49 protein-coding genes (1 of these 49 running past the window's edge) are annotated in these 57,671 nt (G+C 68.1%); 27 read left to right on the forward strand and 22 right to left on the reverse strand.

Features of this window, described 5'->3' with window-relative positions:
* The first annotated feature begins 322 nt into the window (after nt 1-322).
* Nucleotides 323-529, forward strand: coding sequence for a cold-shock protein (locus GH815_RS07000; protein WP_153748050.1), 207 nt, complete (start codon nt 323-325; stop codon nt 527-529).
* Nucleotides 530-572: 43 nt separating this feature from the next.
* On the opposite strand, the gene GH815_RS07005 is transcribed toward GH815_RS07000, so the two are convergent.
* The gene (locus tag GH815_RS07005; RefSeq protein WP_343030702.1) at nt 573-2,102 is read right to left on the reverse strand and encodes a cryptochrome/photolyase family protein; all 1,530 of its coding nucleotides are present in this window, start codon (nt 2,100-2,102) and stop codon (nt 573-575) included.
* Nucleotides 2,096-2,761: an SDR family NAD(P)-dependent oxidoreductase gene (locus tag GH815_RS07010; protein ID WP_153748051.1), complete on the reverse strand. Its 666-nt coding sequence runs from the start codon at nt 2,759-2,761 to the stop codon at nt 2,096-2,098. The genes GH815_RS07005 and GH815_RS07010 overlap by 7 nt, the downstream gene beginning before the upstream one ends.
* A 257-nt stretch (nt 2,762-3,018) precedes the next feature.
* On the opposite strand from GH815_RS07010, the gene GH815_RS07015 reads away from it, so the two are divergent.
* The 7 genes from GH815_RS07015 (at nt 3,019) to GH815_RS07045 (ending at nt 11,381) form a co-directional block, all read left to right on the forward strand.
* Nucleotides 3,019-4,578, forward strand: coding sequence for a 2-isopropylmalate synthase (locus GH815_RS07015; RefSeq protein ID WP_153748052.1), 1,560 nt, complete (start codon nt 3,019-3,021; stop codon nt 4,576-4,578).
* A gap of 251 nt (nt 4,579-4,829) precedes the next feature.
* Complete coding sequence (locus GH815_RS07020; RefSeq protein WP_153748053.1) at nt 4,830-5,867, forward strand: rod shape-determining protein; 1,038 nt, start codon at nt 4,830-4,832, stop codon at nt 5,865-5,867.
* 50 nt (nt 5,868-5,917) lie between these two features.
* Complete coding sequence (gene mreC, locus GH815_RS07025) at nt 5,918-6,832, forward strand: rod shape-determining protein MreC (RefSeq protein ID WP_153748054.1); 915 nt, start codon at nt 5,918-5,920, stop codon at nt 6,830-6,832.
* Nucleotides 6,825-7,364: a rod shape-determining protein MreD gene (locus GH815_RS07030; RefSeq protein ID WP_153748055.1), complete on the forward strand. Its 540-nt coding sequence runs from the start codon at nt 6,825-6,827 to the stop codon at nt 7,362-7,364. The genes mreC and GH815_RS07030 overlap by 8 nt, the downstream gene beginning before the upstream one ends.
* Entirely contained in the window at nt 7,361-9,307 is a 1,947-nt protein-coding gene (gene mrdA, locus GH815_RS07035; RefSeq protein WP_153748056.1) for a penicillin-binding protein 2, read from the forward strand. The genes GH815_RS07030 and mrdA overlap by 4 nt, the downstream gene beginning before the upstream one ends.
* Nucleotides 9,304-10,449: a rod shape-determining protein RodA gene (rodA, locus tag GH815_RS07040; protein ID WP_153748057.1), complete on the forward strand. Its 1,146-nt coding sequence runs from the start codon at nt 9,304-9,306 to the stop codon at nt 10,447-10,449. Before mrdA ends, rodA begins: the two co-directional genes overlap by 4 nt.
* Entirely contained in the window at nt 10,449-11,381 is a 933-nt protein-coding gene (locus GH815_RS07045) for a 2-hydroxyacid dehydrogenase (protein WP_153748058.1), read from the forward strand. The genes rodA and GH815_RS07045 overlap by 1 nt, the downstream gene beginning before the upstream one ends.
* A gap of 120 nt (nt 11,382-11,501) precedes the next feature.
* Here GH815_RS07045 and GH815_RS07050 read toward each other — a convergent pair whose 3' ends face one another.
* From GH815_RS07050 to GH815_RS07060, 3 genes are all read right to left on the reverse strand, one after another.
* On the reverse strand, nt 11,502-12,275 hold the full coding sequence (locus GH815_RS07050) for an SseB family protein (protein ID WP_153748059.1): 774 nt from the start codon (nt 12,273-12,275) through the stop codon (nt 11,502-11,504).
* Between the two features lie 100 nt (nt 12,276-12,375).
* The gene (locus tag GH815_RS07055) at nt 12,376-12,993 is read right to left on the reverse strand and encodes a uracil-DNA glycosylase family protein (RefSeq protein WP_153748060.1); all 618 of its coding nucleotides are present in this window, start codon (nt 12,991-12,993) and stop codon (nt 12,376-12,378) included.
* Between the two features lie 74 nt (nt 12,994-13,067).
* Complete coding sequence (locus GH815_RS07060) at nt 13,068-14,471, reverse strand: methyl-accepting chemotaxis protein (protein ID WP_153748061.1); 1,404 nt, start codon at nt 14,469-14,471, stop codon at nt 13,068-13,070.
* A gap of 257 nt (nt 14,472-14,728) precedes the next feature.
* Between GH815_RS07060 and GH815_RS07065 the strand changes: the two genes are divergently transcribed.
* Genes GH815_RS07065 through GH815_RS07085 form a run of 5 tightly spaced genes read left to right on the forward strand, consistent with a single transcriptional unit; the run spans nt 14,729 to nt 20,559 of the window.
* Entirely contained in the window at nt 14,729-15,760 is a 1,032-nt protein-coding gene (locus tag GH815_RS07065) for a BMP family protein (protein WP_153748062.1), read from the forward strand.
* Complete coding sequence (locus GH815_RS07070) at nt 15,760-17,286, forward strand: ABC transporter ATP-binding protein (RefSeq protein ID WP_153748063.1); 1,527 nt, start codon at nt 15,760-15,762, stop codon at nt 17,284-17,286. The genes GH815_RS07065 and GH815_RS07070 overlap by 1 nt, the downstream gene beginning before the upstream one ends.
* Nucleotides 17,276-18,322: an ABC transporter permease gene (locus GH815_RS07075; protein ID WP_153748064.1), complete on the forward strand. Its 1,047-nt coding sequence runs from the start codon at nt 17,276-17,278 to the stop codon at nt 18,320-18,322. The genes GH815_RS07070 and GH815_RS07075 overlap by 11 nt, the downstream gene beginning before the upstream one ends.
* Nucleotides 18,322-19,266, forward strand: a complete 945-nt coding sequence (locus GH815_RS07080) for an ABC transporter permease (protein WP_153748065.1) — start codon at nt 18,322-18,324, stop codon at nt 19,264-19,266. The genes GH815_RS07075 and GH815_RS07080 overlap by 1 nt, the downstream gene beginning before the upstream one ends.
* On the forward strand, nt 19,267-20,559 hold the full coding sequence (locus GH815_RS07085; protein WP_153748066.1) for an amidohydrolase family protein: 1,293 nt from the start codon (nt 19,267-19,269) through the stop codon (nt 20,557-20,559). It abuts the gene before it with no gap.
* Between the two features lie 67 nt (nt 20,560-20,626).
* On the opposite strand, the gene GH815_RS07090 is transcribed toward GH815_RS07085, so the two are convergent.
* The 6 genes from GH815_RS07090 to GH815_RS07115 form a co-directional block, all read right to left on the reverse strand.
* Nucleotides 20,627-21,037 (reverse strand): F0F1 ATP synthase subunit epsilon, encoded by a 411-nt coding sequence (locus GH815_RS07090; RefSeq protein WP_153748067.1) that lies wholly within the window; start codon nt 21,035-21,037, stop codon nt 20,627-20,629.
* Between the two features lie 55 nt (nt 21,038-21,092).
* Complete coding sequence (gene atpD, locus GH815_RS07095; protein ID WP_153748068.1) at nt 21,093-22,517, reverse strand: F0F1 ATP synthase subunit beta; 1,425 nt, start codon at nt 22,515-22,517, stop codon at nt 21,093-21,095.
* Between the two features lie 18 nt (nt 22,518-22,535).
* The gene (locus GH815_RS07100; RefSeq protein WP_153748069.1) at nt 22,536-23,405 is read right to left on the reverse strand and encodes a F0F1 ATP synthase subunit gamma; all 870 of its coding nucleotides are present in this window, start codon (nt 23,403-23,405) and stop codon (nt 22,536-22,538) included.
* A gap of 22 nt (nt 23,406-23,427) precedes the next feature.
* Nucleotides 23,428-24,966, reverse strand: a complete 1,539-nt coding sequence (gene atpA, locus GH815_RS07105) for a F0F1 ATP synthase subunit alpha (RefSeq protein WP_153748070.1) — start codon at nt 24,964-24,966, stop codon at nt 23,428-23,430.
* The gene (locus GH815_RS07110; protein WP_343030704.1) at nt 24,967-25,527 is read right to left on the reverse strand and encodes a F0F1 ATP synthase subunit delta; all 561 of its coding nucleotides are present in this window, start codon (nt 25,525-25,527) and stop codon (nt 24,967-24,969) included. It abuts the gene before it with no gap.
* Between the two features lie 263 nt (nt 25,528-25,790).
* A complete protein-coding gene (locus tag GH815_RS07115) occupies nt 25,791-26,537 on the reverse strand; it encodes a class I SAM-dependent methyltransferase (RefSeq protein WP_153748072.1) in 747 nt (248 codons plus the stop codon).
* A 64-nt stretch (nt 26,538-26,601) separates the two neighbouring features.
* Between GH815_RS07115 and gloB the strand changes: the two genes are divergently transcribed.
* A complete protein-coding gene (gene gloB, locus GH815_RS07120; RefSeq protein WP_153748073.1) occupies nt 26,602-27,369 on the forward strand; it encodes a hydroxyacylglutathione hydrolase in 768 nt (255 codons plus the stop codon).
* Between the two features lie 161 nt (nt 27,370-27,530).
* Nucleotides 27,531-29,861: an ATP-dependent Clp protease ATP-binding subunit ClpA gene (clpA, locus tag GH815_RS07125; RefSeq protein ID WP_343030705.1), complete on the forward strand. Its 2,331-nt coding sequence runs from the start codon at nt 27,531-27,533 to the stop codon at nt 29,859-29,861.
* A 78-nt stretch (nt 29,862-29,939) separates the two neighbouring features.
* On the opposite strand, the gene GH815_RS07130 is transcribed toward clpA, so the two are convergent.
* The 3 genes from GH815_RS07130 to GH815_RS07140 form a co-directional block, all read right to left on the reverse strand.
* Nucleotides 29,940-31,475, reverse strand: coding sequence for a peptidoglycan -binding protein (locus tag GH815_RS07130; RefSeq protein ID WP_153748074.1), 1,536 nt, complete (start codon nt 31,473-31,475; stop codon nt 29,940-29,942).
* A gap of 4 nt (nt 31,476-31,479) precedes the next feature.
* Nucleotides 31,480-32,682, reverse strand: coding sequence for a biopolymer transporter ExbB (locus GH815_RS07135; RefSeq protein ID WP_153748075.1), 1,203 nt, complete (start codon nt 32,680-32,682; stop codon nt 31,480-31,482).
* A 68-nt stretch (nt 32,683-32,750) separates the two neighbouring features.
* Complete coding sequence (locus GH815_RS07140) at nt 32,751-33,290, reverse strand: gamma-glutamylcyclotransferase (protein ID WP_153748076.1); 540 nt, start codon at nt 33,288-33,290, stop codon at nt 32,751-32,753.
* A 66-nt stretch (nt 33,291-33,356) separates the two neighbouring features.
* Here GH815_RS07140 and GH815_RS07145 point away from each other — a divergent pair, with 66 nt between their 5' ends.
* The gene (locus GH815_RS07145; protein WP_153748077.1) at nt 33,357-34,358 is read left to right on the forward strand and encodes a DUF2125 domain-containing protein; all 1,002 of its coding nucleotides are present in this window, start codon (nt 33,357-33,359) and stop codon (nt 34,356-34,358) included.
* Here the strand turns inward: GH815_RS07145 and GH815_RS07150 are convergent.
* From GH815_RS07150 to rpsD, 5 genes are all read right to left on the reverse strand, one after another.
* Nucleotides 34,355-35,203 (reverse strand): extensin-like domain-containing protein, encoded by an 849-nt coding sequence (locus GH815_RS07150; protein WP_153748078.1) that lies wholly within the window; start codon nt 35,201-35,203, stop codon nt 34,355-34,357. The genes GH815_RS07145 and GH815_RS07150 overlap by 4 nt on opposite strands.
* Nucleotides 35,200-36,120, reverse strand: coding sequence for a prephenate/arogenate dehydrogenase family protein (locus GH815_RS07155; protein ID WP_153748079.1), 921 nt, complete (start codon nt 36,118-36,120; stop codon nt 35,200-35,202). The genes GH815_RS07150 and GH815_RS07155 overlap by 4 nt, the downstream gene beginning before the upstream one ends.
* Nucleotides 36,117-37,202, reverse strand: coding sequence for a histidinol-phosphate transaminase (hisC, locus tag GH815_RS07160; RefSeq protein ID WP_153748080.1), 1,086 nt, complete (start codon nt 37,200-37,202; stop codon nt 36,117-36,119). Before hisC ends, GH815_RS07155 begins: the two co-directional genes overlap by 4 nt.
* A 73-nt stretch (nt 37,203-37,275) precedes the next feature.
* Nucleotides 37,276-37,812, reverse strand: a complete 537-nt coding sequence (locus GH815_RS07165) for a TIGR00645 family protein (protein ID WP_153748081.1) — start codon at nt 37,810-37,812, stop codon at nt 37,276-37,278.
* A 135-nt stretch (nt 37,813-37,947) separates the two neighbouring features.
* Complete coding sequence (gene rpsD / locus GH815_RS07170; protein ID WP_343030706.1) at nt 37,948-38,568, reverse strand: 30S ribosomal protein S4; 621 nt, start codon at nt 38,566-38,568, stop codon at nt 37,948-37,950.
* A 337-nt stretch (nt 38,569-38,905) separates the two neighbouring features.
* Between rpsD and GH815_RS07175 the strand changes: the two genes are divergently transcribed.
* From GH815_RS07175 to GH815_RS07200, 6 genes are all read left to right on the forward strand, one after another.
* Nucleotides 38,906-42,253: a transglutaminase family protein gene (locus GH815_RS07175; RefSeq protein ID WP_153748082.1), complete on the forward strand. Its 3,348-nt coding sequence runs from the start codon at nt 38,906-38,908 to the stop codon at nt 42,251-42,253.
* Nucleotide 42,254: 1 nt separating this feature from the next.
* Nucleotides 42,255-44,657, forward strand: coding sequence for a circularly permuted type 2 ATP-grasp protein (locus GH815_RS07180; protein WP_153748083.1), 2,403 nt, complete (start codon nt 42,255-42,257; stop codon nt 44,655-44,657).
* Between the two features lie 4 nt (nt 44,658-44,661).
* Complete coding sequence (locus GH815_RS07185) at nt 44,662-45,555, forward strand: transglutaminase family protein (protein ID WP_153748084.1); 894 nt, start codon at nt 44,662-44,664, stop codon at nt 45,553-45,555.
* Between the two features lie 165 nt (nt 45,556-45,720).
* Entirely contained in the window at nt 45,721-47,598 is a 1,878-nt protein-coding gene (locus GH815_RS07190) for a methyl-accepting chemotaxis protein (RefSeq protein WP_153748085.1), read from the forward strand.
* A gap of 218 nt (nt 47,599-47,816) precedes the next feature.
* Nucleotides 47,817-48,938: a glycosyltransferase family 4 protein gene (locus GH815_RS19160; protein ID WP_343030708.1), complete on the forward strand. Its 1,122-nt coding sequence runs from the start codon at nt 47,817-47,819 to the stop codon at nt 48,936-48,938.
* Entirely contained in the window at nt 48,935-49,891 is a 957-nt protein-coding gene (locus GH815_RS07200) for a UDP-2,3-diacylglucosamine diphosphatase (RefSeq protein ID WP_153748087.1), read from the forward strand. The genes GH815_RS19160 and GH815_RS07200 overlap by 4 nt, the downstream gene beginning before the upstream one ends.
* Before the next feature lie 24 nt (nt 49,892-49,915).
* Here GH815_RS07200 and GH815_RS07205 read toward each other — a convergent pair whose 3' ends face one another.
* The 3 genes from GH815_RS07205 to GH815_RS07215 form a co-directional block, all read right to left on the reverse strand.
* Nucleotides 49,916-50,803, reverse strand: a complete 888-nt coding sequence (locus GH815_RS07205) for a CHAD domain-containing protein (RefSeq protein ID WP_170290313.1) — start codon at nt 50,801-50,803, stop codon at nt 49,916-49,918.
* A 126-nt stretch (nt 50,804-50,929) separates the two neighbouring features.
* Nucleotides 50,930-51,247, reverse strand: a complete 318-nt coding sequence (locus GH815_RS07210; RefSeq protein ID WP_153748089.1) for an HPF/RaiA family ribosome-associated protein — start codon at nt 51,245-51,247, stop codon at nt 50,930-50,932.
* A gap of 78 nt (nt 51,248-51,325) precedes the next feature.
* Nucleotides 51,326-52,105 (reverse strand): HAD-IIB family hydrolase, encoded by a 780-nt coding sequence (locus tag GH815_RS07215; RefSeq protein WP_153748090.1) that lies wholly within the window; start codon nt 52,103-52,105, stop codon nt 51,326-51,328.
* A 123-nt stretch (nt 52,106-52,228) separates the two neighbouring features.
* Here GH815_RS07215 and GH815_RS07220 point away from each other — a divergent pair, with 123 nt between their 5' ends.
* From GH815_RS07220 to GH815_RS07240, 5 genes are all read left to right on the forward strand, one after another.
* On the forward strand, nt 52,229-52,936 hold the full coding sequence (locus tag GH815_RS07220; protein ID WP_153748091.1) for an ABC transporter ATP-binding protein: 708 nt from the start codon (nt 52,229-52,231) through the stop codon (nt 52,934-52,936).
* A 5-nt stretch (nt 52,937-52,941) separates the two neighbouring features.
* Nucleotides 52,942-55,305 carry an ABC transporter permease gene (locus tag GH815_RS07225; protein WP_153748092.1) on the forward strand — a complete coding sequence of 788 codons (2,364 nt, stop codon included), beginning with the start codon at nt 52,942-52,944 and terminating at the stop codon, nt 55,303-55,305.
* Nucleotides 55,306-55,308: 3 nt separating this feature from the next.
* Nucleotides 55,309-56,529 carry an efflux RND transporter periplasmic adaptor subunit gene (locus GH815_RS07230; RefSeq protein ID WP_153748093.1) on the forward strand — a complete coding sequence of 407 codons (1,221 nt, stop codon included), beginning with the start codon at nt 55,309-55,311 and terminating at the stop codon, nt 56,527-56,529.
* Between the two features lie 160 nt (nt 56,530-56,689).
* On the forward strand, nt 56,690-57,433 hold the full coding sequence (locus GH815_RS07235) for a phosphoadenylyl-sulfate reductase (protein WP_153748094.1): 744 nt from the start codon (nt 56,690-56,692) through the stop codon (nt 57,431-57,433).
* Between the two features lie 144 nt (nt 57,434-57,577).
* Nucleotides 57,578-57,671, forward strand: partial view of an NAD(P)/FAD-dependent oxidoreductase gene (locus GH815_RS07240; RefSeq protein ID WP_153748095.1) — the 5' portion only. The gene runs 1,226 nt beyond the window's last position; 94 of the gene's 1,320 nt are visible here — the first part of the coding sequence; its start codon is at nt 57,578-57,580; its stop codon lies beyond the right edge, outside the window.

Genomic DNA, 57,671 nt, shown 5'->3' on the forward strand with positions numbered 1-57,671 from the left:
GGGCCCTCAGGACGCCCTCGACCCGCCCGAAAGCAGCACCTTGGCTCCAATGTCAGCCGGCCGGTGAATATCGCGGGATTACCATTCCGCCCCTCTTTTCGGCACAGCCTTGATTTGTTCGGCACAGTATAGCCGACCGAATTGGCTGCACAAAACTTCACTTGATTTCGAATCGATTCGTCCCTCATCCTCCGTACTCGTGACGGCAGACGACCTGGACGACCGCTCCTCTCCAAGGGGCAGCCGGAAGACTGGAAGACCTGGCTGTGACCCGCCGCACCGCAATCCCGCGGGCGCGGAACCGAAGACGGAGAGGTTGACGATGCCCACCGGCACCGTGAAATGGTTCAATACGACAAAAGGCTACGGCTTCATTGCGCCGGATGACGGCGGCAAGGATATTTTCGTGCATATCTCGGCGGTCGAACGCGCCGGGTTGACCGGGCTGGCCGACAACCAGAAGGTCGCCTTTGAAATGATCGAGGGGCGCGACGGGCGCAAATCGGCGGGCGATCTCAGGATCATCTGAGCCCAGGCAACCGAATACCCGACAGTGCCTTTGGGCGGCGCGCTCAGACCGTGCCGCCAGCATCCAGCCTGTCCAGAACGGCCTGCGCCCCGGAAAGGATCTCGGCCCGGCGCGCGGGCGACATCCGGTCCCATGTGCGGTAGATCGGCCCCATGCGCGGGTTCGCGGCAAAGCGGTCGCGGTGGCGATCCAGGAAATGCCAGTAAAGCAGGTTGAACGGGCAGGCCCCCTGCCCCGTCTTCTGGCGGACATCATAGGCGCAGGACCGGCAGTAATCCGACATCCGGTCGATATAGGCCCCGGACGAGACATAGGGCTTGGACGCGACGATGCCGCCATCGGCGAACTGGCTCATGCCGATGGTATTGGGCGCCTCGACCCATTCGCAGGCATCGGCATAAACCGCCAGATACCATTCATGCAGCGCGCCCGGGTCGATGCCTGCCAGCAGCGCGAAATTGCCGGTCAGCATCAGCCGCTGGATATGGTGGGCATAGGCGTCTTCCCGGATCTGGGCGATGGCCTGGGCGATGCAATTCATCTGCGTCCCGGCGCCCCAGTAGAGCGCGGGCAGCGGGCGGGTGTGGGTCAGGGCGTTGCGGGTGGGATAGTCGGGGCCTTCGCGGAAATAGATGCCGCGGACGAATTCGCGCCAGCCGAGGATCTGGCGGATGAACCCCTCGACTGCGTTGAGCGGCGCCCGGCCCGCGCGGTATTCGGCCTCGGCCCGGCGGCAGATGTCCAGCGGGTCCAGCAGCCCGGCATTCAGATAGGGCGAGAGGAAAGCGTGGTTGAGGAACCGGTCGCCCGTCAGCATCGCGTCCTGCGTGTCGCCGAAGCCCGGCAGGGCATTTGTCAGGAAATGCGCAAGGGCGGCTTCGGCCTGGTCGGCATCGGTGGCGAACCAGAACGGGCGCAATTGGCCGAAATTGTCGGCAAAGCGGGTTTCGACGAGGGTCAGCACCTCCTGCACGATGTCGTCGGGGTCGAAGCGCAGGGGGCCGTGGCGGAACAGGTCGGGGGCGGCGGGCTTGCGGTTCTCGGCATCGTAGTTCCACTTTCCGCCCGCGGGGGCGCCGCCCTCCATCAGGAGGCCGGTCTTGCGGCGCATCTCGCGGTAGAAATATTCCATGCGCAGGGATTTGCGCCCCGCGGCCCAGGCATCGAATTCGGCATGGCTGGCGATGAAGCGGTCGTCGGGCAGTTGGTGCAGCGTCAGCGGCAGATCGGCCAGCGCCGCGATCAGCCGCCATTCGCCGGGCTCGGTGGCCAGCACCTCGCGGGCGCCTTCGGCGGCGGCGTGGCGCAAAAGCTCGCCCGGGATCGACTGGGTGTTGTCGGGATCGTCCAGCCGCGTATAGGCGACGCGCCAGCCTGCGGCACTCAGCCGGGCGGCGAATTTGCGCATGGCGGCGAAGAAGAAGGCGATCTTTTTCGGGTGGTGGCGGACATAGGACGCCTCGGCCATGACTTCGGCCATCACGACAAGATCGCGCGCCTTGTCGGCCGCCCGCAGCGCCGATAGGCCGGGCGAAAGCTGGTCGCCGAGCACCAGGACAAGGCGGGTCACCACGGCACGCGGGCGCCGGACCAGTCGAAGAACCCGCCCGTGGCGCGGGCGTCGAGCCGGGCGATCACGGCCAGCAGGTTGGCCGCGGCCTGATCGGGCGGCACGGTCGGGTGGCGGGCGGCATGCGCGGCGGTGAAGGGTGTGGCGACGGTGCCGGGATGAAGGGCTGCGCAGATCGCACGGGGATGGGTGCGGGAAAGTTCGATGGCCGCGGTGCGCAACCCCTGGTTCAGCGCGGCCTTGGCCATGCGATAGGAATACCACCCCCCCAGCCGGTTGTCGCCGATGGAACCGACCCGGGCCGACAGCGCGGCAAAGACCGCGCGCCGGTCACGCGGCATCAGGCGCAGGCCATGTTTCAGCACCAGAAGCGGGCCCGCGGCATTGACGGCAAACTGGTGGGCCAGCGCATTGGGGGTCAGCGACTTCAGCGCCTTTTCGGGCGGCTGGCCTGCGCCGTTCAGCACGCCGGTTGCGACAAGGATCAGGTCGAACGGACCGGTCAGCGCGCCAAGGCAGCGGGCGATGCTGGCCTCGTCGGTGACGTCCAGCCCATGGTCGCGCCGCGACAGGGCCGTGACCGATACGCCCCGGCCGGCAAGTGTCGCGCAAAGGGCGGCGCCGATCCCGCCCGACGCGCCTATGACCAGGGCCCGTTCCATCGCGGCGAAGCTAGGGCAGCGGCGGGCGGGCGCAAGGCCCGGCGATTCCGCTTTCCTTTGGCGTTTGCATGCCTATACTGCGCTTCATGGAACATCAGGCCCATATCCTTGCCGCCGCCCGCGCCCCGCGCGCGCTGCCGCTTGGCCTGCTGCTGCTTCTTAGCCGCCTCTGAGCGTGCCGTCCCGGCGCGACCGCTCAGAGGATCCCGTTCCGCGCCACGACCCTTTCGGCTAAGACCAACACGAGAGTTCACACCATGACCTACCAGACCGAACAGGACCGCGTCCTGATATTCGACACGACCTTGCGCGATGGCGAACAAAGCCCCGGCGCGACCATGACCCATGACGAGAAGCTGGAAATCGCCGCGATGCTTGACGAGATGGGCGTCGACATCATCGAGGCGGGCTTTCCCATCGCGTCCGAGGGCGATTTCGAGGCGGTGCGCGACATCGCCAAACAATCGCGCAACGCGGTGATCTGCGGGCTGGCGCGCGCCAATTTCGCCGATATCGACCGCGCCTGGGAAGCGGTGAGCCATGCGAAACGGCCGCGCATCCATACCTTTATCGGCACCTCGCCCCTGCATCGCGACATCACCAAGCTGACGCAGGACGAGATGGTGGAGAAGATCGCCGCGACCGTGACCCATGCCCGCAACCTGTGCGACAACGTGCAATGGTCGCCGATGGACGCGACGCGGACCGAACGCGATTATCTGTGCCGGGTGGTCGAGACCGCGATCAAATGCGGGGCCACGACGATCAACATCCCCGATACCGTGGGCTATACCGCGCCGCGCGAAAGTGCGGACCTGATCGCGATGCTGCTGGAGCGTGTGCCCGGCGCGGATCAGGTGATCTTTGCCACGCATTGCCACAACGATCTGGGCATGGCGACGGCGAATGCGCTGGCCGCGGTCGCGGCGGGCGCGCGGCAGATCGAATGCACGATCAACGGGCTGGGCGAACGCGCGGGCAATACCGCGCTGGAAGAAGTCGTGATGGCGCTGAAGGTCCGCAATGACATCATGCCGTTCCGCACCGGCATCGACACGCGGCGGATCATGGCGATCTCGCGCAAGGTCGCGACCGTGTCGGGTTTCCCGGTGCAGTACAACAAGGCCATCGTCGGCAAGAACGCCTTTGCCCATGAATCGGGCATCCATCAGGATGGCGTGCTGAAGAATGCCGAGACCTTCGAGATCATGCGCCCCGAGGATATCGGGCTGAACGCCACCAATCTGGTGATGGGCAAGCATTCGGGCCGGGCGGCGCTGCGCGCGAAGCTGAAGGAGTTGGGCTTCGATCTGGGCGACAACCAGTTGAACGACGTCTTCGTGCGGTTCAAGGCGCTCGCCGACCGCAAGAAGGAGGTCTATGACGACGACCTGATCGCGCTGATGCGCGACAGCGAGGCCGATCTGGACCATGACCGCATCCAGGTGAAATTCCTGCGGGTGATCTGCGGCACCGAGGCGCCGCAATCGGCCGACCTGATCCTGTCGATCGACGGGGTGGAACAGCGGGTGACGGCGCAGGGCGACGGGCCGGTGGATGCCACCTTTGCCGCCGTCAAGGCGCTGGTGCCGCATCACGCGCATCTTGAGCTGTTCCAGGTCCATGCGGTCACCGGCGGCACCGATGCGCAGGCCACCGTCAGCGTGCGCCTGCAGGAGGATGGCCATATCGCGACCGGGCAGGCCTCGGATACCGATACGGTGGTGGCCAGCGCCAAGGCCTATGTGAACGCCCTGAATCGCCTGGCGGTGCGGCGCGAAAAGACCCGGCCGGACGAGGCGAAGGCGGCGGTCTGAGTCGGATCCCGTTGCCCCGGGGCGGGGTGCTGCACCCTGCCCCGGGATAGCGGATATCGGAAAACTGCAAGTCCCGACCGGGGTTTTCCGTGACCTGACCGGGGCAAATGTTCGAATGATCCAAGCGGCGGAAATGTGCCGGCGCGCCCGGCAATGCGCCCTTTACCGGCGCGGGGCCGAAAGCCTATAAGGTGCGCGGCCCGCCGGACGGAATCGCGGGCCGTTTCCTCTTTCCTCAGGTGGTCCCGCAGATGGCAAGTTTTGGCGGTATGTTCTCGTCGGATATGGCGATCGACCTCGGCACGGCGAACACGCTGGTCTATGTCAAGGGACGCGGCATCATCCTGAACGAGCCCTCGGTGGTGGCCTATCACGTCAAGGACGGGCGCAAGCAGGTGCTGGCCGTGGGCGAGGATGCCAAGCTGATGCTGGGTCGGACGCCGGGCAGCATCGAGGCGATCCGGCCGATGCGCGAGGGCGTGATCGCGGATTTCGACGTGGCCGAGGAGATGATCAAGTTCTTCATCCGCAAGGTCCACAAGCGCACCACCTTTACCAAGCCCAAGATCATCGTCTGCGTGCCCCATGGCGCGACCCCGGTCGAAAAACGCGCGATCCGGCAATCGGTGCTGTCGGCGGGCGCGCGGCGCGCGGGGCTGATCGCGGAGCCCATCGCGGCGGCCATCGGGGCGGGCATGCCGATCACCGATCCGACCGGGTCTATGGTGGTCGATATCGGCGGCGGCACGACCGAGGTGGCGGTGCTGTCGCTTGGCGACATCGTCTATGCGCGCTCGGTCCGGGTGGGCGGCGACCGGATGGATGACGGCATCATCAACTACCTGCGCCGCCAGCAGAACATCCTGATCGGCGAGGCCACGGCAGAGCGGATCAAGACCTCGATCGGTTCGGCGCGGATGCCCGATGACGGGCGCGGCGCCTCGATGCTGATCCGCGGGCGCGACCTGCTGAACGGCGTGCCGAAGGAAATCGAGATCAACCAGGCCCAGATCGCCGAGGCGCTGGCCGAGCCGGTGCAGCAGATCTGCGAAGCCGTGATGACCGCGCTGGAGGCGACCCCGCCCGATCTGGCCGCCGATATCGTGGACCGCGGCGTGATGCTGACGGGGGGCGGTGCGCTGCTGGGCGAGCTGGACCTGGCGCTGCGCGAGCAGACGGGGCTGGCGATCTCGGTGGCCGACGAGTCACTGAATTGTGTGGCGCTGGGCACCGGCAAGGCGCTGGAATATGAAAAACAGCTTCGGCATGTGATAGACTACGAAAGCTGAGACACCGCTGAGCCCCGGGGCGGGCCGCGCGCGCCGCAAGCGAGGCAGACTTGGCCGCAGACCGCAATTCGCAGCTTGATTATGCCCGCCCGATCCGGCGCATCCTGATCGGCGGCACCGTTTTCCTGCTGATGGCGCTGTTCGTGCTGTGGCGGATCGACAGCCCGCGGGTCGAGCGGTTTCGCGCCGCGCTGGTCGATGCGGTCGTGCCCGGTTTCGAATGGGCGCTGGTGCCGGTGACCAAGACCGCACGGCTGATCGAGGGGTTCCAGTCCTATGCGCGGCTGGCCGAGCAGAACCAGGAATTGCGCCGCGAACTGCGCCAGATGATGGCCTGGAAAGAGGCCGCGCTTCAGCTTGAGCAGGAGAACGCCAAGCTTCTGGACCTGAACAAGGTGCGTCTGGACCCGCGGCTGACCCATGTCACCGGCGTCGTTCTGGCGGATTCGGGCTCGCCCTTCCGGCAGTCGGTGCTGTTGAACGTGGGGGCGCGCGACGGCATCGTGGATGGCTGGGCGACGACCGACGGGCTGGGGCTGGTGGGCCGGATCTCGGGGCTGGGCAAGACCACATCGCGGGTGATCCTGTTGACGGATTCGAACAGCCGCATCCCGGTGACGATCCAGCCATCGGGGCAGCGCGCGATGCTGACCGGCGACAATTCGGCCGCGCCGCTTCTGGAGTTCGTCGAGGATCCGGCGCAGGTGCGGCCCGGCGACCGGGTGGTGTCGTCGGGCGATGGCGGCCTGTTCCCCGCCGGGCTTCTGGTCGGGCATGTGGCGCTGGGGCGCGACCAGCGTCTGCGGACGCGGATGGCGGCGGAATATGACCGGCTGGAATTCCTGCGCGTGCTGCGCAGCCATGCGGGCGAGGTGATCCGCGACCCCGGCGGGCTGGTGGCGCCCGCCCCGTTCGGCCCGGCGCCAGACGCGACGACCGCAGCAGAGGATCAGGGCAATGATTGATCCGCTGACGCTGGATCGCGGGGTCTATCGGCTGATCTATGTCGCGGCGGCGGTCGCGATCGTCTTTGTCCAGATCCTGCCGCTAGAGACACGGGCCGACATCCTGCCCGGCCCGGAATGGATGTTGTGCCTGACCTTTGCCTGGCTTCAGCGGCGGCCCGATTACCTGCCGCCCTGGCTGATCGCGCTGGTCTTCCTGATGCTGGACATGCTGCTGATGCGCCCGCCGGGGCTGATGACGGCCTTGGCGCTGATGGGGGCCGAGTTCCTGCGCGCCCGCCAGCAGGTTTCGGTCGAGACGCCGTTCGGGCCGGAATGGCTGCTGACCGGCGGCACCATCGGCGGCATCTTTCTGGGCTATTGGGCGATGCTGGCGCTGTTCGGCGTGCCCGAGGTGCGGTTCGGGCTACTGGCGGTGCAGGCGGTGCTGACGGTGCTGGCCTATCCGCTGGTGGCGCTGGCCTCGCGCTATCTGTTCGGGGTGCGCCGGGTGACGCCGGGCGAACTGGATCCGCGGGGGCTGGCGCGATGAAACGTTCGTCCAGGGACAATGACGAAAGCGGCCGGCGGATCAGCCGGCGCATGATGGTTCTGGGCGGGGCGCAGGCGGTGATGGCGGTCGCGCTGGCGCTGCGGATGCGGCATCTTCAGGTCACCGAGGCCGACACCTACCGGATGCTGGCCGAGGAAAACCGCATCAATATCCGCCTGATCCCGCCGATCCGCGGGATGGTCTATGACCGCGCGGGCCATGTCGTGGCCGAGAACGAACAGAATTACCGCATCGTCGTGGTGCGCGAGGATGCCGGCGATGTCGAGGAGACGCTGGCGCGGCTGACCCGGCTGGTGCCGCTGGACGAGGAAACGATCGAACGCGCGATGCGCGAGATCAACCGCCACAGCCCCTTTGTGCCGGTCACGGTGGCCGACCGGCTGCATTGGGACGACGTGGCGCGCGTGGCGGTCAACGCGCCCGCGCTGCCGGGGATCAGCCCCGAGGTGGGCCTGTCGCGGCATTACCCGCTGGGCCCGGATTTCGCCCATCTGGTGGGCTATGTCGGGCCGGTCTCGGAATCCGACCTGGCGCAGATCGAGACGCCCGACCCGCTGTTGCGGATCCCGCGCTTCCAGATCGGCAAGACCGGCGTCGAGGCGAAATACGAGGACCGGCTGCGCGGCAAGGCGGGCACGCGGCGGATCGAGGTGAACGCGGCGGGCCGGGTGATCCGCGAACTGGACCGGATCGAGGGCCAGCCCGGCAGCGATCTGCAACTGACCGTCGATGCGGGCTTGCAGAATTTCGTCCAGGCGCGTCTGGGCGAGGAAAGTGCGGCCGTCGTGGTCATGGATGTCGAGCGCGGCGACCTGCTGGCGCTGGCCTCGTCGCCGAGCTTCGATCCGAACCTGTTCGTGCGCGGCATTTCGGTCGCCGATTACCGCGTGCTGACCGACACGCCCTACCGGCCGCTGTCGAACAAGACGGTGCAGGGCGCCTATCCGCCGGGCTCGACCTTCAAGATGATCACGGCGCTGGCCGCGCTGGAGGATGGCGTCATCACGCCCGAGGAAACCGTCTGGTGCCCCGGCCACCTGACGCTGGGCACGCGCCGGTTCCATTGCTGGAAGCGCGGCGGGCATGGCCATGTGAACCTGATCGCCAGCGTCGAGCAATCCTGCGACGTGTACTATTACGACATCGGCCAGCGCGTGGGCATCGACAAGATCGCCGAGATGGCGCGCAAGTTCGGTCTGGGCGAAGTCTTTGACCTGCCGCTGTCGGCGGTCGGCGCAGGGCTGGTGCCCGACCGGGCCTGGAAACGCGCGCGCCGGGGCGAGGAATGGCGGGTGGGCGACACGCTGAACGCCTCGATCGGGCAGGGCTATGTGCTGTCCACGCCGCTGCAACTGGCGGTGATGAGCGCGCGTCTGGCGACCGGGCGCGCGGTGGTGCCGCGGCTGGTCAAGTCGATCGACGGAGTCGAGCAACCCTCGGGCGCGGGCGAGCCGCTGGACGTGAACCCCGCCAACCTGGCCCGGATCCGCCGCTCGATGGATGCGGTGGTCAATTCCCGGCGCGGCACCGCCTATGGCAGCCGCGTGGTCGCCGCCGAGATGGCGATGGCGGGCAAGACCGGCACCAGCCAGGTGCGCAACATCACCGCGGCCGAGCGGGCGGCGGGTGTCTTTCGCAACGAGGATCTGCCCTGGGAGCGGCGCGACCACGCGCTGTTCGTGGCCTATGCGCCGGTCGAGACTCCGAAGATCGCGGTCTCGGTCGTGGTCGAGCATGGCGGCGGGGGCTCGGCCGCGGCCGCGCCCATCGCGCGCGACGTGACGCTGCGCGCGCTGCATGGCGATGTGCCGCCGCTATCGGCCTATCCCGACCGGCAACGCTGGGAGATCGAGGAGCGGCTGCGCAAGCTGCGCCTGCGCGACCCCGGAACGGCACCTTCGAGCGGGCGCAGCCGGGCATGAGCTATCTTGAATATACCGTCACGCGGGTTCCGACCGGGCCATCCAAGGTCCTGTACGTCAACTGGGCGCTGGTGCTGCTGCTCTGCGCGGTCGCCTCGGTCGGGTTCCTGATGCTCTACTCGGTCGCGGGCGGCAATCTGGAACGCTGGGCCGAGCCGCAGATGAAACGCTTCGCGCTGGGGCTGTTCGTCATGTTCGTGGTGGCCTTCGTGCCGATCTGGTTCTGGCGCAACATGGCGGCGCTGGCCTATGGGCTGTCGGTGCTGTTGCTGGTGGCGGTCGAACTGTTCGGCGAGGTCGGCATGGGCGCCCAGCGCTGGATCGACCTGGGCGTGATCCGGCTGCAACCGTCGGAACTGATGAAGATCGCGCTGGTGATGATGCTGGCGGCCTATTACGACTGGCTCGACATCAACAAGGTCTCGCGCCCGCTTTACGTGCTGATGCCTGCGGTGCTGATCCTGATCCCCACCGCGCTGGTGCTGAAGCAGCCCGATCTGGGCACCGCGATCCTGCTGCTGGCAGGCGGCGGGATCGTGATGTTTCTGGCGGGGGTGCATTGGCTTTACTTCGCGGTGATCCTGGGCGCAGGCGTGGGCGCGGTCAGCGCGGTGCTGTCGAGCCGCGGGACCGAGTGGCAATTGCTCAAGGATTACCAGTTCCGCCGGATCGACACCTTTCTTGACCCCGACACCGACCCGCTGGGGGCGGGCTATCACATCACCCAGTCGAAGATCGCGCTGGGCTCGGGCGGCTGGTCGGGGCGCGGCTTCATGCAGGGCACCCAGTCGCGGCTGAACTTCCTGCCGGAAAAGCACACCGATTTCATCTTTACCACGCTGGCCGAGGAATTCGGCTTTCTGGGCGCCGTGTCGCTTCTGGCGCTTTACGTGCTGATCGTGGTGTTCTGTGTCAGCGCGGCGCTGAAGAACAAGGACCGGTTCTCGTCGCTGCTGACGCTGGGGGTGGCGGCGACGTTCTTCCTGTATTTCGTGGTCAACATGTCGATGGTGATGGGCCTGATGCCGGTGGTGGGCGTGCCGCTGCCGCTGGTGTCCTATGGCGGCTCGGCGATGCTGGTGCTGATGGTGGGCTTTGGGCTGGTGCAGAGCGCGCATATCCATCGCCCGCGGGGGCGCTGATGCCGGAGATCCTGTTTTCCGCGCGCGAGGGGCTATGGGAAACCTATCGCGCGCCGCTGATGCGCGCGCTGGAGGAGGTGGGCATCGCCGCGCGGATCGTGACCGAAACCGATGCGCCCGGAACGGTCGATTACATCATCTATGCGCCGAACGAGCAGTTGCGCGATTTCACGCCCTTCACCCGCTGCCGCGCGGTGCTGAGCCTGTGGGCCGGGGTCGAGCGGATCGTGACCGACCGGACGCTGACCCAGAATCTGTGCCGGATGGTCGATCCGGGGCTGGAGGAAGGGATGGTGGAATGGGTGACGGGCCATGTGCTGCGCCATCATCTGGGGATCGACCGCCATCTGCGGCGCCGGGCGCCGATCTGGGATCCGGTGGTGCCGCCGCTGGCGCGCGAGCGGCGTGTGGCGGTGCTGGGTCTGGGCGCGCTGGGGCGGGCCTGTGCGCTGGCGCTGGCGGGGTTGCGGTTTCGCGTGGCGGGCTGGGCGCGGACGGAGCGCCGGATCGCGGGGATCGACTGTCATCATGGGGCGGACGGTCTGCGCGCGGTGCTGGAGACGGCCGAGATCGTGGTGCTGCTGCTGCCGCTGACGGCGGAGACCGAGAACCTGATGGATGCCGAGCGGTTGGGCTGGCTACCCGAGGGTGCGGTGCTGATAAATCCGGGCCGGGGCGCGCTGCTGGACGAGGCTGCGCTGATCGCGGCACTGGATGCGGGGCGGCTGGCGCATGCGACGCTGGATGTGTTCCGCACCGAACCCTTGCCGCAGGGGCATCCGTTCTGGACCCATCCCGGCGTGACGGTGACGCCGCATATCGCGGCCGAGACACGGCCCGGGACGGCGGCGCGCGTGATCGCCGAGAACATCCGGCGCGGCGAGGCGGGCGAGCCGTTCCTGCATCTGGTCGACCGCGCGCGGGGCTATTGACGGGGCTCTCCCGCCCCCGGGCCGCACGGGGCGCAGGCGCCCCGCTTGTCCGGGGTTGGGGGTGGCCGCGCGCGGGCGCGCGCGGTGCCTCCGGCGGGGGTATTTGGGCCAAGAAGAAGATCAGCGCAGGCGCGGGGGGGCGTCGGGATCGGGTTGCGGCGGGGCCGGGGCTGCGGGGGGCGTGAGGTCGATCCGGAAGCCGAGACGGGCAAGGCGGGCGGCGTCGGGGTGGCCGGCGGCAAGGAAGGCGATGTCGAGGCTGGCCTGATCGAGGCCGCTGAAGCGCAGCGCCTCGGCGGCGGCGCGGGCGAGGGCCGGCTGGGCATCGGGGACGGGGTCGAGGAAGGCGAGCAGGAGGCCATCGCTGCCGTCGTCGCGGCGCAGCCCGGCAAGGCAGGCGCAGGCGGCAAGGCCCGCGGCCGTGGCAAGGCAGCGGCCGAGCGCGGCGATGAGGGGTGCGGGCAGATCGGGCGGGGGCGTGATGGCCCCGCGGGCAAGGGCGCCCGGTTCGGGTGCGGGGGCGAGCATGTCCGCCCACCAGTCGATGGCGGAGGCGGGCAGCAATTCGCCGTCCGGGGTGCCGAGATTGATGCCAAGGCCCAGCCCCTGGCCAGCCAGCATCGCCGCCAGCGCCCGGCCGGGCAGCGCGGCATAGGGGGCGGGGGCGCCGGTGAAATCGGTCAGCCGGGCCGCATCGTCGAAGGCAAGGACGACCGGACCGGTTTCGAGCTGGAAGACATGGGGGGCGAGGCTGTCCCCTGTCGGTTCCCGGTCGAGCAGCACAAGGAGTTCGCTGGCCGCGAGCGCGCCGTACCAGCGCAGGCGCGGCGCGGGATCGTCGGGCGCGGCGGTCATGGCGCGATGCGCCAGATCGAGGGAGGTGGCGGCGGTCATGCGGGACTGTCCGGGGCGATGGCAGGGGCCGGGCCTTGGCGGGATTTCTGGATTGGGGTCAATATCTTGCCTGCCCTGTTGCGGGTTTGCCCCAGCGCTTCTACGCCGCGCCGGGGCCAAGGTCCAGCGCCGCGGCGATGCGGCGGCGCAGGTCGGGCAGCAGGTCGGTCTCGAACCAGGGATTGCGGCGGAGCCAGGCGGTGTTGCGCCAGGACGGATGCGGCAGCGGCACGATGCCGGGGGCCTGGTCGCGCCAGCCTGCGACGACCTGGGTCACCGGGCGGGCATCGCCCAGATGGCGGCGGATGGCGTAGCCGCCGACGATCAGGCGCAGCCGGACCGGACCGATCTGGTCCAGCGCCTGGCGGTGCCAGCTGTCCCAGCAGATCGGCGGCGGCGGCAGGTCGGCGCCGCGCGCATCATAGCCGGGCCAGCAGAATGCGGTGGGCAGGATCGCGATGCGGTCGAGGTCGTAGAAGATGTCGGCGTCGATCCCCATCCAGTCGCGCAGCCGGTCGCCCGAGCGGTCGAGAAAAGGCCGGCCGGAGCGGTGGACGCGCAATCCCGGGGCCTGGCCCGCGACGAGGATGCGCGCGCCGGGGCGGAACCAGACAACCGGGCGGGGCGCATGCGCGGTCACGGTCGCGGCAAAGCGGTCGCGGCAAAGCGTGCAGGCGCGGATTTGCGCGACAAGGGGCGTGGACGGATCGGGCGGCATGGCGCAAGGCTACCCGCGGCCGGGCCGCCCTGGAACGGGAATATGCGGCGTGCCCGGGACCGGCGCGGCCGGGGTCAGAACCGGTAGCCCATGCGCAGGCCGCCCCAGTGGCGGCCGTCGACATGGATCGGGGCCGAGAGATCCTTCATCAGCACGAATTCGCCGCCGCCCATGTCGCGGCGGTAGACCTGGATCAGGAAGGGCGCGGTGGAGCGGCCCGCGGTCAGGCCCACCCGGTCGTTGAAGATGCGCCGGTTCCGGCAATTCGCGGCGTTCCAGACCGGATCCCGGCCCTGCGGCTGGGAATATTTGCGATTGTGCGTCGGCAGATAGCCGTTGCGGTCGACCGCGGCGCAGAACACGATCCGCGGATCGAGGTCGAGCGCGGGTTCCTGCACCGGGGGCAGCAGGGCATCGGTCAGCCTTGTATAGGGGGCCATGACCTGCGCCGGGTCGGTGCCGGGGATGGGGGCATAGCGCTGGTCGAACAGCTCGCCCAGCGAGATGCGCCCCGAGAGGACGGCCTGTTCGAACATCCCGCCGATCCGCGTGGCGGTCTCGCGCATGAAGTCGATCAGCGGGCGGTCGGCATGGGCACCGCCCGCGAGGACCGAGTTCTGCACGACCGATTCGCCCAGCGAGACCAGCCTTTCGACCCGTTCGCGCGCCTCGTGCACACCGGCGGCGGTCTGGCCGGTGGTGTCGATCAGGGCCGCGAAGGCAGGGGCGAAGCGGTCATTGGCGCTGCCGACTTCGGCCGCGCGATCGGAAATCTCGGCAGCCGCCGCGCGCGTGGCCTGGACCGAAGTGGTCATGCGGCCGAGCACCTGATCGGTTTCCAGCGCGGCCTTGAGCACCTCGGCCGCATCGCCCGATGCCTTGCCCGCCTCGGTGCGCAACTCGCCGATGCGCTGGCGCAGGCCGGTCACGGAGTCGGTGATCGTGGCTGCGGCGCGGGCGGTCTGGCGGGACAATTCGTTGATCGCCTCGGCGACGACGGCAAAGCCGCGGCCCGCGTCGCCCGCCCGCACCGCCTCGATCTTGGCGTTGATGGCCAGGATGTTGACCTGCGCGGCGATGGAGGCAATCTCGGCATTCGAGCCGTCCACCTTCTTGAGCATGCCGGCGACATCGGCCATCCGCGAATCGACCGACTGCACCCAGCCGGCGACGTTCTGGCTGTGACGGCAACTGTCGCGCAACAGGCCGGCCGAGCCGGTCACCGCAGCCAGCGTATCTTCGGCCGCCTGTGCGACCTGATCGGCCGCGCCCTGCACCGCCTCGTTGCCTGCGGAAACGGAAAGTGCCGCCTCGCGCGCGCCGTGGATTTGCGCCAGTTGCGCATGCGCCGCCGCGTCAAGCGCATCGAGGAAGGCCGCAACCTCGACGATGTCGCGGCCCAGCGTCTCGCCGCCGCGCACGATCGCGTCGAGATGGGAATCGGGCGAGGTCTGGGCCTGTCCTGGGTCAAGGGGCATCGGGCGGTCCAATATTGCGAGGTTGGCCCACCATGGCGGCATCGCCTTGCGCTTCGGTTAACGGCGCCCGGCGGTCTGCGACATCGGTCCGCAGGCGCGGAACTTGCCCAAGGCGCGGGCAATCCCCCGAAAGCCGCCCGGCAAACGCACGATCTTCCCTTCCGGATGCGGCCGTGCCACTCTCTCGGGATGCCGAACACAGCCGGATGGGCCTTTCAATGGGCGCCGGGGAAATGAAAACACGGGGGTAATTCACCATGGCTGCCAGCAAGACCCACAGGATCGACATCGCGCGGCGCAGGTTGCTGCTGGGCGCGGGGGGGGCTGCCGCCGCCGCGGGGCTGGGGCTGGCGCCGGGGCGGCTGTTCGCGCAGGAGCCGATCAGCATCGCGGGCATCTATACGGTGCCGGTGGAACAGCAATGGGTCAGCCGCATCCATGTCGCGGCCGAGGCGGCAAAGGCGGCGGGCCAGATCGGCTATGTCTTCAGCGAGAACACCTCGAACACCGATTACCCGCGCGTGATGCGCGAATATGCCGAGCGCGGGGTCAAGCTGATCATCGGCGAGATCTTTGGCGTCGAGCAGGAAGCGCGCGAGGTGGTGCAGGACTATCCCGAAACCGCGTTCCTGCTGGGCTCGTCCTTCCTGGACGATCCGGCCTTTCCGAACCTCGCGGTGTTCGACAACTACATTCAGGATGCGTCCTATCTGTCGGGCATCATCGCGGGGGCGATGACGCAGACCGGCAATATCGGCATGGTCGGCGGTTTTCCGATCCCCGAGGTCAACCGGCTGATGCATGCCTTCATGGCGGGCGTGCGCGAGACGCGTCCGGATGCGCGGTTCCAGGTCAGCTTCATCGGGTCGTGGTTCGATCCGCCCAAGGCCAAGGAAACCGCATTCGCGATGATCGAGGCGGGGGCGGATCTGCTCTATGCCGAACGCTTCGGGGTGTCGGATGCCGCAAAGGAACGCGGCGTTCTGGCCATCGGCAACGTGATCGACACGCAGGCGGATTATCCCGAAACGGTTGTCGCCTCGGCGCTGTGGCATTTCGAGCCGACATTGCAGGCCGCGCTGGCGCGGGTGGCGGACGGCACGTTCGAGGCGGCGAATTACGGGCTCTATTCCTTCATGAAGGAAGGCGGCTGTTCGCTGGCGCCCCTGGGCACGTTCGAGGGCAAGGTGCCGCAAGCCGCACTCGATCTGGTGGCCGAACGCGAGGCGGCGATCCGGGCGGGCAGTTTCGAGGTCGCGATCAACGATGACGAGCCCAAGTCGTCCTGATGACCGGGCGCGAGGTCGTCCTGCGCCTTGAGGGGATCACCAAGAGGTTCGGCAAGCTTACCGCGAACGATGCCATCGGCTTCGCCCTGCACAGGGGCGAAGTCCTTGCGCTGCTGGGGGAAAACGGCGCGGGCAAGACCACGCTGATGAACATCCTGTTCGGCCATTACACCGCCGATTCCGGAACGGTCGAGGTTTTCGGCAAGATGTTGCCCCCCGGTGCGCCCGGCGCGGCGCTGGCGGCGGGCGTGGGCATGGTGCATCAGCATTTCACGCTGGCGGGCAATCTGACTGTGCTGGAAAACATCCTGCTGGGCACGCGGCCACTGTTCGGGCCGGGGCTTGGCCGGGCCGAGGCGCGGGCGCGGGTCGAGCGATTGTCGCGCGATTTCGGGCTGGCGGTGCATGCGGATGCCAAGGTCAAGACGCTGTCGGTGGGCGAACGCCAGCGGGTCGAGATCCTGAAGGCGCTTTATCGCGAGGCGCGGATCCTGATCCTGGACGAACCGACCGCCGTCCTGACCCCGCAGGAAAGCGAGGCGCTGTTTGCGACGCTGAAACGGGCGGTGGCGCAGGGGCTGTCGATCATCTTCATCTCGCACAAGCTGCATGAGGTGATGGCGGTGTCCGACCGGGTGGTGGTGCTGCGCCATGGCAAGGTGGCGGGCGAGGTGGCGACGGCGCAGACCGACCGGCATCTTCTGGCCGAACTGATGGTGGGCGCAGAGGTCGCCCTGCCCCATCCCGCGCCGGGCATCGCGGGTGCGACGCTGATGGAACTGCGCGATGTCTCGACCCCGGCCGAGGGCAACCGCAGCGGGCTTTGCCGGGTTTCGCTTGCGCTGCGGGCGGGCCAGATCACGGGGCTTGCAGGCGTTTCGGGCAATGGGCAGGGGGCGCTGGCCGATCTGGTCTCGGGGTTGATCGCGCCCGAAAGCGGGGCGCTGCTGGTCGGCGGGGCGGAGGTCAGCGGCTGGAGCCCGCGCGCGGCGCTGGCCGCCGGTGTCGGCCGCATCCCCGAGGATCGCCATGCGACCGGGTCCATTGCCGATTTCACCCTGACCGAAAACGCGGTGCTTGAGGGCTATGCGCAGGCCCCGTTCAGCCGGCGGGGCTGGATCGACTGGCGCCGCGCGCGTGCCCATGCCGAGGCGATCATCGCGAAATACGATGTGCGCTGCCCCGGCCCCGAGGCGCGCATCCGGCTGCTATCCGGGGGCAACATGCAGAAGCTGATCCTGGGCCGCGCGCTGGAGGCCACCCCGCGGATCATCCTGGCGAACCAGCCGGTGCGGGGGCTTGATATCGGGGCGCTGACCTATGTGCAGGAACGGCTGATCGCGGCGCGGGATGCGGGCGCGGCAGTGTTGCTGATTTCCGAGGATCTGGACGAGATCCGGGTTCTGTCGGACGTGATCCATGTGATTTCTGCGGGCCGCCTGTCGCCGCCCTTTGCGCGGGGGTCGAAGACGCCTGCGGAACTGGGCGTCTGGATGGCCGGACAGGGGTTTGCCGATGCGGCTTGAACCTGTGGCCGATCCCGGCCTTGTGCGGCTGATCGGCCTGCCTGTACTGGCGCTGGCGGCGACGGTCGGGGTTGCCTCGGTGCTGGCGATGCTGGCGGGGGCCAATCCGCTTGCGGTGCTGGGGCTGATCGTTCAGGGCGCGGCGGGGTCGAAATTCGCAGCCCTTGAAACGCTGAACCGGGCGACGCCGCTGATCTTTACCGGGCTGGCCGTGGCCGTCGCGTTCCGCGCGAAGCTGTGGAATATCGGCGCCGAGGCGCAGCTTTATGCGGGCGCGCTGATGACTGTGGTGATCGGCACGCAACTGGGCCTGCCGGGCATGCTGGCGCTGCCGCTGATGGCGGGGGCGGCGATCCTGACCGGCGGGCTGGTGCTGCTGGGGCCGGTCCTGTTGAAGGTGCGGCTGGGCGTGGACGAGGTGGTGACCACGCTTCTGTTCAATTTCATCATGCTTCTGTTCGTGTCGATGCTGCTGGAAGGGGTGCTGAAGGATCCGATGGGCATGGGCTGGCCGAAATCCCCTGCCCTGCCGCGCGATGCCCGCCTGCCGCGCATCGTCGAGGGGCTTCGGCTGCATTGGGGGTTCGGGCTGGCGCTGATCTCGGCGGTGCTGGTCTGGGTGATCCAGGTCAAGACGACGCTGGGCTATGAAATCCGCGCCGTGGGCCAGAACCCGCAGGCGGCGCGGTTCGCCGGGATCCCGGTGGGCCGGGTGATGGTCAAGACGGCGCTGTTGTCGGGGGGGCTGGCGGCGATGGCCGGGTTTTCCGAGGTGGCGGGGCTGAAGGGGAGCCTGACGCTCGATCTGTCGCCGGGCTTTGGCTATACGGGCATCGTGGTCGCGATGCTGGCGCTGCTGCATCCCTTGGGCGTTGTCCTCTCGGCGATCTTCGTGGCGGGGGTCTTTGTCGGGGCGAACTCGATGAGCCGGGCGGCCGAGGTGCCGACCTATATCGCCGATATATCGGTCGCGACGGCGCTGTTGTTCATGGTGCTGGCGATCCTCTTGACCCGGTTTCGCGTGGTGAGGGGCTGATGGAGATTTTCGAGATCCTTCTGTCCGCCAGCTTCTGGGCCGCGGTGCTGCGCATCGCCTCGCCGCTGATCCTTGCCACGATGGGGGAATTGATCTGCGAGCGCGCAGGCGTGCTGAACCTCGGGATCGAGGGGATCATGGTCTTTGGCGCCTTTGCGGGCTGGATCGCGGTCTATGCGGGGCTCGGGCTCTGGCCCGGGGTGCTGGTGGCCTTTGCCAGCGGGGCGATGTTCGGGCTGGTCCATGCCACGCTGACCGTGCCTTTCGGGCTGTCGCAGCATGTGGTGGGGCTGGGGATCACGCTGCTGGCGACATCGTCCGCCTATTACGCCTATCGGCTGGCGCTGCCGCAGGTGACAAGCCCGCCGCGGATCACGCCGTTCCAGCCGCTGAACATCCCGGTTCTGTCGGATATCCCGTTTCTGGGCCCGGCGCTGTTTTCCCAGACCGCGCTGACCTATCTGGCCTTTGCCAGTGTCGCGGTCGTGGCGCTGGTGCTGTTCCGCACGCCGCTGGGGCTGGCGCTGCGGGCGGCGGGCGAGAACCCCGCGGCGGTCGAGGCGCAGGGGCTGTCGGTGACGGCGCTGCGGATGGGGGCGGTGATGGTCGGCTCGGGGCTGATGGCGGTGGGCGGCGCATTCCTGACCATGTCGGCCTTCGATTCCTTCTTTTTCGAGATGGTGAACGGGCGGGGCTGGATCTGCATCGCGCTGGTGGTGTTCGGGGCCTGGATGCCGGGCAAGGCGCTGCTGGGCGCGCTTCTGTTCGCCGGGTTCGATGCGTTGCAGATCCGGATGCAGCAGACGCCGATGGGCGCGCATGTGCCCTATCAGGTGTTCCTGATGGTGCCCTATGTGCTGTCGATCCTGGCGCTGGTGCTGATGTCGCGCCGGGTCGAGGTGCCCGCGGCGCTGATGGTGCCCTATAATCGCGGAGAGCGCTGAATGGCCGAGTTCGATATCCTTGTGCGGGGCGGCACCCTGCCCGACGGGCGTGTGGCCGATATCGGCACGCGGGGGGCGCGCATCGCAGCGGTGGGCGATCTGGCGGGGTCAAGCGCGGGGCGCGTGATCGAGGCCGCGGGCGATCTGGTCAGCCCGCCCTTCGTGGACCCGCATTTCCATCTGGACGCGACGCTGAGCTATGGCACGCCGCGGATCAATGCCTCGGGCACGCTGCTGGAGGGGATCGCGCTGTGGGGGGAGTTGAAGGCACAGGCCACGGTCGAGGAGATGGTCGAGCGGGCGCTTTGCTATTGCGACTGGGCGGCAAGCATGGGCCTGCTGGCGATCCGCAGCCATGTCGATACCTGCGATGACGACCTGAAGGGCGTGCAGGCGCTGCTGCATGTGCGGGACGTGGTGAAGCCCTGGCTCGACCTGCAACTGGTGGCCTTTCCGCAGGACGGGTTCTTTCGCGACCCCAATGCGCAGGCCAACACGCTGCGCGCGCTGGACATGGGCGTGGATGTGGTGGGCGGCATCCCGCATTTCGAACGCACCATGGAGGAGGGCCGCGCGTCGGTCCGGGCGCTGTGCGAGATCGCGGCGGAGCGCGGGCTGCTGGTCGACATGCATTGCGACGAGACCGACGATCCGCTGTCACGCCATGTCGAGACGCTGGCCCATGAGGCGCAGCGGCTGGGGCTACAGGGGCGGGTGGCGGGCAGTCACCTGACCTCGATGCATTCGATGGACAATTACTATGTGTCCAAGCTGCTGCCGCTGATGGCCGAGGCCGGGATTGCCGCCATCCCCAATCCGCTGATCAACATCGTGCTTCAGGGCCGCCATGACAGCTATCCCAAGCGGCGCGGGCTGACCCGGGTCAAGGAAATGCAGGCGCATGGCATCCTTGTCGGCTGGGGGCAGGATTGCGTGCGCGATCCGTGGTACAGCCTTGGCACGGCGGACATGCTGGATGTGGCCTTCATGGGGCTGCATGTGGCGCAGATGACGTCACCGGCCGAGATGCGGCGCTGTTTCGACATGGTGACGGTCGAGAATGCGCGGATCATGGGGCTGGAGGGCTACGGGCTGCACGAGGGCGCGGTTGCCTCGCTGGTGGTGCTGGATGCGGGCGATCCGGTCGAGGCGATCCGGCTGCGCCCAGACCGGCTGGCGGTGATCGCCAAGGGCAGGCTGGTGGCGGAAAAGGCGCGCAACGACACGCTTCTGGCGCTGGACGGGCGGCCCGCGACGGTGCGGCGGCGGCATCGGCCCGGGACGCTGGGCTGAGCGCACCAGAACGGAAAAGGCCCCGCCGGGGCGGGGCCTTGTCGCGCAGACGATTGCCTGCGAAGGATCAGTTCTTCGGCTCGAACCCCATGCGGGTGCCCATCGCCACCATGTCGGCCAGCATCTTGGCCGAGGCGTCGACGATCTCGGCCTTGGCTTCGCGATGCGCAGCGCGGGCGGCGGCGATCATTTCCTCGATCATCTCCTGCGTGACCTCCTCGATCGCGTGGGACCGCTCGGCCAGAACGGTCGCGCGGTCGGACGTGATCTCGGCGAAGCCGCCGGTCACCAGATATTTCTGGCTGCCCTTCTCGGTGAACACCTCGAGCACGCCGGGACGCAGCGTGGTGATCATCGGGGCGTGCTTGGGCAGCGCGGTCAGATCGCCCTCGAAGCCCGGAATGACGACCTGAATGGCCCGTTCCGAGGCGACGCGGCGCTCGGGCGCGACGAGGTCGAATTGCAGCGTGTCGGCCATGATGCCTCCTTGGAAAACGCGCGCCGGGCGGGATCACCCGGCGCCATGTGCCCGATCAGGCGGCTTCGGCCGCCATCTTCTCGGCCTTGGCGATCACCTCGTCGATGCCGCCCACCATGTAGAAGGCCGCCTCGGGCAGGTGGTCGAATTCACCCGCCACGACGCGCTTGAAGCTGTCGATGGTCTTTTCCAGCGGCACCTGCACCCCGTCCGAACCGGTGAACACCTTGGCCACGTCGAAGGGCTGCGACAGGAAGCGCTGGATCTTGCGGGCGCGGGCCACGGTCAGCTTGTCCTCTTCGGACAGTTCGTCCATGCCGAGGATCGCGATGATGTCCTGCAGCGACTTGTAACGTTGCAGGATGCCCTGCACGTCGCGGGCCACCTGGTAATGCTCTTCGCCGACGATCGCCGGATCGAGGATCCGCGACGAGGAGTCGAGCGGGTCCACCGCCGGGTAGATGCCAAGCTCCGAGATCGCGCGCGACAGCACGGTCGTGGCGTCGAGGTGGGCGAAGGTGGTGGCGGGCGCGGGGTCGGTGAGGTCGTCCGCGGGAACGTAGACGGCCTGGATCGAGGTGATCGATCCCGCCTTGGTCGAGGTGATGCGTTCCTGCATCTGGCCCATGTCGGTGGCCAGCGTCGGCTGGTAGCCCACCGCCGAGGGGATGCGGCCCAGAAGCGCCGACACCTCGGACCCCGCCTGGGTAAAGCGGAAGATGTTGTCGACGAAGAACAGCACGTCGGTCCCGGACTGGTCGCGGAACTGTTCGGCCAGCGTCAGGCCGGTCAGCGCGACGCGGGCGCGCGCGCCGGGCGGCTCGTTCATCTGGCCATAGACCAGCGCCACCTTGGATTCCGACAGGTTGTCGATCTTGATGACTTCGGAATCCATCATCTCGTGGTAGAGGTCGTTGCCCTCACGGGTCCGCTCGCCCACACCGGCGAACACGGAATAGCCCGAGTGCACCTTGGCGATGTTGTTGATCAGTTCCATGATCAGAACGGTCTTGCCCACCCCGGCGCCGCCGAAGAGGCCCACCTTGCCGCCCTTGGAATAGGGCGCGAGCAGGTCGATGACCTTGATGCCGGTCACGAGGATGTCGGACGAGGTCGCCTGTTCGGCGAATTCGGGGGCCGGCTGGTGGATGGAACGGGTCTCCTTGGCCACGATGGGGCCCTTCTCGTCGATCGGCTCGCCGATGACGTTGAGGATACGCCCGAGCGTGGCATCGCCCACCGGCACCGAGATCGGGCCGCCGGTATCGGTGACGCGGGCACCGCGCACCAGTCCTTCGGTCGCGTCCATCGCGATCGTGCGCACGGTGTTCTCGCCAAGGTGCTGGGCCACTTCCAGCACCAGCCGCTTGCCGTTGTTGTCGGTTTCCAGCGCGTTCAGAATTTCGGGCAGGTGGGCCTCGAACTGCACGTCGACGACGGCGCCGATCACCTGGGTGATTTTGCCTACAGCGTTTGCCATTGCGTTTCTCCGGTTCCGCTAGAGCGCCTCGGCGCCCGAAATGATTTCGATGAGTTCCTTGGTGATCGCAGCCTGGCGCGAGCGGTTATACTCGATGGTCAGCCGGTCGATCATGTCGCCCGCGTTGCGGGTGGCGCTGTCCATGGCCGACATCCGCGCGCCCTGTTCCGAGGCGCCGTTTTCCAGCAGGGCGGCAAAGATCTGGGTGGCCACACCGCGGGGCAGCAGGTCGGCCATGATCTCGCCCTCGGTCGGCTCGAAGCTGTAGATGGTCGAGAAGGCGGTCGGCGCCTCGAACACCGCCGGGATGATCTGCTGGACCGTCGGCTCCTGGCTGATGACCGAGCGGAAGCGGCTGAAGAAGATCGTCGCGACGTCGAATTCGCCGGCCTTGAACCGCTCGATCAGGTCGTCGGTGATCTGGCGGGCGGTGTCATAGCCCACGCGCTTGACCTCGGACAGGTCGATATGGCCCACCATCAGGTCGTTGAAGTCGCGTTTCAGCTGTTCGCGGCCCTTGCGGCCCACGGTGAGGATCTTGACCGTCTTACCCTGGCGGATCAGGTCGTTGATCCGGCCCCGCGCCTGCCGCACGATGGACGAGTTGAACGCCCCGCACAGGCCGCGCTCGGCGGTCATCACCACCAGCATGTGGACCTTGTCCGACCCGGTGCCGACCAGCAGCCGGGGCGCGTTGGCGGCCCCGGTGGAGGACGCGGCAAGGCCGGACATCACCTTCTGCATCTGCTCGGCATAGGGGCGCGCGGCTTCGGCGGCCTCCTGGGCGCGGCGGAGCTTGGCCGCCGCGACCATCTGCATGGCCTTGGTGATCTTCCGCGTGTTCTTCACGCTTCCGATCCGGTTCTTCAGATCCTTGAGGCTGGGCATCTATCCGATCCTGACCCGCGGCTTAGGCGAACGTCTTGGCGAATTCGTCGAGCGCGGCCTTGACCTTGTCTTCCAGCTCGCCCTTCACCTTGCGGTCGTTGTTGGTGATGTCGTCCAGAAGCGCCTGATGCTTGGAGCGCAGGAAGTTCAGCAGCGCCGTTTCGTACCGGCCGACATCCTTGACCGCCACCTTGTCGAGATAGCCGTTGGTGCCCGCAAAGATCACGCAGACGATTTCGGCGTTGGTCAGCGGCGAGTATTGCGGCTGCTTCATCAGTTCGGTCAGACGCGCGCCGCGGTTCAGCAGGCGCTGGGTCGAGGCGTCGAGATCGGAGCCGAACTGCGCGAAGGCCGCCATCTCGCGGTACTGCGCGAGCGACAGTTTCACCGGGCCGGCGACCGAGGACATCGCCTTGGTCTGGGCCGAGGAGCCCACGCGGCTGACCGACAGACCGGTGTTCACTGCCGGGCGGATGCCCTGGTAGAACAGGTCGGTTTCGAGGAAGATCTGGCCGTCGGTGATCGAGATCACGTTGGTCGGGATATAGGCCGACACGTCACCCGCCTGGGTTTCGATGATCGGCAGCGCGGTCAGCGAACCTGCGCCGTGATCCTCGTTCAGCTTGGCCGAACGCTCCAGCAGGCGGGAGTGCAGGTAGAACACGTCGCCCGGATAGGCTTCGCGCCCCGGGGGACGGCGCAGCAGCAGCGACATCTGGCGATAGGCGACGGCCTGTTTCGACAGGTCGTCATAGATCATCAGCGCGTGGCGGCCGTTGTCGCGGAAATATTCGCCCATCGCGGTCGCCGAATAGGGCGCGAGGAACTGCATCGGCGCGGGGTCGGAGGCGGTCGCGGCAACGACGATCGAATAGGCCATGGCGCCGGTTTCTTCCAGCTTCTTCACCAGCTGGGCAACGGTCGAGCGCTTCTGGCCCACGGCGACATAGACGCAGTAGAGCTTCTTGCTCTCGTCGTCGCCGGCGGCCTCGTTATAGGATTTCTGGTTCAGGATCGCATCGAGCGCCACCGCGGTCTTGCCGGTCTGGCGGTCGCCGATGATCAGTTCGCGTTGGCCGCGGCCGATCGGGATCATGGCGTCGACCGATTTCAGGCCGGTGGCCATCGGTTCATGCACCGACTTGCGCGGGATGATGCCCGGCGCCTTGACATCGGCGACGCGGCGTTCGGTCGTCGCGATCGGACCCTTGCCGTCGATCGGGTTGCCCAGCGCGTCGACCACGCGGCCCAGAAGCGCGTCGCCCACCGGCACGTCCACGATCGAATTGGTGCGCTTGACGGTGTCGCCTTCCTTGATCTCGCGGTCCGAGCCGAAGATCACGATGCCGACATTGTCCACTTCGAGGTTTAGCGCCATGCCGCGGATGCCGCCGGGGAATTCCACCATCTCGCCGGCCTGCACGTTGTCGAGGCCATGGACACGGGCAATCCCGTCGCCGACCGACAGAACGCGGCCCACCTCTGCGACTTCGGCCTGCTGACCGAAGTTCTTGATCTGCTCCTTGAGGATCGCAGAGATCTCAGCTGCTTGGATACCCATTTATCCGACCTCTTTCATGGTGTTCTGGAGAGCACTGAGCCGCGCGCGGATCGAGGTGTCGATCATCTTCGAGCCCAGCTTGACGACGAGGCCACCGATGAGACGTTCATCGACGGTGGCGTTGATCTTTACATCCTTGCCGGCATTGGCCTTGAGCGCGGCGGCAAGCTTGGCCTTCTGCGCGTCCGACAGCGGCCGGGCCGAGACGACATCGGCGCTGATCTCGCCCTTGTAGTCGGCGATCAGCGCACGCAGTTGCGCGATCAGCTGGGGCAGCGCGAAAAGCCGGCGCTTGGTCGCCATCAGGCGCATGGTGTTCGAGGTCATCAGACCGATGCCGATGCGCGGCGCGATGGCGGCAATGGCGTAGGACTGCTCGTCGCGGGAATAGATCGGCGAAGCGACCAGATCGCGGAAATCGGCGCTGTCCTTCAGCACCGCGTCGATCTTGTCCACATCGCCCTCAAGCGCGGCGACGGCATTGGCATCCTTCGCGATCTCGAACAGAGCGGTGGCGTATCGCGCGGCGATGCCGGACGAAATCGAGGCTGGTTCGGACACGTCAACCCTTCCGATGTCTATGGCCCCTGTCAAAGCCGTGGAGGACGGAGAGGGGCAGATCAAGCGGCGCACCCTTGCGGGCACGCTCCGAAATCGGCGTGGGTGTAGCAGAGGCAGCGGCACCTCGCAACCGCCTATGAGCCCCCATTCGCACGCTTGTCACGGTCGCGCCGCACGCCGTCTTTGGCAAGCGGAATCATGGCCCGGGAACGCGGCGCGCAGGCGCATGCCGCAGAGCAGCGAAACCCCATGATTGGCGGGGTTCAGGCCGGTTCCGGGCCGGGTGTCGGCAGCCCTTCGAGGATGCGCAGCGGACGCGGCAACCCGTTCTTCACGGCCAGCCCGGTCGGGCGGTAGACGCGCTTGGTCGCCTCCACGATCAGCACACCGCCCGCGTAATAGGCAGAGATGCGACGGCCCGCATTTTCCCACATCCCCGCGGTTCTGAGCCAGAATCGTCGCGCGGTGGGCGGTGCGAACAGGGCCGCGCGATGGCTTTCGGGCTCGAAGCCGTGATGGCGCAGTTGCGATTCGAGCTGGCCGTTGGAATAGGGCCGCCCGAAGCCGAAGGGCGTGCCGTCGCGCCGCGCCCACAGCCCCGAGCGGTTCGGCACGACAAAGAGCGCCCGCCCCCCGGGGCCAAGCACGCGCGATGCCTCCTCCAGAACAGCGGCGGGGTTCTCCGAGGTTTCCAGCCCGTGCAGCACGATCAGCTTGTCCACGAACCCGTCCGGCAGGGGCCAGGCGGTTTCCTCGCACAGGACCGAGACATTGTCCTGCCCGCCGGGCCAGGGCATCACCCCCTGCTGGCCGGGCATCAGCGCGATCACCCGGCGCGCGTCATGGGTGAAGGGGCGCATCAGCGGCACGGCAAAGCCGAAGCCCGCCACGGTCTGGCCCTTGGCCTCGGGCCAGATACCGACCACCTGATCGCGGATTGCCCGCTGGGCCACGCGCCCCAGATTGGTGCGGTAGTAGAAATTCCTCAGGTCCAGGACGTCCAGATGCATTGCGGCGCGTGCTGCCTTCGGGCCAGGGTTCAGGACCAAGATAGCCAAGCCGAGAAAGAATGCCATGCCCCTGGAGATCGTGACCGTCCCCTGCCTGAGCGACAATTACGCCTATCTGGCACATGACCCGGCGACCGGCGCGACGGCGGTGATCGACGCGCCCGAGGCCGCGCCCATCGAGGCCGCGCTGGCCGAACGCGGCTGGCGGCTGAGCGATATCCTGATCACCCATCACCACCACGACCATGTGGGCGGCGTCGAGGCGCTGCGCACGGCCCATGGCGCGCGGGTCACGGGGGCGGCGGCCGATGCCCACCGCCTGCCCAAGCTGGATACCCCCGTGGCAGAGGGGGACAGGGTCCGGATCGGGGACGAAACCGGCGAGGTGCTGGAGGTTCCGGGCCACACGGTCGGCCATGTCGCCTATCACTTCGCCGGATCGGGCGCGGTCTTTACCGCCGACAGCCTGATGGCGCTGGGCTGCGGGCGGCTGTTCGAGGGCACGCCCGAGATGATGTGGACGAGCCTGTGCAGGCTGGCCGCCCTGCCCCCCGAAACGCTGGTCTTTTCGGGCCATGAATACACCGCCGCGAACGGGCGTTTCGCGCGGACGATCGAGCCCGACAACGCGGCGCTGGCGGCCCGGCTGGACAAGGTCGCGGCGCTGCGCGCGGCAGGCCAGCCCACCGTTCCCGTGCCCCTGTCCGAGGAACTGGCGACGAATCCGTTCCTGCGCGCGGGGCTCGCCGGTGTGAAGCGGGCACTGGGGATGACGGACGCCCCGGACGCGGCGGTGTTTGCCGAGATCCGCAGCCGCAAGGACCGTTTCTAGCCCCGGCCGAAGTGCCGAAAAACACGGCGTTTCCGGAATGGCGGCCAAGAATTGAACAGAAAAAACTTGAAGCCCGCCAACAAACACCAAAACTTAACCTTGAGAGACCAAGGTCGGAGCAGGTGTTGCCCCCCGGCCGCAGGAAAAAAGGAGCGCGTCTCGTGCCTTCGTTTTCGAACACACTCGAGCAAGCCATCCACGCCGCGCTCGCCCTCGCCAATGCCCGACGTCACGAACTGGCCACGCTGGAGCATCTGCTTCTGGCGCTGATCGACGAACCGGATGCCGCCAAGGTGATGCGGGCCTGTTCGGTCGACATGGACGAGCTGCGCAAGACGCTGACAGATTTCATCGAGGACGAGCTGTCGACGCTGGTCACCGATATCGAAGGATCGGAGGCGGTGCCGACCGCCGCCTTCCAGCGCGTGATCCAGCGCGCCGCGATCCATGTCCAGAGTTCGGGCCGGACCGAGGTTACCGGCGCCAATGTGCTGGTCGCGATCTTTGCCGAACGGGAATCGAACGCGGCCTATTTCCTTCAGGAACAGGACATGACGCGCTATGACGCGGTTAATTTCATCGCCCATGGCGTCGCCAAGGATCCGTCCTTTGGCGAGCATCGCCCGGTCACCGGCGCCAACGAGTTCGAGGAAGAGGTCCAGCCCTCGGGCCAGTCCGAAAGCACCGACTCCCGCGAGTCCGCGCTGGGCAAGTATTGCGTCGACCTGAACGCCAAGGCGCGCAAGGGCGATGTCGACCCGCTGATCGGCCGCGAACAGGAGGTGGAACGCTGCATCCAGGTGCTGTGCCGCCGCCGCAAGAACAACCCGCTGCTGGTCGGCGATCCGGGCGTGGGCAAGACCGCCATCGCCGAGGGGCTGGCGCGCAAGATCGTCACCGGCGAAACGCCCGAGGTTCTGGCGAAATCGACGATCTATTCGCTGGACATGGGCGCGCTGCTGGCCGGAACCCGCTATCGCGGCGATTTCGAGGAACGGCTGAAATCCGTGGTCAACGAGCTTGAGGACCACCCCGACGCGATCCTGTTCATCGACGAGATCCATACCGTGATCGGCGCGGGGGCCACCTCGGGCGGCGCGATGGATGCCTCGAACCTGCTGAAGCCCGCGCTTCAGGGCGGCAAGCTGCGCTGCATGGGAAGCACGACCTACAAGGAGTTCCGCCAGCACTTCGAGAAGGACCGCGCGCTGTCGCGGCGGTTCCAGAAGATCGACGTGAACGAGCCCACGGTCGAGGACGCGGTCAAGATCCTCAAGGGCCTGAAGCCCTATTTCGAGGAACACCACGACGTGAAGTACACCTCGGACGCGATCCGCACCGCGGTGGAACTGTCGGCGCGCTACATCCACGACCGCAAGCTGCCCGACAAGGCGATCGACGTGATCGACGAGGCGGGCGCGGCCCAGCACCTGCTGGCGGAAAGCAAGCGGCGCAAGACCATCGGTACCAAGGAAATCGAGGCCGTGGTGGCCAAGATCGCCCGGATCCCGCCGAAGAATGTCAGCAAGGACGACGCCAAGGTTCTGAAGGATCTGGAGGTGACGCTCAAGCGCGTGGTCTTTGGCCAGGACAAGGCGATCGAGGCGCTGGCCTCGGCGATCAAGCTGGCCCGGGCCGGTCTGCGCGAACCCGAGAAACCCATCGGCAACTACCTGTTCGCCGGGCCGACCGGGGTGGGCAAGACCGAGGTCGCCAAGCAACTTGCCACCACGCTGGGGGTGGAACTGCTGCGCTTCGACATGTCGGAATACATGGAGAAGCACGCGGTCAGCCGGCTGATCGGTGCCCCGCCCGGCTATGTCGGCTTCGACCAGGGCGGGCTGCTGACGGACGGGGTCGATCAGAACCCGCATTGCGTGCTGCTGCTGGACGAGATCGAAAAGGCGCATCCGGATGTGTTCAACATCCTGTTGCAGGTGATGGACCATGGCAAGCTGACCGACCATAACGGCCGCCAGGTCGATTTCCGCAACGTGGTGCTGATCATGACCTCGAATGCGGGGGCTGCGGAACAGGCCAAGGCCGCCATCGGCTTTGGCCGCGAGCGGCGCGAGGGCGAGGATACGGCGGCCATCGAACGCACCTTCACGCCCGAATTCCGCAACCGTCTGGACGCGGTCATCAGCTTCCAGCCGCTGCCGCGGGAAACCATCCTTCAGGTGGTCGAGAAGTTCGTCCTGCAACTGGAAGCGCAGCTTCTGGATCGCAACGTCACCATCGAACTGACCCGGCCCGCGGCCGAATGGCTGGCCGAAAAGGGCTATGACGACAAGATGGGCGCGCGCCCCCTGGCGCGCGTGATCCAGGAGACGATCAAGAAACCGCTGGCCGAGGAATTGCTGTTCGGCTCGCTCGCCAAGGGCGGAGTCGTCAAGGTGGGCGTCAAGGATGGCGAGATCGACCTGAAGATCGAGGAACCGGAAAAACGCCGGATCGACTCGAAGAAGCCGCCCTTGCTGACGGCTGAATAGACCCGCGCCCTTGCGGACCTGATCCTGTCCCCCGCGGCCTGACCGGCGGCGGGGGATTTCGCTTGGGAAAGCGCGTACCTAGCGTTCGGTCAGTTTCAGTTCGATCCGCCGGTTCTGGGCGCGCCCGGCCTCGGACCCGGCCTCGGCGACCGGGTGGAACTCGCCGAACCCGGCGGCGGCCAGCCGGTCGGGCGGAAAGCCCAGATCGTCGATCATGAAGCGCACGACCGACAGCGCGCGGGCCTGGCTCAGCGCCCAATTGTCGGCGAACTCGGCCCCCGGCGCGAGCGGCACATCGTCGGTATGGCCGTCGACGCGCAGGATCCAGTCGATCTCGGCCGGGATGTCGTCGGCCACGTCGCGCAGGATGGCGACCACATTGGCGATCTGCGCCGCGCCATCGGGCGAAAGCTGCGCACGCGCAGGCTGGAACAGCACCTCGGACGAAAATGCAAAGCGGTCGCCCACGATCCGCACCCCCTCGCGCCCCGCGAGCAGGCGGCGCAATTCGCCAAAGAATTCCGAGCGATAGGTTTCCAGATCGCGCTTTTCCTCGGCCAGCCGCCGCGCTTCTTCCTCAAGCCGCCTGCGCTCGGCCTCTTCCAGATCGGCGCGGGCGCGTTGCTCGGCGGCGGCGCGGGCAAGGGCTGCGTTCAGCCGGTTGCCCAGCGTTTCGATCTGCACCTGCGCCGCCGCGTCGCGCGCGGTCGCCTCGTCCAGAAGCCCCTGGAGATCGCCCAGTTCGGCGCGCAGGGCCGCGATCTGGCGGTTCAGCAGGGTCAGGCGGCGCTGGCTTTCGGCTGACAGCGCCTCTTCCTCGGCCAGCGCGCGATTGGCCTGGGCCAGAAGGGCGGCGCGGCGGTCGGCCTCGGTCAGCGTTTCGGCGGCCTGCGTCTCGGCCGCGGCGCGGGCGGCATCGGCGGCGGCCAGCAGGGTCAGCGTCTCTTCGGCACGGGCGCGTTCGGCCTCCAGCGCCAGCGTGGTCGCGGTCAGGGCGTCCTCGGCCCCGGCAAGCCGGTCGCGCAGCACCGCGGCCGCCGCCGCCTCGGCCAGCCGCGCGGCCTCTTCTTCGGACAGGTCGGCCTGAAGCGAGGCAACCTCGTCCGCCAGTGCGGCGCGTGCGGCTTCGGTCCCGGCCTGCTCGGCCCGCAGATCGGCGATCAGCGCCTCAAGCGCCTCGCGCCGGGCCGCGGCCAGCCGGGCGGCCTCGGCCTGGGCATCGACTTCGGCGCGGGTCGCGGCCAGCGTGCGGGCAAGGCGTTCCTGTTCGGACAGCAACCCCGCGCGTTCGGTTTCCAGCTCTGCCACCCGGGCCGCCCGCGCCTCGGCCTCGGCCCGCGCCGTCCCCAGCGCGCCGGTCAGGCTGCCGATCTGCTGTTCCAGTTCGGCCCCGCGGCGGCGTTCCATCCCCAGCGCATCGGACAGCGCGGCAATCTCGCTGCCCAGTTGGGACAGTTCGCTTTCCTGATCCGAAATCGTGTCGCGCAGCACTTCCTGCACGATCATGAAGATCGACAGCACGAACATCAGCACCAGCAGAAGCGCGGTCATGGCATCGACGAAGCCGGGCCAGATCGAGGCCTGAAACCGGTTGCTGCGCCGCGTCAGCGCCATGGGATCAGCTCCACCGCTCGTCCCCGGGGGCAAGCCGCGACAGCACCCGGCCCAGTGCCGCCAGATCGCCGCGCAGGTCGGTCACGGATTCCTGCCGCCCCGAGGACATTTCTTCGAGGATGCGCAAAAGCTGCATGTCGATCGAACGCAGGCGCATCCGCGCCTCGGCATCGGCCATCGCGCCCTCTTCGCCCATCCGCGCCTCGATCGCCGCGGCGGCGCGTTCCTGGCCCTGCGCAACGCGCGCCAGCGCGGCGGTCACGTCCTGACTGTAGCCCAACTGCGCCTCGAGGGCGACGCCCAGCGTTTCCACCGCATCGGCCAGCGCTCCGACCCTGGTTTCCAGTGCCTGACGGGCATCGTCGGCCCGGGCAAAGAGCGCGTGCATCCCCTCCATCTGCTCGGCAAGCTGGTCGAGCGTGGCGGCCAGCAGGCCGGTTTCGGTGCCGCTTTCGCCCTCGCCCTCGCCCGCGGACAGGCCGATCCGGGTGATGGTGGACAGCCATTCCTCAAGCTCGCGGTAGAACCGGTTCTGGCCGTGGCCCGCGAACAGTTCCAGAAGCCCCACCACCAGCGAGCCCGCCAGCCCCAGAAGCGACGAGGAAAACGCCACGCCCATGCCGCCAAGCTGCGCTTCGAGCCCGGTCATCAGCCGCCCGAACACCGCGACGCCGCCTTCGCCTTCCTCTGGCGCAAGCGAGCGGATCGTCTCGACCACCGCGGGAACGGTGGTCGCAAGCCCGTAGAAGGTGCCCAGAAGACCAAGGAAGATCAGAAGGTTGACGATGTAGCGCGTGATGTCGCGCGCTTCCTCGATGCGGGTGGCGACCGAGTCGAGGATCGAGCGGGCCGAGGCCGCGCCGATCTGCATGCGCCGCCCCCGCCGCTTGCGCAACAAGGCCGCCAGCGGGGCCAGAAGCCGCGGCGCGCGGGTCAGTTCATGGCCCGGCCGTCCGGCGGCGAAATCCTCGATCCAGCGCACCGAGGCGATCAGCTGGATCACCTGAAGGAAACAGGCCACCACGCCGACCAGAAACACCAGAAAGATCGCGCCGTTCAGATAAAGATTGGCCAGAAAGACCGGCGCGACCTGCGGATAGGCCAGATAGGCGCCCGCCGCGAACAGCCAGACCGAGACCAGCATCAGCAGGATCTGGCGCCGCGGCCGGGAGAATTGCGGATCGGCCTCGCGCTCGGTCATGGCCATGGGGGCGCCCCGTCCCGATTGATGTCGCCGCTAATTCTAGGGTATCGGACCCGACCGAACAACTATCATTAGGTCTTGAGCGCCCGGACCCGCGCGGCAAGCCAGGCCAGATCCGCATCCTCGATGCCCAGTTCGGCCAGGTGATCGACGGTGTTGAACAGGTATTCGTCGTTCGGCCCCATGCCCCCTGCCGCCCGCGCGATGATCTGCGCCTGGTCTTCCAGCGGCAGCCCGCCGCAATATTGCACATGGTCGGGGTCGATCACATAGGCCAGGCTGGTCAGCCCGTCGGAGCCGTCATCGAACAGCACATCCAGTTCGGTCTCGAAATAGGCCGAGGAAATCAGTTCGCGCTCACGCAGATAGGCCAGCGTCGCGGTTTCGGTGCCGGGCTCGGCGCGCAGGACGACGCCGTGGCATGTGGCACCGGGGGCCGCGTCAAGCGCCAGCACCAGCCCCGGATCGGTCTCGGTCCCGCGATGATGGATCGAGCGCATGCAAAAGCTGCGATGCCAGCCGTCCAGCCGGGCCAGCCGCCGCTCGGCCACCGGAAAACCCGGCTTCCACAGAAGCGAGCCATAGCCGAACACCCACAGCCCGTCGCGCATCGTTCTGGTCCTTGTTGCCTGGCCCCTGTAAACCGCAAAGCGAGGGCGGGCGAAAGGGGGCGCGCGATGCGTCGGATCCTGACAGTGACGGTTCTGGCCGCGATGCTGTGGTCGGGCTATTGGGCGATCACAGCGCGCGGGCTGCAAACCGGCATCGCGGCCTGGGTCGAGACGCGCCGGGCCGAGGGCTGGGCGGCGGATTACGCCGACATGCAGGTGACGGGATTTCCGCTGCGTTTTCAGACCATGCTGCGCGACCTGATGCTGGCCGATCCCGAAACCGGGCTGGCCTGGAGCGCGCCCGTCTTCCGGATCGAGGCCGAGGCGTATCGCCCGAACCGCGTGCGGGCGATCTGGCCCGAGGTGCAGCAGCTTGCCACGCCCGACGAGACCATCGCCATCGGCGCGGAACGCATGGAAGCGCAGATCGCCCTGCGCCCCGGTCCGGCGCTGGAGGCGCAGGACGCCGCCTTTGCGCTGGATCAGGTGTCGCTGGCCTCGTCGCTGGGCTGGGAGGCCTCGCTGGCGCGCGGCGCGTTGACCGCCACGGCCGTCGACGGGCGCGAGAACGCGCATCGGATCGGCTTTGCGGCCGAGGAGGTGCGGCTGCCCGCGCGGCTGGTGGCGCTGGTCGACCGGGCGGGCATCCTGCCGGGGCTGTTCGAGCATCTGCGCATCGACGCGGTACTGGGATTCGACGCGCCCTGGGACCGGCGCGCGATCGAGGAGCGGCGACCGCAGATCACCCGGATCGAACTGACGCGGCTGGACGCGAAATGGGGCGATCTGGAGCTGAGCGCGGCGGGGGTGCTGGATGTCGATGCGGCGGGCCTGCCCACGGGCATGCTGACGGTGCGGGCGACGAACTGGCGCGACATGGTGGCGATTGCGCGCGCATCTGGCCGGTTGCCGGGCGGGCTGGCCGATCGGCTGGAAGAGGCGCTGGGCCTGATCGCCGGGCTGTCGGGGCGGCCCGAAACGCTGGACGTGCCGCTGCGGCTGGCGGCGGGTCAGACCTGGCTGGGCCCGGTGCCGCTGGGGCCGGTGCCGGATTTCACGATCCGCTAGCGGCAATAGGCGCCGTTGCGATGCCGCGCGGTGTCGAAATGCAGGTGGTCCTGATGAAAGCGGTCGGCTTCGGGACCCAGAACGGTGCCGAAGGGGCCGCAGGCGGCCTTGTGCACCTGGCGCAGGATCTTGCTCTGGGCGGGGTCGCGCCAGCCGCCCTGCACGGTGATCTGGCTGCCATTGGCCAGCGTCAGCGCCGAGACATCCACCGCGCGCCCGCGGCCATGTTCCGAGATCTTGGCCCCGGCCTGCCGGTTACGCGGCCGGCAGATGTAATGCGCGGCAATCTCGAGCTGGACCAGCCCGCCGCCCTTCTGGCCGACCGCGGGTTTCGCGCCCTCGGACACCCAGCGGCGCAGCGCGCGGGCGGTGTCGCACTCCATCGTTGCGGCCTGGCTCAGCCGCACGCCATCGACCGAGGTCACCCGCACCGGCCGCTCGACGCCGCAGCCCTGGACCTGGCTGAGGATCGGCGCGATTTCCTCGCCCCGGATCCGGTCATCGCCGCAGATCGCCCCGCGCCGGGCCGTCAGCACGTTCGAGGGCTGGCTGCGCACCCCCGAAGCCGACAGCGCCGCGGTCTGGAAGGGCCGCTCGGGCCGCGGGAGGGGACGCAGCGACAGGGCCAGCGCGGCGGCGGGGATGGGCATCGCCACGGCCTCGCGCGGGGGGGCGGGGCGCAGCGCGGGGGGCATCTGGGCGGGGCGGGTGGCGGGTTCGGCGCGGGCCACCTGCACCGGGTCGGGCAGCGGGCGCGGTTCGGGACGCGGCGAGGTGTCGAGCCCCGCCAGCGCCGGCACCGCGGCCAGAGCCAGAACCAGCGCGCCGCCCCATCGGCGGATCATTGCTGCTTCCTAACGCGGCCGAAATCGGGCGCATCGGTGTCCTGCCCGGCCTCGATGATGCCGCGGCGGATGGCGCGGGTATGCGTGAAATAGTCGAACAGCATCTCGCCCTGCCCTGTCCTGATCGCGCGCTGAAGCGCAAAGAGTTCCTCGGTGAACCGGCCCAGGATATCCAGCGTCGCGTCCTTGTTGGTCAGGAACACGTCGCGCCACATCGTCGGGTCGGACGCTGCAATACGGGTGAAATCGCGAAAGCCCGCGGCCGAATACTTGATCACCTCGCTGTCGGTGACGCGGCGCAGGCCATCGGCCACGCCGACCATCGTATAGGCGATCAGGTGCGGCACGTGGCTTGTCACCGCCAGCACCAGGTCGTGATGGTCGGCATCCATTTCCTCCACATTGGCGCCCATCTTTTGCCACAATTCGCGCAGCCGGTCTACTGCCACGCGATCTGTAGCGTCCACGGGGACCAGGAGACACCAGCGGTTGTCGAAAAGTTCGGCAAAGCCCGAGCGGGGGCCGGAATGTTCGGTGCCTGCCAGCGGGTGGGCCGGGATGAAATGCACGCCTTCGGGAATATGGGGGCCGACCGCGTCGATCACCGCGCGCTTCACCGAACCCACATCGGTCACGGTGGCGCCGGGTGCGAGATGCGGCGCGATTTCCGCGGCCACAGCGCCCATCGCGCCCACGGGCACGGCCAGAACCACCAGATCGGCCCCGGCGACCGCCTCGGCCGCGGTGTCGGTCACCCGATCGACCAGACCGATCTCGGCCGCGATGGCGCGGGTTTCGGCCGAGCGCGCGGTGCCCACGATTTCACCGGCAAGGCCCGCCCGGCGCATGGCCAGCGCCATGGAGCCCGCGATCAGGCCCAGCCCGATCAGCGCCACGCGGTCGTAGAGCACGCTCATCGCGCGCCCTCGCGGAAGCGGGCGATGGCATGGGCGGCGCGGCGGCAGGCCGGTTCGTCGCCGACCGTGATGCGCAGCGCCTCGGGCAGCTTGTAGCCCACGACCATGCGCACGATCAGCCCTTGCGTTTTCAGGAAGGCATCGCAGGCGCGCGCCTCGTCGGGATCGGCGAAACGGGCGAGGACGAAATTCGCATGGCTCTGGTCGGTCGGCACGCCGATGCCGTTCAGCGCCTCGGTCAGCCAGGTGCGCATGCGCGCATTCTCGGCCTGGCAATGGCGCGTGTAGTCGATGTCGCGCAGTGCGGCCTCGGCGGTTTCAAGCTGGGTGGTCGACAGGTTGAACGGCCCGCGGATGCGGTCAAGCACGCCGATCACCTCGGCCGGGCCATAGCCCCAGCCGATGCGCAAGCCCCCCAGACCGTAGATCTTGGAGAAGGTGCGCGTCATCACCACGTTCTGCCGCGCCTCGACCAGCGCCGCGCCGCCATCGAAGCCGTCGACGAATTCGGCATAGGCACCGTCGAGCACCAGGATCGCCTGCGGCGGCAGACCATTGGCCAGCCGCGCGGCATCCTCGGCCGGGATCATCGTGCCGGTGGGGTTGGCCGGGTTGGCGATGAAGACCAGCCGCGTGCGGTCGGTGCAGGCGGCAAGGATCGCGTCGACATCGACCACGCGCGCACGTTCGGGCACCTCGACCGGCGTGGCCCCGGCGGCAAGCGCCGAAATGCGGTACATGGCAAAGCCATGCTCGGTATGGATCACTTCATCCCCCGGCCCGGCATAGGCCTGGCAGAGGAAGGTGATGATCTCGTCCGAGCCCACGCCGCAGATCACGCGGGCGGGATCGACCCCATGGATCTCGCCGATGGCGGCGCGCAACTCGGCATGGTCGGTCGAGGGGTAGCGGTGCAGGCTGTGGACGGTCCGCGCAAAGGCCACCCGCGCCTTTTCCGAGGGGCCAAAGGGGTTTTCGTTCGACGATAGCTTGATCACGTCGGACATCCCCGCGATCTTCGACTGCCCGCCCACATAGGGGGCAATATCGAGGATCCCGGGCTGGGGCATGATGAGGGTCATCGGCGTCTCTCCTTGCGGGGCATCCCTAGCCGACAGGCCGGGACGAGGCCAGCGGGAAAAACGGGTGGTGCGGCTAGCCTTTTTTGGCCCGCGCCGACAGCCAGTCCATCGCCGCCATCAGCACGCCCGACAGCACGAAGACCATGTGGATCACCACCAGCCAGAACAGTTCCTCGCTGCCAAAGACCGCATCGGCGGCCTGCTGGCCGATCTCCATGAAGCGTTTGAGCAGGTGGATCGCCGAGATGGCCACGATCGAGGCGATGAGCTTCATCTTGAGGCCCGAGAAATCCACCGCGCCCATCCAGTCGGGCCGGTCGACATGTTCGCCGATATCGAGTTTCGAGACGAAATTCTCGTAGCCCGAGAACAGCACGATCAGCAGAAGATTGGCCGCCAGCGTCAGGTCGATCAGCGTCAGGATCGCCAGGATCGCCTTGTCGCTGGACATGGTCAGAACCTGCGGCGCGTAATAGGCCAGTTCGCGCAGGAAGACGATTGCCAGCATCCCCAGCGACACGACAAGCCCCAGATACATCGGCGCCATCAGCCAGCGCGAGGCGAACAGGCTGCGTTCGAAATTGCTTTCAAGAGCCGGTTTTTCGGCCATTCCGCGAGTCCCTTTTGTCGGCGCGCCCGGACCGAGCGTTACTGCCCGCAAGGCGGGCTGGCAAGCGGCACGCAACGAAGACGGCCCGCCCCTGTCCGGGGCGGGCCGTCGATGCCGTTTCGCTGCGCGGAAGGATCAGTTCTGCGCGTAGAATTCGATGACGAGGTTCGGTTCCATCATGACCGGGTAGGGCACATCCGACAGGCCGGGCGTGCGCACGAATTTCGCGGTCATCCTGGAATGGTCCACCTCGATGTAATCGGGCACGTCACGCTCGGCCAGTTGCACGGCTTCGAGCAGGGCGGCCATCTGCTTGGAGCGGTCGCGCACCTCGACCACGTCGCCTTCCTTGACGCGGTAGGACGGGATGTTGACCCGTTGCCCGTTCACAAGGACATGGCCGTGGTTCACGAATTGCCGGGCGGCAAAGATCGTGGGCACGAACTTGGCGCGGTAGACGACCGCATCCAGACGGCGTTCCAGCAGGCCGATCAGCAGCTCGCCGGTGTCGCCGCGCTGACGCTCGGCCTCGGCATAGATGCGGCGGAACTGTTTCTCGGTCAGGTCGCCGTAATAGCCCTTGAGCTTCTGCTTGGCGCGAAGCTGCATGCCGAAATCGGACAGCTTGCCCTTGCGGCGCTGGCCGTGCTGGCCGGGGCCGTATTCGCGGCGGTTGACGGGGGATTTCGGACGGCCCCAGATGTTTTCGCCCATCCGGCGGTCGATCTTGTACTTGGCAGCGGTGCGTTTGGTCACGGCTGATCTCCTTCAATCGGGCGCCGCGCGGGGGCGGCAATGAAGGGCGTTGTCCTTTGCCCCGGGTCTGGTCCGGGGCCGACAGGCATCCCCTTGCGGGGGCCACCAACACCAATGAAAGACCCGGCCACGGGGGCCGGGATGGCGCGCTTATACAGATGCCGCCCGCGCTGTCAATGCCTGCCGCCGGGGTTGCACGCCCCCCCGCCCCGGGCGCGCTGCCTGTTCGGCAGGCGGCGCAGGCCATTGCGGCGGGCCGATCCGCAGGAAACCGGCCGAAGCGGTTTACAGCCCTGCGAAAACCGTCTTTGCTGCGGGCAAAACCGCGCGAGACATCATGGCGATCACCGCTTCCATCCGTCACCTGACCCATTACCGCTATGACCGCCCGGTCAGCCTTGGCCCGCAGGTGATCCGCCTGCGGCCGGCGCCGCACAGCCGGACGCGGGTGATCTCGCACAGCCTGAAGGTTCTGCCCGAGGGCCATTTCGTGAACCACCAGCAGGATCCCTATGGCAACTGGCTGGCGCGCTTCGTCTTTCCCGAGCCGGTGCGCGAGTTCCGGATCGAGGTCGATCTGGTCGCCGACATGACGGTTTACAACCCGTTCGACTTCTTCGTGGACGAAACGGCCGAGGAATGGCCCTTCGACTACCCTGCCGATCTGGTGGAGGATCTGTCGATCTATCGCGCGCCCGAGCCTGCGGGGCCGCTGCTGACCGCCTTTCTTGCCACGATCCCGCGCGAGGTGACGCGCACCGTCGATTTCGTGGTCGCGCTGAATGCAAGGCTGGAACGCGAGATCGATTATGTGATCCGGATGGAACCCGGCGTGCAGACGCCCGAGGATACGCTGGGGCGGAAATCGGGCTCGTGCCGGGACAGTTCCTGGCTGATGGTGCAGGTGCTGCGGCATCTGGGCTTTGCCGCGCGCTTCGTGTCGGGCTACCTGATCCAGTTGAAGCCCGATCTGGTGGCGCTCGACGGGCCGCCCGGCACCGATCACGACTTCACCGACCTGCATGCCTGGTGCGAGGTCTATCTGCCCGGCGCGGGCTGGATCGGGCTGGACCCGACCAGCGGGCTGCTGACCGGCGAAAGCCATATCCCGCTGGCTGCAACGCCGCATTACCGCAATGCCGCCCCGATCACCGGCATGGCCAGCTATGCCGAGGTCGATTTCAACTTTCACATGGAGGTGCATCGCACCGCCGAGCATCCGCGCATCACCAAACCCTTTTCCGACGAGGCATGGCAGGCGCTGGACGCGCTGGGCCATCGGGTCGACGCGGCGATTGCGGCAGCCGACATGCGGCTGACGATGGGGGGCGAGCCCACTTTCGTCTCGATCGACGATTTCGAGTCGGATGAGTGGAACATCGCCGCCGTGGGGCCGATGAAGCGCGGGCTGGCCGACCGGCTGATCCGGCGGCTGCGCGAGCGCTTCGCGCCGGGCGGATTCCTGCATTACGGGCAGGGCAAGTGGTATCCGGGCGAGACGCTGCCGCGCTGGACCTTTTCGCTCTACTGGCGCCGCGACGGCAAGCCGATCTGGAAGAACCCGGACCTGATCGCCGAGGAAGCGGCGCAGACCGGCGCGGGGCCGGATGAGGCCGCGGCGCTGCTACATGGCATGGCCGAGCGGCTGGGGGTAGACCCCGATTTGGTGGTGCCCGCCTATGAGGATCCGGCGGAATGGATCGTCAAGGAAGGCAACCTGCCCGAGAACGTGACGCCCGAGAATTCCAAGTTGAAGGATGCAGAGGAACGCGCCCGCATCGCCCGCGTCTTTGCCCGTGGACTGACCGAACCTGCGGGCCATATCCTGCCGATCCAGCGCTGGCAGTCAAAGGCGAGCGGTCCGCGCTGGCGTTCCGAACGCTGGAAGATGCGCCGGGGCAAGCTGTTTCTGGTGCCCGGTGACAGCCCGGTGGGGTATCGTCTGCCGCTGGGCAGCCTGCCCCATATCCCGCCCGCGCAATTCCCCTATACCTATGTCACCGACCCGACCATCGAGCGCGGCCCCCTGCCCGAGTTCGACGCCGCCGACCGCGCCGCGCGGGCCGCGCTGCCGGAAACCACGCCGGGCCATGCCCAGCCCGTCGCCCGGTTTACCGAGGGCACCGCCGGGCAGGATGTGCGCGAGCAGGAGCTTGGCACCGATGCAGTGCGCACCGCGCTGTCGGTCGAACCGCGCGACGGGCGGCTTTGCGTCTTCATGCCGCCGGTCGAGGATGCCGAGGATTATCTGGAACTTGTCGCCGTAGCCGAGGCGACCGCCGCCGAAATGGGCCTGCCCGTGCATATCGAGGGCTATGCGCCGCCGCATGATCCGCGGCTGAACGTGATCCGCGTTGCCCCCGATCCCGGCGTGATCGAGGTCAATGTCCATCCCGCCACCAGTTGGGACGAGTGCAAGGCGATCACCCTTGGCGTCTATGAGGAGGCGCGGCTGGCCCGTCTTGGCGCCGACAAGTTCATGATCGACGGCAAGCATTGCGGCACGGGGGGCGGCAATCATGTGGTGGTCGGCGGCGCCACGCCGAACGATTCCCCCTTCCTGCGGCGGCCGGATCTGCTGCGCTCGCTGATCCTGTACTGGCAGCGGCACCCCAGCCTGTCCTATCTGTTCTCGGGGCTGTTCATCGGCCCGACCAGCCAGGCGCCGCGGATCGACGAGGCGCGGCATGACAGCCTTTACGAGCTGGAAATCGCGCTGAGCCAGTTTCCCGATCCCGGCGAAGGCGCGGCGCCGCCGCCCTGGCTGGTCGACCGGCTGTTGCGCAACATCCTGATCGACGTCACCGGCAACACCCATCGCGCCGAGCTGTGCATCGACAAGCTTTATTCGCCCGACGGGCCGACTGGGCGGCTGGGGCTGGTCGAGTTCCGCGGCTTCGAGATGCCGCCCGATGCGCGGATGAGCCTTGCCCAGCAGGTGCTGATCCGGGCGATTCTTGCGCGGCTGTGGCAGAACCCCGTCAAGGGCAAGCCGGTGCGCTGGGGCACCGAACTGCATGACCGTTTCATGCTGCCGCATTTCGTCTGGGCCGATTTCCTGGGCGTGCTGCGCGACCTGTCGGAGCATGGCTTTGCCTTCCGGTCGGAATGGTACGAGGCGCAAGCCGAGTTCCGTTTCCCGTTCTGCGGCGAGGTGGAATACGAGGGCGTGCATCTGGAGCTGCGTCAGGCGCTGGAGCCCTGGCATGTGCTGGGCGAGCGCGGCGCCATCGGCGGCACCGTGCGCTATACCGACAGTTCGGTGGAACGGATGCAGGTGAAGCTGACCGCCTCGAACCCGGGGCGCTACATCGTCGCCTGCAACCGCCGCGCGGTGCCGCTGCATGCGACCGAAACCAGCGGCACTGCCATCGGCGGCGTGCGGTTCAAGGCGTGGCAACCGGCCGAGGCGCTGCACCCCGTCCTGCCGGTGAATGCGCCCCTGACCTTCGACATCTTCGATACCTGGTCGGGCCGCGCGCTGGGCGGCTGCACCTATCATGTCGCCCATCCCGGCGGGCGCAGCTACGACACCTTCCCGGTCAATGCCAACGAGGCCGAGGCGCGGCGTCTGGCGCGGTTCGAGAAGATGGGCCACACGCCCGACAGCTACTGGCCCGCCCCCGACACCCCGCATCCCGAGTTTCCGATGACGCTCGACCTGCGCCGGGCGGCCGGGATCTGAGATGGGCTCGACCGACCATAAGGCCGAGGATCCCGCGGCCGCGCTGTTGCAGGGCTATCGCCCGCCGCCGGGCGTTGCCGACGAGATGCTGCGGCCCGATGGCGGGATCAGGCCGGTCTGGCAGCCGCTGATCGAGTTGCTGGCCGGACAGACCCCGGAAGAACTGGTCCAGCGCTTTTCCCGGGGCGACCAGCACCTGCACGATACGGGCGTCTATTACCGCCAGCACAGTTCGGGCGGCTCGACCCTGCGCGACTGGCCGCTGAGCCATATCCCCGTGATGATCGCCGACGAGGAATGGCAGCGGCTTTCCGAGGGGCTGATCCAGCGGGCGGACCTGCTGGAACGGGTCATGGCCGATCTTTACGGGCCGGGCGATCTGGTGGCGGACGGGCTGTTGCCCGCGGATCTGGTGGCGCGCAATCCCGAATGGCTGCGCCCCGTCGTGGGCATCCGGCCGCGCTCGGGCCATTTCCTGCATTTCCTGGCCTTCGAGGTGGGCCGCTCACCGGACGGGTCGTGGCTGGTGCTGGGCGACCGGACACAGGCGCCGTCGGGCTCGGGCTTTGCGCTGGAAAACCGGATGGCGACGTCGCGGGTCTTTCCGGACCTGTTCCCGAATGCCAATGTCCGGCGGCTGGCGGGCTTTTTCCGCGCCTTTCGCGACACGATGAACGAACATCGCGGCGAAAGCGCGACCCGGGTCGCGATCCTGAGCCCGGGCCAGCATACCGACACCTATTTCGAGCATGCCTATATCGCCCGCTATCTGGGGTTCCTGCTGCTGGAATGCGAGGATCTGAAGGTCGAGCATGGCAGGCTTGCGGTGCGCACGATCGACGGGCCGCAACCTGTCAGCGTGCTGTGGCGGCGGCTTGACTCGCGCTTTGCCGATCCGCTGGAGCTTGACGAAAGCTCGGCGCTGGGCACGCCGGGCATGGTCGCGGCGCTGCGGGCGCAGGAACTGACCATGCTCAACTGCCTGGGCTCGGGCGTGCTGGAGGCGCGCGCGATGATGGCGTTCCTGCCGCGGATCTGCGAGCGGCTGACCGGCGCGGCGCTGAAGATCCCCAATATCGCGACCTGGTGGTGCGGCCAGCCCGCCGAACGCGCCTATGTCACCGACAACCTGCACCGCATGATGATCGGGCGGGCGCTGTCGACCGACCTGCCCTTCGAGGTCGATGCCCTGACCGCGCTGGGCGGCGATTTCCGGGGCAGCGCGCAGAAACCCATCAGCGCCTGGATCGCGGCCGATGGCGCCCAGCTTGTCGGGCAGGAGGCGGTCACGCTGTCCACCACCCCCGCGATGATCGAGGGCGAACTGGTGCCCCGGCCCATGCTGATCCGGGTCTTCCTGGCGCGCACGCCGCGCGGCTGGGCGGTGATGCCCGGCGGCTATGCCCGCATCGGGCGCACCGAGGATCCCACCGCGCTGGCGATGAAGAATGGCGGCTCGGTCGCCGATGTCTGGGTGGTCAGCGATGCCCCGGTCACGCCCGAAAGCCTTGCCCTGCAGCATAACGGGCCCTTCGTGCGCCGCCTGCCCGGCGTCCTGCCCAGCCGCGCGGCGGACAATCTTTACTGGCTGGGTCGCTATGTCGAACGGGCCGAGGCGCGGGTGCGCGAGCTGCGCGCCTATCACCTGCGGCTTGAGGAGGTCGGCCATCGCGAGATGCCGCTGATCGACTATCTCGAACGCTATCTCGAAGGCTACGACCTTGACCCGGACGAGCCCCTGCCCGCGGGTGTACTGCATCTGTTCGACGCGGCGCAGGGCTGCGCGGGCAAGGTGCGCGACCGGTTCTCGACGGATGGCTGGCACGCGCTGACCGATCTGGCCTTTACCGCGCATGGCATGTTCAACCGGGTGCGGCCTGGCGATCAGGCGGCGCGGCGGATGACGGAACTGTTGCGCAAGCTGGCGGGCTTTGCCGGGCTGGTGCATGACAACATGTTCCGCTTTGCCGGCTGGCGCTTCTTGACCATGGGGCGCGCGCTGGAACGGGCCGACCAGATGCTGTCGGCGCTGGCGACCTTTACCGCCCCGGACGCGCCGCCGGGCAGTCTGGATGTCGCGGTCGAGGTGGGCGACAGCGTGATGACCCATCGCCGCCGCTATCCGATGGCCACCGGCTGCAACACCGTCGTCGACCTGCTGGCGCTGGACGTCGACAACCCGCGTTCGGTGCTGTTCCAGCTCGACGTGCTGCGCGAGCAGGAGGCGATGCTGACCCGTGCGCGCGAGGGCGGGACGATGACCGATCTGGCCCGGCGCATCCTGCTGGTTCACACCGATCTGTCGGTGGCCGCGCCCGACGACATGACCCCCGAGCGGCTTCTGGAGACCCGCAAGGCGATCCGCGACATCTCTGACGCGCTGACCGCGCGCTATCTGAGCTAGACCCATGGCGATCGACTACGACATCCGGCTCGAGATCACCTATGCCTACGCCGCGCCCGCGGGGTCGAGCCGCACGATCCTGCGCATGCTGCCCCTGACCGGGGCAGACCAGCATCTGGTCTCGGGCCGCGTCTCGACCGATCCCGAACCCGATTTCCGCCGCGACGGGGCCGATTTCTTCGGCAATGCCACGACCGAGATCGCCCATGACCGGCCGCTGACCGAGATCGCCTTTCGCTTTGCCGGCCGGGTGCGACGGCTGGGCGGCGGCCCCGAACTGGACCTGTCGACCGATCTGGGCCGGCTGGGCGAGGAAATCGCCGCGATCCGGGGCATCGGCCCCACGGTGCCGCATCATTTCCTGGGCAATTCCGAACGCATCCACCACGAGCCCCGGATCGCGGCCTTCGCCGATGCGCTGGTCAAGCCGGGCATGTCGGCGCTGGCCGCAACCCGCGCCATTTCGCATGCGCTGCACCAGCGATTCGAGTTCGACCCCGAAGCCACAGAGGTCACGACGCCGCCCATCGTGGCCTTCGAGGCCCGGCGCGGCGTCTGTCAGGACATCAGCCATGTGACGATCGCGGCGCTGCGCGCGGTCGGCATCCCGGCGGGCTATGTCAGCGGCTTTCTGCGGACCAGGCCGCCGCCGGGCCAGCCCCGGCTGGAAGGCGCGGATGCGATGCATGCCTGGGTGCGCGCCTGGTGCGGCGCCGAAACCGGCTGGATCGAGATCGACCCGACCAATGACCTGCTGGTGGGAACCGACCACGTTTCGGTAGCCATCGGGCGCGATTACGCCGATGTCGCCCCCGTGCGCGGCTCGCTCAGGACAGAGGGCACGCACACGACCGCGCACAAGGTCGACGTCATCCCCTGCGAGGGCCGCAGCGGATAAGCCGCCGCCGCAGGGCGACGCGCCCCCATGCCCCCGGTCGCGCAGATGCCGCGTCAATGCCGCCGCCCTGCCGCGCGCGCGGCGAATTCCGGCCGGGGTTTCACGGCATGTTAGCTTTTCCGGGTCATCACAGAATCTGCGGCTTCATCAAGGAAAAGAACGAACGTGAAGGGTCTGTCACTGAAAGCGCTGCTCGCGCTGGGCACGGGGTTGCTGTTTCTGGCGCTTTGCGTCGCCCAGGCGGCTGTCCTGCACCATCAATCCGCCAAGGCGATGCAGGATGCAGCGCTCAGCCGACAGGCGGTGTCGCTGCGAATCGTGATCGACCGGTTCCGATCCGCCTTCGAGGGGATCGAGGTTGCAGCCGCGGCCGATGGCACGGTGCAGCGGGTCACGTGGGACCGGCTGCCCGAGATCGGCGATCATGACGTCATCGACCGGGCCGGCGCGATCTCGGGCGAGACCGCGACGCTTTTTGCGTGGGAGGCCGCCCGGGGCGAATTCGTGCGGATCACGACCAATATCCGCAAGGACGATGGCACGCGCGCCGTCGGCACGGTGCTGGGGCGCGACAATCCGGTTCATGCCGCGATGCTGCGCGGCGAACGCTATACGGGCCAGGCGCAGATCCTCGGCAAGCCCTACCTGACCCTTTACCAGCCCATCCTTGCACCGACGGGCGAGGTTCTGGGGATCTTCTATGTCGGCATCGACCGCAGCCGGATCGACAGCGCCATCGCCGCCCAGCGATGGGCCAGCCTGCTCGTGTCGGGGCTGCTGATTGTGCTTGGCGTGGCGCTGCTTCTGGCCATGCTGAACGTCCTTTTCCGCCCCCTTCCCGCCCTCGGCCGCGCCTTCGAACGGATGGCCGGCGACGATCTGGACACCGAAGTTCCCCATACCGGCCGCCGGGACGAGATCGGCGCGATTGCCCGCAGCGCCGATGCCTTCCGCGCAAAGCTGGCCTCTGCCCGGGTTCTTGACGCGCAAGCCCGGCAACGCCAGCAGGAGACCGTCGAGATCGTCGAGATCCTGCGCACCGGGCTTGAACGGCTGGCCGCGGGCGATCTGACCCATGCGCTGGAAACGCCGTTTCCTGACGAATACGAAGGGCTGCGGGCCGATTTCAACAGCACCATCGAGACCCTGAACGAGCTGATCGCGTCGCTGGTCGAGAACGCGACCGAGATTCGCACCCGCGCGGGCGAGATCGGCTCTGCCTCCGGCGAACTGTCGCAGCGCACCGAGAACCAGGCCGCGACGCTGGAGGAAACCGCCGCCGCGCTGGACGAGCTGACCTCGAGCGTGCGGGCCGCCGCCGATGGCGCGGCCGAGGTCGAGCGGGTCGTGTCAGCCGCGCGCGGCGATGCCGAAGCCTCGGGCCGGGTGGTGAGCGATGCGATCGGCGCGATGTCCGAGATCAAGCGGTCATCCGACGAGATCGGCCAGATCATCGGCGTGATCGACGACATCGCGTTCCAGACCAACCTGCTGGCGCTGAACGCGGGCGTCGAGGCCGCGCGGGCGGGCGAGGCCGGGCGCGGCTTTGCGGTCGTCGCATCGGAAGTGCGGGCACTGGCGCAGCGCAGTTCCGACGCCGCCAAGGAAATCAAGACCCTGATCGGCACCAGTTCGGATCAGGTCGAATCCGGCGTGGCGCTGGTCAACCGCGCGGGCGAGGCGCTGAGCGACATCGTGGGCCGCGTGGCGAACATCGCCGACCTGGTCTCGGGCATCGCCACAGGCGCGCAGGAACAATCGGTGGGCCTGGGCGAGATCAATGTGGGCGTGACGCAGCTTGACCAGGTGACGCAGCAGAACGCCGCCATGGTCGAGGAAGCCACCGCCGCCAGCGCCACCCTGCGCCACGAGGCCGAGACGCTGGAACAGATGGTGTCGCGCTTCCGCGTCCGGCGCAGCACCGGAACCGCCATGCGCGCGGTGCCCGACAGGTCCGGCCCGCCGGGAGCCGCCCGGGTTTCGGGCACGCGCGACGAACCGGCCTTTGCCCGGCATGGCGGGCGGGCGGTTCGCTACCTCTAGACGTCTTCCCACCCGGGATGCCGGGGCGCGGGCGCGAAGACCTGCGCGCCCCAGCCCCCGGGCGGCAACCGGAATGCGATGGGAATAATGTCACGCGACCGCCTCCGGTATGACATGCGTTGCAGCGCTGACACATGCCTGTCACGCGGCCGGGTTAGCTGAAGGCGCAGAAGCGGTCGCCCGGTGGCGGCCCGACCAGCAAGGGATGCGCCCTGCCCGTGACGCTCGATGTGACGCTCGATCTCGCCCCAGCCGATCCCCGCGCCCGACCGGCCGCGCCGCCCGCCCGAACCCGTCCGGCCGGGCCTCTCCGGATCCTGATCGTCAGCGATGCCTGGCAGCCCCAGGTCAATGGCGTCGTGCGGACCTACGAGAACCTGACCGCACGCCTGAGCGGCGCGGGCCATGCGGTGCAGGTGATCGGCCCGGCGGCCTTTCCCGGCCTGGCGCTGCCCTCCTATCCCGAGATACCGCTGGCGCTGCCCTTCTACCGGCGGCTTGCCGACATGATCGAGGCGTTCGGCCCCGATGCGATCCACATTCCGGTCGAAGGCCCGCTGGGCTGGATGGCGCGGCGCTGGTGCCTGGCCCGCGGCGTGCCGTTCTCGACCGCGTTTCACACCGATTTTCCCGCCTATGTCGCCCTGCGCGCGCCGGGCGCCCTGCGCGGCGCCACGGGCGCAATGACCATCGCCGCCCTGCGCCGGTTCCATGCGCGGGCGCATCATGTCTATGTCGCGACCGCCGCGCTTGAGGAAAAGCTGCGCGGCTGGGGCTTTGCGAACCGATTCGTGCGGCTGTCGCGCGGGGTGGACCTGGACCTGTTCCATCCCGGGCCCGCGCGGCCCGAGACGGCCGATCCGCCGGTGCTGCTCTATGTCGGGCGGGTCGCGCCCGAAAAGAATATCGAGGCCTTCCTTGCCCTGCCCGGCGCGGCGCGAAAGGTCGTGGTGGGTGACGGCCCGCTGCTGGCCGCGCTGCGCCAGCGCCATCCGCAGGTCGATTTTCGCGGCACCCTGACCGGCACGCCGCTTGCCGATGCCTATCGCGCGGCCGATGCCTTTGTCTTTCCCTCGCGCACGGACACGTTCGGGATCGTCGTGATCGAGGCGCTGGCCTGCGGCATTCCGGTGGCCGCCTTTCCCGCGCTGGGGCCGCGCGACATCGTCGGCGGCGATCCGCGGCTGGGCGCGATCGACGAGGATCTGGCCGCGGCGGTTGCCCGCGCACTGGCGGCGCCGGGCAGCCGGGCCGACCGGCACGACCATGTCCGCGCCCAGTACAGCTGGGACGAGGCGGCCCGCATCTTTGCCCGAAACTGCGCGGACATGGCCGGATGAGCCCCGCCGCTGCCCCGCGCCGGGTGCGCTCCGTCTTCGTGTCGGACCTGCATCTGGGCTACAAGGGCAGCGATATCCGCGGGCTGAACGCCTTTTTGCAGGCGCATGAATTCGAGCATCTCTATCTGGTGGGCGATGTGCTGGACGGCTGGAAACTGGAAAGCCGCTGGCACTGGACGCAGGATTACAGCACGCTGGTCGATCTGCTGCTGGACCGGCGGCGGCGGCGCGTGCGGGTGACGCTGCTGACCGGAAACCATGACGAGAAGCTGCGGGATATCCTGGCGGTGCTGTTCCGCCCGCTGGTACTGCGCCGCTATGGCATACGGGTGGACGAGCGGATCGTGCATCGGGCGGGCGACGGGCGGCGCTATCTGGTGATGCATGGCGACCAGTTCGACGGCGCGCTGATCCGCGGCACGTCCAAGCTGGCCGACCGGGCGTGGTCCTGGCTGGGGGAAAAGGCGCTGGTGCGGCCGCGCGGGCAGACGGTGCTGGTCAGGGGGCGGCGCATGCGCTGGTCGCTGGGCAAGGCGATTGCGACCAACGCGCTGACGCTTCTGGGCCGCTATACCGACAGCGCGCTGCGCCGGGCGGCCGAGGACGGGATGGACGGGATCATCTGCGGGCACAGCCATGTTGCCGGGCTGGTCGAGCGCGGCGGGCTGCTTTTTGCCAATTGCGGCTCATGGACCGGCGCGCGGCGTCCGGGCGAGAGCCATAGCGCGGTGATCGAGACGCTGGACGGCAAGTTCGAGATGGTCACATGGCCCGCGATGCGCGTTGCGCCCGGTGAACCCTCGACCCGCTGCCTGCCGCCCGAGAAGCCGGGCATCTGTAGCGCCGATGCCGCCCGGCTGGTGCGGCTGATCCACCGGCTCTGGGCGCCGCTGGGCAGCGGGTTGCCCTCGGCCATGACCGGGCGGGGCGAGGCGCCGGTCCGTCAGCTTTGAGCAGGCGATCCGCGGCGGGGCCGGTCAGGCGGCGCGCCACGCCTTCCACAGGTGTTTCCAGCGGCGCGACATCTTTCTGGCCGGGCTTGCGAACAGCCGCGCCGCCAGCGCCTGCGCCTCGGCCTCGAGCGCGGCCTGACGCGCCGCGATCAGGTCGCGCAGCCGGTCGCGCTCTGCCGCACCGCCGGTCAAGGCGTCGGCCCCGGCGATCCAGCCATCCAGCACGGCAAGATCGTGGTGATCGCCCAGGAGTTCGGACAGCGTGCGCACCTGGCCTGCGCGACGGCCCATCCGCGCGGGGTCGATCGGCTGCAACAGCCTTGTGTGATACCAGTGGTATTTCACGGCCTTGCGCCAGTCATGGATCACCGCCGTCTCGGGCGTCTCGGCGGCAAGGCGGCGGTCCTGCCGGGCGCGGTCGAAGATCTTGTCGATACCCGGCCGCAGCGCCTTGAACCCGTTGGCGGTCAGGGTCCAGTCCGCCACGCGGGCGCGAAGCGCCATCATCTCGGCGCGGAAGACGGCCAGATCGGCGGCCACATCGCCACCCGCCACCGCGGCGTTGCGGGTTGCAACCAGATGGGCGCGCAGCGGGCCGAGCCCCGCATCGCCGGTTGCGGCGGCCAGCTTGTCGACGGTTTCGATCATGCCCTCGAAATCGCGCAGCCCCGACAGCCGCCGCGCCGCGTCGCGGATCGCCGCATTCTCGGCGGCATAGGCGGGAAAGGATGGCCGGACCAGCCGGATCAACCCGCGCAACCGCTTGGCGCGCTTGCGCAATTCATGGATCTTGTCGTGCAGATCCATCCCGGCATCGTCGATTTCGGCAAGCGCGGCGTCGATCTCCTCGGTGGCGATGCGCCGCAGCGCCGCCTCGCAGGTCTCGTCCGTGCGTTTCAACCGATAGGCCATGAATTCGTCCCGTGCTTCGCGCGCTGATGCGCATCGCAGCGGTAGCCGGATCATATGACATTTAGTTAACGACCGGCGATCGCCAAGGTGCCCGGCCGCAGACCGGGCCGGGCACTGGCACCGGGATCAGCGCCGCTCGGCGCGCTTGCCGAATTCGCTGTCCAGATGCGCACGCATCTTGCGGGCCGCGCCGCGCAGGGCGGCCTCGACATTGGCATCGTTATGGGTGACGGTGTGCGGCTTCAGACCCTCGGGCCGCGCCTCGAGCTTGCAATGGATGTCATCGGACCCGCCCTTGGCGGCATTCGCATCGGTCAGATAGACCTCGACCCGCGACAGCCGGGAGGTCAGATGGCCAAGCCCCGCGGTCACGATCTCGCTGGCGATATCGGCCAGACGCTCGTCGCCATGGATGTGGGAATCGGTATTCAACTGAAACTGCATGTCGCGGTGCCTCCTGTGCCTGACATTCCCCTTCACCTAGGCATTGCCCCCGCCGAACGCCACCCCCTGAGGCCCGTGTCAAAGCCCCCGCGCGTCAAGGACGTGGGTCATCGCGATGGTCCAGCCCAGCGGGCCGGGCGCGTCGATGCGCAGGATCCGGCCCTCGGCCTCGCCCGCCAGCGGCGGCAGGGGCGGGCGATGCGGATTGGCGATGACAAGGCCCAGATCGGCGGCTTCGAGCATATCGGCATCGTCGGGCGCATCACCCAGCGCGACGGTGAAGGGGGTTCCGTAACGTGCGGCAACCTCGGCCATGCGGCTGGCCCTTGTGCCGCCGAAGGACAGCTTGAGAAACCGCCCGCCCTCGCGCGCCTGCACCCCCATCGCGGCCAGCGCGTCCAGGAATGCCGCCTTTTGCGCATCCGATCCGCGCCAGAGCCCCGGTTCGGAAAACCGCCGCTTTGCAGCCAGTTCAGCCTCGGCCATCGGCAGGTTGCTGCGCCGGGCGATCATCGGCAGATCCCAGTCGCCGAAGCCGTGAAACCCCGCCCTGAGCGAGGCGGGCAGCCGGCCCAGCGCGGCGCGCAATTCGTCATATCGGCCACGGTCCTCGGGCGCCGCGGCGCCGGGTTCCAGCAGGCCCGCACCGTTCTCGATGATGGCGGGATGGTCCGCCAGCCCCAGATCGGCACGCAGCGGTGCAATCTCGGCGGCCGTTCGGGACGAGACCAGGATCACCGGCACCCCCGCCGCGCGCAGCCGCGCCAGCGCGGGTTCGGCGGCATCGTGGGAATAATCCTCGTGATCCAGAAGCGTGCCGCAAAGATCGGTGAAGACGACAAGGGGAGGGCTTGGCATCGGGGGGATCCGGGGTTGTTCGCGCTGGCAGCATCCTAGCCCGGCCATGGGGCACAAGGCCACCCCGCCGCCCCCTTGAAACATATGCCAAGGGCTGCCTTATTGACCGGCAAGGGGGCGATCATGGACCGTCCGATCTTTCGCACCGAGGCCCTGAGCAAGGTCTACGACACCGGCGACGTCAGGGTGCATGCGCTGGCCGGTGTCGATCTGAAGCTCTTTGCCGGAGAGCTTGCGGTTCTGCTTGGCCCGTCGGGCAGCGGGAAATCAACGCTTGTGAACATTCTGGGCGGGCTGGACCGGGCAAGTTCGGGCAAGGTCTGGTTCAAGGACATCGACCTGACCGCGCTGCCGGAACGGGGGCTGACGCGCTATCGGCGCGACCATGTGGGCTTTGTGTTCCAGTTCTACAATCTCGTGCCCTCGCTCAGCGCGCGCGAGAATGTCCAGCTTGTGACCGATGTCGCCCGCGACCCGATGGATCCGGCCGAAGCGCTGGGGCTGGTGGGTCTGTCGGACCGGCTGGACCATTTCCCGGCCGAGATGTCGGGCGGCGAACAGCAGCGCGTGGCCATCGCGCGCGCCATCGCCAAGCGGCCCGAGGTGCTGTTATGCGACGAGCCCACCGGCGCGCTGGACAGCAGGACCGGGGTTCAGGTGCTTGAGGTGCTGAAGGACATCAACGAACGCTTCGGGACCACGATTGTCGTGATTACCCATAACGCCGCGATCCGGCAGATGGCGCACCGGATCGTGCGGTTCCAGGACGGGCGCATCGTCTCGGTCGAGACGAACGAAACCCGCCTTGCCCCCCACGATATCGACTGGTGAGGGCCATGCAGGCGCTGGACATCAAGCTTTTGCGCGACTTCCGGCGACTTTGGGCGCAGGCGCTGGCGATTGCGCTGGTGCTGGGCTGCGGCGTCGCGATCTTCCTGACCTCGTTCGGGATGTATAACGCGCTGGAGGACACCCGCGCCGCCTATTACGAGCGCAACCGCTTTGCCGATGTCTTTGCCGAAACCCGCCGCGCCCCCGCCACGCTGGAGGCCGAGATCGCGGCGATCCCGGGCGTGGCCAGCGTCGAGACCCGCGTCGTCGGCTCGGTGATCCTGGACATTCCCGGCCGGACCCAGACCGCGGTGGGCCGGGTGATCTCGTTGCCGAACGGGGGGCTGCCGCAGCTCAACATCCCGCTTCTGCGCGCGGGCCGCCTGCCCGGCCCCGACGCCACCGACGAGGTTGCCGTGAACGAGCCCTTTGCGCGGGCCAACGGCTTTGTGCCCGGCGACAGTTTCGAGGCCAACCTGAACGGGCAGAAACGGCGGCTGACGATCACCGGCACGATGCTGTCGCCGGAATTCATCTACACGATCGGGCCGGGCCAGATGATGCCCGACAATGCCGCCTTCGGCATCCTGTGGATGCCCGAACGCGCCGCGGCCGCGGCATTCGACATGACCGGCGCGTTCAACTCGGTCGCGCTGAGCCTGACGCGCGATGCGCAGACGGCCGAGGTGATCGACCGGCTGGACGACCTGCTGGACCGCTATGGCGGATTCGGCGCCTATGGGCAGGAAACGCAACTGTCCAACAGCTTCATCGACGCCGAGATCATGCAGCTCAAGACGCTGGCGATGGTGCTGCCGCCCGTCTTCTTCGGCATCTCGGCCTTTCTTGTGAACATGGTGCTGGCCCGCATCATCGCGCTGGAACGCAGCGAGATCGGGCTGCTCAAGGCGGTGGGCTATTCGGATGCCGAGGTGTGCCAGCATTACCTGATGCTGGCCGGGCTGGTGGCGATTGCGGGCATCGTGCTGGGCTTTGGCGCGGGCAGTTGGCTGGCGCATGCGCTGGCCCGGCTTTACGCCGATTTCTTCGATTTTCCCTATCTGATCTTCCGCGTCTCCTATGACGCCTATGCGATTTCGGCGGCCATTGCACTGGCCGCGGCGGGGCTGGGGGCCGGGCGTTCGGCACTGGCCGCGGCACGGCTGTCGCCCGCCATCGCGATGCAGCCGCCCGCCCCGCCGCGCTACAGCCGCAGCCTGTTCGACCGGGCGCTTGGGGCGCTGCGGCTGTCGCAACCGGCGATGATGGTCTTTCGCTCGATCCTGCGCTGGCCGGTGCGGGCGGGGCTGACCACGCTGGGCCTGGCGCTGGCGGTTGCCGTCATGGTCGCCGCCACCTTTACCGATGACGCGCTGGACGAGATACTTGACGTCGCCTTTTCCCAGTCGAACCGGCAGGACACGATGCTGCTGTTCACCGAGGACATGCCGGTTTCCGTGCTGGAGGACATCCGCCGCCTGCCCGGCGTTCTGGTGGTCGAGGGCCAGCTTTACCTTGCCGCGGAACTGCGCCACGGCCATCTGACCAAGCAGGTTGCCATCGAGGCCCGCCCGCCCGAAAGCGATCTGTCGCGCGTGATCGACGGGGCGGGCCGGGTGGTCGCGCCCCCGCCCGGAACGATCCTGCTGGCCGACCGGCTGGCCGCGCAACTGGACGCCCAGCCCGGCGATCTGATCGAGGTGGAATTCCTGGGCGCCCGGCGCGAGACATTCCTGCTGCCGGTCGCGGGTCACGTCACCCAGTATTTCGGCCTTGGCGCCTATATGGATTTCGACACGGTGAACGCGCTGTTCCGGCAGGCGCCGCGGGTTACGACCGCGAATCTGCTGATCGACGAGGAGCACGAGGACGCGCTGCATGCGCGGCTGAAGGAGATGCCCGGCCTTGCCGGAACGATCATGCTGACCGAAAGCCGCCGCTCGTTCGAGGACACCATTGCCGAGAACGTGGTCATCATGACGACGATCTATGCCACCATCGCCATCCTGATCACCGTGGGCGTGGCCTATAACGGGGCGCGGGTACAATTGTCGGAACGCGCGCGCGAACTGGCCAGTCTGCGCATCCTCGGCTTCAGCCGGGGCGAGGTTTCGGCGATCCTGATGGGGGAAACGCTGGTGCTGGCGCTGGCGGCGCAGCCGCTGGGATGGGTGCTGGGCTGGGCCATCGCCTGGTCGATGACCGGGGGCTTCACCTCGGATCTCTATGCGATTCCTCTGGTGCTGAAACCGGCGACATTCGCGCAGGCCAGCCTGGTGGTGCTGGCCGCCTGCGTCGTTGCGGTGCTGGTGGTGCGGCGGCGGCTGGACAATCTGGATCTTGTGGCGGTGATGAAGACGCGGGAGTGAGGCATGAAGGTTCCGGCACGAAACATCATCCTGATCGGGCTGGGCGCGGCGCTTGCGGGGGGGCTGATCTATACCGCCTTCCGCACCGAAGCCGTGCCGGTCGATCTGCATGTCGTCGCAAGCGGGCCGATGCAGGTCACCGTGAATGCCGATGGCAAGACGCGCATCCGCGACATCTATGAGGTTGCAGCGCCCCTGACCGGCACTGCCCTGCGCTCGCCCGTCGAGGTGGGCGAGCGGGTGATCCGCGGCGAAACCGTGGTCGCCATCGTCGAGCCGACCGCCCCCAGCCTGCTGGACAGCCGAAGCCGTGTTCAGGCCGAAGCCGCCGTACGCGAGGCGCAGGCCGCCCGCGCGCAGGCCGAAAGCGGGCTGAGAAAGGCCGACGAGGATCTGAGCTATGCCGAAACCCAGTTCGAGCGCGCGCAGACGCTGGTCGAACGCGGGGTTGCCACCTTTACCCGGCTGGAGGATGCGACCCAGCAGCTTGCCATCGCCCGGGCGGCCCGTGATGCCGCGAATTCGGGGCTGGCCATGGCCGATGGCGCGCTGGAACGCGCCCGCGCCGCGCTGATCGCGCCTGCGGTCGATGGTCTGGGCGGGCCGGCGGGGGAATGCTGCGTGCAGATCCATGCGCCCATCGACGGTATGGTGCTGGAAATCGACGTGATTTCGGAACGTCCCGTCACCATCGGCACGCGGCTTCTGTCCATCGGGCGGCCCGACGATCTGGAGATCGTTGCGGATCTGCTGTCCTCGGACGCGGTGCGGCTGCAACCCGGCGCGCGGGCGATGGTCGAGCGCTGGGGCGGCGGCGCGACGCTGGAGGCCCGGCTGCGCAAGATCGAGCCCGTGGCCCGCACCAAGGTCTCGGCGCTGGGGATCGAGGAACAGCGGGTCGATGCCCGCTTCGACATCCTGACCCCGCCCGAGGACCGCGCGGGGCTGGGCGAAGGCTTCGCCGTGTTCCTGCGCATCGTCGAATGGCAGGCCGAGGATGCGGTGCAGGTGCCGCTTTCGGCGCTGTTCCGGCGCGATGGCGGCTGGGCGGTCTTTGCCGTCGAGAACGCCATCGCGCGGCTGACCCCGGTCGAGATCGGCCGCCGGGGCGAGAGCATGGCCGAGGTTCTGGACGGGCTTGAACCGGGGCTTGCGGTCGTGACCCACCCCTCGGACCGGATCGGCGACGGAACGGCGGTCGTGGATCGCGCCACGCTGGAATGACCTCCAAGGCAGGCTTCGATGACAGCGCCATGACAACGACCAGCGGGCGATTGCCGCGCGGCTTTCGGCCCCGGATCGCGCCTGTTCCGGGCCTCAAGGCGCTCTGCTATAGGGCGTGCCGGGGGCGCGGCATGCGCCCGGACCGGCGAGGTGTCGCGCGATGATGAACTGGCCCGCGGGCGGGTCCGATCCGCTGCTTGAATCGTTGCAATCCGACCATCTGCCCGATCTGGGCCATGTGGACATGGCGGGTTTGCTGCGCGATCCGCGGCTTGGGCGGATGGCGCTGGTCTCGTCCTTCGGGGCGGAAAGCGCGGTGCTGCTGCATGTGGTCACGCAGATCTTTCCCGACATGCCGGTGCTGTTCATCGACACCGGCTGCCATTTCCCCGAAACGCTGGCCTATCGCGACCTGCTGGCCGAGCGGCTGCGGCTGAACCTGGTGACCGTCCGGCCCGATCCCGCGACGCTGGCCGACGAGGATGCGGACGGGCGGCTGCACGCCCGCGATCCGAACATGTGCTGCACCCTGCGCAAGACCTTTCCGCTGGCCGATGCGCTGGAGGGGGTCGCCACCTGGATCTCGGGGCGCAAGCGCTATCAGGGCGCGACAAGGGCCGCCCTGCCTGCCATCGAGCGCGACGGCAGCCACCTGAAGGTGAACCCGCTGGCCTTCTGGACCGAGGCCGATCTGGCGGCCTATTTCGCGGCCCATGACCTGCCCCGCCATCCGCTGGTCGACCTCGGCTATGCCTCGATCGGCTGCGCGCCCTGCACGCGGCCCGTGTGCAACGGCGAGGCGCTGCGCGCCGGGCGATGGGCGGACAATCCCGACAAGACCGAATGCGGCATCCATCTGGGCCCCGATGGCCGTTTCGCGCGCGCCCGGCCCGGCCGGGAGTGACGCGCCCCGGCAGGCGCCCGCGCGGCGCCGGATTGCGGCCAGAACTTTCGGTCTGCGCAAATATGAATCTTTGACATAGCTCCGCATTGGTGCGTATACATGCGCATACACATGCAAGAATGCGAATGTCACAGGAGGAGACCGATGGACCACCCGGATCGAATCGCCCTATCGCGGCGCGGGTTTCTCGGTATGGCGGCCGGGGGGATGGCACTGGCCGGAACGGGGGCACCTGCGC

The organism is Rhodovulum strictum (assembly GCF_009649175.1).
Taxonomy (GTDB): Bacteria; Pseudomonadota; Alphaproteobacteria; order Rhodobacterales; family Rhodobacteraceae; genus Rhodovulum; species Rhodovulum strictum.

Bases quoted from the DNA above. Each gene is read 5' to 3' on its own strand.
- GH815_RS07000 (WP_153748050.1), top strand. From the start codon at position 323: ATGCCCACCGGCACCGTGAAATGGTTCAATACGACAAAAGGCTACGGC.
- GH815_RS07010 (WP_153748051.1), bottom strand. From the start codon at position 2,761: ATGGAACGGGCCCTGGTCATAGGCGCGTCGGGCGGGATCGGCGCCGCC.
- GH815_RS07015 (WP_153748052.1), top strand. From the start codon at position 3,019: ATGACCTACCAGACCGAACAGGACCGCGTCCTGATATTCGACACGACC.
- GH815_RS07020 (WP_153748053.1), top strand. From the start codon at position 4,830: ATGGCAAGTTTTGGCGGTATGTTCTCGTCGGATATGGCGATCGACCTC.
- GH815_RS07030 (WP_153748055.1), top strand. From the start codon at position 6,825: ATGATTGATCCGCTGACGCTGGATCGCGGGGTCTATCGGCTGATCTAT.
- mrdA (WP_153748056.1), top strand. From the start codon at position 7,361: ATGAAACGTTCGTCCAGGGACAATGACGAAAGCGGCCGGCGGATCAGC.
- rodA (WP_153748057.1), top strand. From the start codon at position 9,304: ATGAGCTATCTTGAATATACCGTCACGCGGGTTCCGACCGGGCCATCC.
- GH815_RS07045 (WP_153748058.1), top strand. From the start codon at position 10,449: ATGCCGGAGATCCTGTTTTCCGCGCGCGAGGGGCTATGGGAAACCTAT.
- GH815_RS07050 (WP_153748059.1), bottom strand. From the start codon at position 12,275: ATGACCGCCGCCACCTCCCTCGATCTGGCGCATCGCGCCATGACCGCC.
- GH815_RS07055 (WP_153748060.1), bottom strand. From the start codon at position 12,993: ATGCCGCCCGATCCGTCCACGCCCCTTGTCGCGCAAATCCGCGCCTGC.
- GH815_RS07060 (WP_153748061.1), bottom strand. From the start codon at position 14,471: ATGCCCCTTGACCCAGGACAGGCCCAGACCTCGCCCGATTCCCATCTC.
- GH815_RS07065 (WP_153748062.1), top strand. From the start codon at position 14,729: ATGGCTGCCAGCAAGACCCACAGGATCGACATCGCGCGGCGCAGGTTG.
- GH815_RS07070 (WP_153748063.1), top strand. From the start codon at position 15,760: ATGACCGGGCGCGAGGTCGTCCTGCGCCTTGAGGGGATCACCAAGAGG.
- GH815_RS07075 (WP_153748064.1), top strand. From the start codon at position 17,276: ATGCGGCTTGAACCTGTGGCCGATCCCGGCCTTGTGCGGCTGATCGGC.
- GH815_RS07080 (WP_153748065.1), top strand. From the start codon at position 18,322: ATGGAGATTTTCGAGATCCTTCTGTCCGCCAGCTTCTGGGCCGCGGTG.
- GH815_RS07085 (WP_153748066.1), top strand. From the start codon at position 19,267: ATGGCCGAGTTCGATATCCTTGTGCGGGGCGGCACCCTGCCCGACGGG.
- GH815_RS07090 (WP_153748067.1), bottom strand. From the start codon at position 21,037: ATGGCCGACACGCTGCAATTCGACCTCGTCGCGCCCGAGCGCCGCGTC.
- atpD (WP_153748068.1), bottom strand. From the start codon at position 22,517: ATGGCAAACGCTGTAGGCAAAATCACCCAGGTGATCGGCGCCGTCGTC.
- GH815_RS07100 (WP_153748069.1), bottom strand. From the start codon at position 23,405: ATGCCCAGCCTCAAGGATCTGAAGAACCGGATCGGAAGCGTGAAGAAC.
- atpA (WP_153748070.1), bottom strand. From the start codon at position 24,966: ATGGGTATCCAAGCAGCTGAGATCTCTGCGATCCTCAAGGAGCAGATC.
- GH815_RS07115 (WP_153748072.1), bottom strand. From the start codon at position 26,537: ATGCATCTGGACGTCCTGGACCTGAGGAATTTCTACTACCGCACCAAT.
- gloB (WP_153748073.1), top strand. From the start codon at position 26,602: ATGCCCCTGGAGATCGTGACCGTCCCCTGCCTGAGCGACAATTACGCC.
- GH815_RS07130 (WP_153748074.1), bottom strand. From the start codon at position 31,475: ATGGCGCTGACGCGGCGCAGCAACCGGTTTCAGGCCTCGATCTGGCCC.
- GH815_RS07135 (WP_153748075.1), bottom strand. From the start codon at position 32,682: ATGGCCATGACCGAGCGCGAGGCCGATCCGCAATTCTCCCGGCCGCGG.
- GH815_RS07140 (WP_153748076.1), bottom strand. From the start codon at position 33,290: ATGCGCGACGGGCTGTGGGTGTTCGGCTATGGCTCGCTTCTGTGGAAG.
- GH815_RS07145 (WP_153748077.1), top strand. From the start codon at position 33,357: ATGCGTCGGATCCTGACAGTGACGGTTCTGGCCGCGATGCTGTGGTCG.
- GH815_RS07150 (WP_153748078.1), bottom strand. From the start codon at position 35,203: ATGATCCGCCGATGGGGCGGCGCGCTGGTTCTGGCTCTGGCCGCGGTG.
- GH815_RS07155 (WP_153748079.1), bottom strand. From the start codon at position 36,120: ATGAGCGTGCTCTACGACCGCGTGGCGCTGATCGGGCTGGGCCTGATC.
- hisC (WP_153748080.1), bottom strand. From the start codon at position 37,202: ATGACCCTCATCATGCCCCAGCCCGGGATCCTCGATATTGCCCCCTAT.
- GH815_RS07165 (WP_153748081.1), bottom strand. From the start codon at position 37,812: ATGGCCGAAAAACCGGCTCTTGAAAGCAATTTCGAACGCAGCCTGTTC.
- GH815_RS07175 (WP_153748082.1), top strand. From the start codon at position 38,906: ATGGCGATCACCGCTTCCATCCGTCACCTGACCCATTACCGCTATGAC.
- GH815_RS07180 (WP_153748083.1), top strand. From the start codon at position 42,255: ATGGGCTCGACCGACCATAAGGCCGAGGATCCCGCGGCCGCGCTGTTG.
- GH815_RS07185 (WP_153748084.1), top strand. From the start codon at position 44,662: ATGGCGATCGACTACGACATCCGGCTCGAGATCACCTATGCCTACGCC.
- GH815_RS07200 (WP_153748087.1), top strand. From the start codon at position 48,935: ATGAGCCCCGCCGCTGCCCCGCGCCGGGTGCGCTCCGTCTTCGTGTCG.
- GH815_RS07205 (WP_170290313.1), bottom strand. From the start codon at position 50,803: ATGGCCTATCGGTTGAAACGCACGGACGAGACCTGCGAGGCGGCGCTG.
- GH815_RS07210 (WP_153748089.1), bottom strand. From the start codon at position 51,247: ATGCAGTTTCAGTTGAATACCGATTCCCACATCCATGGCGACGAGCGT.
- GH815_RS07215 (WP_153748090.1), bottom strand. From the start codon at position 52,105: ATGCCAAGCCCTCCCCTTGTCGTCTTCACCGATCTTTGCGGCACGCTT.
- GH815_RS07220 (WP_153748091.1), top strand. From the start codon at position 52,229: ATGGACCGTCCGATCTTTCGCACCGAGGCCCTGAGCAAGGTCTACGAC.
- GH815_RS07225 (WP_153748092.1), top strand. From the start codon at position 52,942: ATGCAGGCGCTGGACATCAAGCTTTTGCGCGACTTCCGGCGACTTTGG.
- GH815_RS07230 (WP_153748093.1), top strand. From the start codon at position 55,309: ATGAAGGTTCCGGCACGAAACATCATCCTGATCGGGCTGGGCGCGGCG.
- GH815_RS07235 (WP_153748094.1), top strand. From the start codon at position 56,690: ATGATGAACTGGCCCGCGGGCGGGTCCGATCCGCTGCTTGAATCGTTG.